This is a genomic window from Rhizobium sp. LCM 4573, assembly GCF_001854865.1.
In the GTDB taxonomy this organism is placed as follows: domain Bacteria; phylum Pseudomonadota; class Alphaproteobacteria; order Rhizobiales; family Rhizobiaceae; genus Neorhizobium.
The window spans coordinates 57,672-115,342 of the sequence record NZ_MDDW01000026.1 but is presented as its reverse complement, the minus strand read 5'-3'; the positions used below and the strand labels follow the sequence as shown (position 1 = coordinate 115,342).

Annotated in this window: 53 protein-coding genes and 1 pseudogene (2 of these 54 cut by a window edge); 35 read left to right on the top strand and 19 right to left on the bottom strand. The window is 60.5% G+C overall.

The window, feature by feature from the left end; all coding sequences use genetic code 11:
* A protein-coding gene (locus LCM4573_RS19665) for a dihydrodipicolinate synthase family protein (RefSeq protein WP_071008071.1) crosses the window boundary here: on the bottom strand, positions 1 to 654 show its 5' portion. It extends 273 nt beyond the left edge of the window; 654 of the gene's 927 nt are visible here — the first part of the coding sequence; the start codon lies at positions 652 to 654; its stop codon lies beyond the left edge, outside the window.
* Complete coding sequence (locus LCM4573_RS19660; protein ID WP_071008070.1) at positions 651 to 1,355, bottom strand: ribonuclease activity regulator RraA; 705 nt, start codon at positions 1,353 to 1,355, stop codon at positions 651 to 653. The genes LCM4573_RS19665 and LCM4573_RS19660 overlap by 4 nt, the downstream gene beginning before the upstream one ends.
* Before the next feature lie 129 nt (positions 1,356 to 1,484).
* Between LCM4573_RS19660 and LCM4573_RS19655 the strand changes: the two genes are divergently transcribed.
* Positions 1,485 to 2,351: a LysR family transcriptional regulator gene (locus LCM4573_RS19655; protein ID WP_071008069.1), complete on the top strand. Its 867-nt coding sequence runs from the start codon at positions 1,485 to 1,487 to the stop codon at positions 2,349 to 2,351.
* Here the strand turns inward: LCM4573_RS19655 and LCM4573_RS19650 are convergent.
* Both LCM4573_RS19650 and LCM4573_RS19645 read right to left on the bottom strand, forming a co-directional pair.
* Positions 2,342 to 2,704: pseudogene (locus LCM4573_RS19650) on the bottom strand (ATP-binding cassette domain-containing protein); the annotation flags it as partial. The gene LCM4573_RS19655 and the pseudogene LCM4573_RS19650 overlap by 10 nt on opposite strands.
* 50 nt (positions 2,705 to 2,754) lie before the next feature.
* On the bottom strand, positions 2,755 to 3,681 hold the full coding sequence (locus LCM4573_RS19645; protein WP_116285619.1) for a LysR family transcriptional regulator: 927 nt from the start codon (positions 3,679 to 3,681) through the stop codon (positions 2,755 to 2,757).
* Here LCM4573_RS19645 and LCM4573_RS19640 point away from each other — a divergent pair.
* Positions 3,595 to 5,103 carry a lactonase family protein gene (locus LCM4573_RS19640; protein ID WP_244505370.1) on the top strand — a complete coding sequence of 503 codons (1,509 nt, stop codon included), beginning with the start codon at positions 3,595 to 3,597 and terminating at the stop codon, positions 5,101 to 5,103. The genes LCM4573_RS19645 and LCM4573_RS19640 overlap by 87 nt on opposite strands.
* A 99-nt stretch (positions 5,104 to 5,202) precedes the next feature.
* On the opposite strand, the gene LCM4573_RS19635 is transcribed toward LCM4573_RS19640, so the two are convergent.
* Positions 5,203 to 5,862, bottom strand: coding sequence for a peroxiredoxin (locus LCM4573_RS19635; RefSeq protein ID WP_071008067.1), 660 nt, complete (start codon positions 5,860 to 5,862; stop codon positions 5,203 to 5,205).
* Between the two features lie 332 nt (positions 5,863 to 6,194).
* On the opposite strand from LCM4573_RS19635, the gene LCM4573_RS19630 reads away from it, so the two are divergent.
* The 5 genes from LCM4573_RS19630 to LCM4573_RS19610 are packed head-to-tail and all read left to right on the top strand — an operon-like array spanning position 6,195 to position 11,662.
* Positions 6,195 to 6,944, top strand: a complete 750-nt coding sequence (locus LCM4573_RS19630) for a GntR family transcriptional regulator (protein ID WP_083347588.1) — start codon at positions 6,195 to 6,197, stop codon at positions 6,942 to 6,944.
* A gap of 60 nt (positions 6,945 to 7,004) precedes the next feature.
* On the top strand, positions 7,005 to 8,537 hold the full coding sequence (locus LCM4573_RS19625) for a putative N-acetylmannosamine-6-phosphate 2-epimerase (protein WP_083347542.1): 1,533 nt from the start codon (positions 7,005 to 7,007) through the stop codon (positions 8,535 to 8,537).
* A 53-nt stretch (positions 8,538 to 8,590) separates the two neighbouring features.
* Positions 8,591 to 9,916, top strand: coding sequence for an ABC transporter substrate-binding protein (locus tag LCM4573_RS19620; protein WP_071008064.1), 1,326 nt, complete (start codon positions 8,591 to 8,593; stop codon positions 9,914 to 9,916).
* 56 nt (positions 9,917 to 9,972) lie between these two features.
* Positions 9,973 to 10,839, top strand: a complete 867-nt coding sequence (locus tag LCM4573_RS19615) for a carbohydrate ABC transporter permease (RefSeq protein ID WP_071008063.1) — start codon at positions 9,973 to 9,975, stop codon at positions 10,837 to 10,839.
* A 1-nt stretch (position 10,840) separates the two neighbouring features.
* Positions 10,841 to 11,662 (top strand): carbohydrate ABC transporter permease, encoded by an 822-nt coding sequence (locus LCM4573_RS19610; protein ID WP_071008062.1) that lies wholly within the window; start codon positions 10,841 to 10,843, stop codon positions 11,660 to 11,662.
* A gap of 20 nt (positions 11,663 to 11,682) precedes the next feature.
* Here LCM4573_RS19610 and cqsA read toward each other — a convergent pair whose 3' ends face one another.
* Positions 11,683 to 12,921 carry an alpha-hydroxyketone-type quorum-sensing autoinducer synthase gene (cqsA, locus tag LCM4573_RS19605; protein ID WP_198539763.1) on the bottom strand — a complete coding sequence of 413 codons (1,239 nt, stop codon included), beginning with the start codon at positions 12,919 to 12,921 and terminating at the stop codon, positions 11,683 to 11,685.
* Between the two features lie 385 nt (positions 12,922 to 13,306).
* Positions 13,307 to 14,335, bottom strand: a complete 1,029-nt coding sequence (locus LCM4573_RS19600; protein ID WP_071008061.1) for a LacI family DNA-binding transcriptional regulator — start codon at positions 14,333 to 14,335, stop codon at positions 13,307 to 13,309.
* A gap of 136 nt (positions 14,336 to 14,471) precedes the next feature.
* On the opposite strand from LCM4573_RS19600, the gene LCM4573_RS19595 reads away from it, so the two are divergent.
* From LCM4573_RS19595 to LCM4573_RS19535, 13 genes are all read left to right on the top strand, one after another.
* Positions 14,472 to 15,506 carry a Gfo/Idh/MocA family protein gene (locus LCM4573_RS19595; protein WP_071008060.1) on the top strand — a complete coding sequence of 345 codons (1,035 nt, stop codon included), beginning with the start codon at positions 14,472 to 14,474 and terminating at the stop codon, positions 15,504 to 15,506.
* A gap of 7 nt (positions 15,507 to 15,513) precedes the next feature.
* The gene (locus tag LCM4573_RS19590; RefSeq protein WP_071008059.1) at positions 15,514 to 16,416 is read left to right on the top strand and encodes a sugar phosphate isomerase/epimerase; all 903 of its coding nucleotides are present in this window, start codon (positions 15,514 to 15,516) and stop codon (positions 16,414 to 16,416) included.
* 62 nt (positions 16,417 to 16,478) lie between these two features.
* On the top strand, positions 16,479 to 17,711 hold the full coding sequence (locus LCM4573_RS19585; RefSeq protein ID WP_071008058.1) for a sugar ABC transporter substrate-binding protein: 1,233 nt from the start codon (positions 16,479 to 16,481) through the stop codon (positions 17,709 to 17,711).
* A gap of 76 nt (positions 17,712 to 17,787) precedes the next feature.
* Positions 17,788 to 18,690, top strand: coding sequence for a carbohydrate ABC transporter permease (locus LCM4573_RS19580; RefSeq protein ID WP_071008057.1), 903 nt, complete (start codon positions 17,788 to 17,790; stop codon positions 18,688 to 18,690).
* Positions 18,687 to 19,514 (top strand): carbohydrate ABC transporter permease, encoded by an 828-nt coding sequence (locus tag LCM4573_RS19575; RefSeq protein ID WP_071008056.1) that lies wholly within the window; start codon positions 18,687 to 18,689, stop codon positions 19,512 to 19,514. The genes LCM4573_RS19580 and LCM4573_RS19575 overlap by 4 nt, the downstream gene beginning before the upstream one ends.
* The gene (locus LCM4573_RS19570; protein WP_071008055.1) at positions 19,511 to 20,581 is read left to right on the top strand and encodes an ABC transporter ATP-binding protein; all 1,071 of its coding nucleotides are present in this window, start codon (positions 19,511 to 19,513) and stop codon (positions 20,579 to 20,581) included. The genes LCM4573_RS19575 and LCM4573_RS19570 overlap by 4 nt, the downstream gene beginning before the upstream one ends.
* A 113-nt stretch (positions 20,582 to 20,694) precedes the next feature.
* Entirely contained in the window at positions 20,695 to 21,585 is an 891-nt protein-coding gene (locus LCM4573_RS19565) for a LysR family transcriptional regulator (RefSeq protein WP_071008054.1), read from the top strand.
* A 108-nt stretch (positions 21,586 to 21,693) separates the two neighbouring features.
* The gene (locus tag LCM4573_RS19560) at positions 21,694 to 22,497 is read left to right on the top strand and encodes a carbon-nitrogen hydrolase family protein (protein ID WP_083347541.1); all 804 of its coding nucleotides are present in this window, start codon (positions 21,694 to 21,696) and stop codon (positions 22,495 to 22,497) included.
* Positions 22,498 to 22,511: 14 nt separating this feature from the next.
* Positions 22,512 to 23,183 (top strand): RraA family protein, encoded by a 672-nt coding sequence (locus tag LCM4573_RS19555; protein WP_071008052.1) that lies wholly within the window; start codon positions 22,512 to 22,514, stop codon positions 23,181 to 23,183.
* Between the two features lie 37 nt (positions 23,184 to 23,220).
* Positions 23,221 to 24,258: an ABC transporter substrate-binding protein gene (locus tag LCM4573_RS19550; protein WP_071008051.1), complete on the top strand. Its 1,038-nt coding sequence runs from the start codon at positions 23,221 to 23,223 to the stop codon at positions 24,256 to 24,258.
* A gap of 28 nt (positions 24,259 to 24,286) precedes the next feature.
* A complete protein-coding gene (locus LCM4573_RS19545) occupies positions 24,287 to 25,405 on the top strand; it encodes an ABC transporter ATP-binding protein (protein WP_071008050.1) in 1,119 nt (372 codons plus the stop codon).
* Positions 25,402 to 26,286, top strand: a complete 885-nt coding sequence (locus tag LCM4573_RS19540) for an ABC transporter permease (protein WP_071008049.1) — start codon at positions 25,402 to 25,404, stop codon at positions 26,284 to 26,286. Before LCM4573_RS19545 ends, LCM4573_RS19540 begins: the two co-directional genes overlap by 4 nt.
* 4 nt (positions 26,287 to 26,290) lie before the next feature.
* Positions 26,291 to 27,085: an ABC transporter permease gene (locus LCM4573_RS19535; protein WP_071008048.1), complete on the top strand. Its 795-nt coding sequence runs from the start codon at positions 26,291 to 26,293 to the stop codon at positions 27,083 to 27,085.
* Between the two features lie 37 nt (positions 27,086 to 27,122).
* Here the strand turns inward: LCM4573_RS19535 and LCM4573_RS19530 are convergent, their stop codons facing one another.
* Genes LCM4573_RS19530 through hutI form a run of 4 tightly spaced genes read right to left on the bottom strand, consistent with a single transcriptional unit; the run spans position 27,123 to position 32,190 of the window.
* Positions 27,123 to 27,704 (bottom strand): HutD family protein, encoded by a 582-nt coding sequence (locus tag LCM4573_RS19530; RefSeq protein ID WP_071008047.1) that lies wholly within the window; start codon positions 27,702 to 27,704, stop codon positions 27,123 to 27,125.
* A 4-nt stretch (positions 27,705 to 27,708) separates the two neighbouring features.
* Positions 27,709 to 29,394: a urocanate hydratase gene (gene hutU / locus LCM4573_RS19525; RefSeq protein WP_071008046.1), complete on the bottom strand. Its 1,686-nt coding sequence runs from the start codon at positions 29,392 to 29,394 to the stop codon at positions 27,709 to 27,711.
* Between the two features lies 1 nt (position 29,395).
* Positions 29,396 to 30,931 carry a histidine ammonia-lyase gene (hutH, locus tag LCM4573_RS19520; RefSeq protein WP_071008045.1) on the bottom strand — a complete coding sequence of 512 codons (1,536 nt, stop codon included), beginning with the start codon at positions 30,929 to 30,931 and terminating at the stop codon, positions 29,396 to 29,398.
* A complete protein-coding gene (gene hutI / locus LCM4573_RS19515) occupies positions 30,928 to 32,190 on the bottom strand; it encodes an imidazolonepropionase (RefSeq protein ID WP_071008044.1) in 1,263 nt (420 codons plus the stop codon). The genes hutH and hutI overlap by 4 nt, the downstream gene beginning before the upstream one ends.
* A 97-nt stretch (positions 32,191 to 32,287) precedes the next feature.
* Between hutI and LCM4573_RS19510 the strand changes: the two genes are divergently transcribed.
* The 3 genes from LCM4573_RS19510 (at position 32,288) to acpP (ending at position 34,770) form a co-directional block, all read left to right on the top strand.
* Positions 32,288 to 33,631, top strand: coding sequence for a formimidoylglutamate deiminase (locus tag LCM4573_RS19510; RefSeq protein ID WP_071008043.1), 1,344 nt, complete (start codon positions 32,288 to 32,290; stop codon positions 33,629 to 33,631).
* Positions 33,628 to 34,353 carry a histidine utilization repressor gene (hutC, locus tag LCM4573_RS19505; protein WP_071008042.1) on the top strand — a complete coding sequence of 242 codons (726 nt, stop codon included), beginning with the start codon at positions 33,628 to 33,630 and terminating at the stop codon, positions 34,351 to 34,353. The genes LCM4573_RS19510 and hutC overlap by 4 nt, the downstream gene beginning before the upstream one ends.
* 141 nt (positions 34,354 to 34,494) lie before the next feature.
* On the top strand, positions 34,495 to 34,770 hold the full coding sequence (gene acpP / locus LCM4573_RS19500) for an acyl carrier protein (protein ID WP_071008041.1): 276 nt from the start codon (positions 34,495 to 34,497) through the stop codon (positions 34,768 to 34,770).
* Between the two features lie 228 nt (positions 34,771 to 34,998).
* Here the strand turns inward: acpP and LCM4573_RS19495 are convergent, their stop codons facing one another.
* Positions 34,999 to 35,730 (bottom strand): alpha/beta fold hydrolase, encoded by a 732-nt coding sequence (locus LCM4573_RS19495; protein ID WP_071008040.1) that lies wholly within the window; start codon positions 35,728 to 35,730, stop codon positions 34,999 to 35,001.
* Between the two features lie 127 nt (positions 35,731 to 35,857).
* Between LCM4573_RS19495 and LCM4573_RS19490 the strand changes: the two genes are divergently transcribed.
* Positions 35,858 to 36,088 (top strand): hypothetical protein, encoded by a 231-nt coding sequence (locus LCM4573_RS19490; protein WP_071008039.1) that lies wholly within the window; start codon positions 35,858 to 35,860, stop codon positions 36,086 to 36,088.
* A 224-nt stretch (positions 36,089 to 36,312) separates the two neighbouring features.
* On the opposite strand, the gene LCM4573_RS28880 is transcribed toward LCM4573_RS19490, so the two are convergent.
* The gene (locus tag LCM4573_RS28880) at positions 36,313 to 36,609 is read right to left on the bottom strand and encodes a hypothetical protein (RefSeq protein ID WP_071008038.1); all 297 of its coding nucleotides are present in this window, start codon (positions 36,607 to 36,609) and stop codon (positions 36,313 to 36,315) included.
* Between the two features lie 228 nt (positions 36,610 to 36,837).
* Positions 36,838 to 37,488 (bottom strand): GntR family transcriptional regulator, encoded by a 651-nt coding sequence (locus LCM4573_RS19480; protein WP_244505389.1) that lies wholly within the window; start codon positions 37,486 to 37,488, stop codon positions 36,838 to 36,840.
* 218 nt (positions 37,489 to 37,706) lie between these two features.
* On the opposite strand from LCM4573_RS19480, the gene LCM4573_RS19475 reads away from it, so the two are divergent.
* The 6 genes from LCM4573_RS19475 to LCM4573_RS19450 all read left to right on the top strand — a co-directional run bounded on the left by LCM4573_RS19475 (position 37,707) and on the right by LCM4573_RS19450 (position 45,960).
* Positions 37,707 to 39,644, top strand: a complete 1,938-nt coding sequence (locus LCM4573_RS19475; protein WP_071008036.1) for an ABC transporter substrate-binding protein — start codon at positions 37,707 to 37,709, stop codon at positions 39,642 to 39,644.
* A 78-nt stretch (positions 39,645 to 39,722) separates the two neighbouring features.
* Positions 39,723 to 40,709, top strand: coding sequence for an ABC transporter permease (locus tag LCM4573_RS19470; protein WP_071008035.1), 987 nt, complete (start codon positions 39,723 to 39,725; stop codon positions 40,707 to 40,709).
* Complete coding sequence (locus tag LCM4573_RS19465; protein ID WP_071008034.1) at positions 40,706 to 41,860, top strand: ABC transporter permease; 1,155 nt, start codon at positions 40,706 to 40,708, stop codon at positions 41,858 to 41,860. The genes LCM4573_RS19470 and LCM4573_RS19465 overlap by 4 nt, the downstream gene beginning before the upstream one ends.
* Before the next feature lie 2 nt (positions 41,861 to 41,862).
* Complete coding sequence (locus tag LCM4573_RS19460) at positions 41,863 to 43,581, top strand: ABC transporter ATP-binding protein (RefSeq protein WP_071008507.1); 1,719 nt, start codon at positions 41,863 to 41,865, stop codon at positions 43,579 to 43,581.
* Between the two features lie 3 nt (positions 43,582 to 43,584).
* Complete coding sequence (manD, locus tag LCM4573_RS19455) at positions 43,585 to 44,793, top strand: D-mannonate dehydratase ManD (RefSeq protein WP_071008033.1); 1,209 nt, start codon at positions 43,585 to 43,587, stop codon at positions 44,791 to 44,793.
* Positions 44,794 to 44,805: 12 nt separating this feature from the next.
* Complete coding sequence (locus tag LCM4573_RS19450) at positions 44,806 to 45,960, top strand: mandelate racemase/muconate lactonizing enzyme family protein (protein WP_071008032.1); 1,155 nt, start codon at positions 44,806 to 44,808, stop codon at positions 45,958 to 45,960.
* A 73-nt stretch (positions 45,961 to 46,033) separates the two neighbouring features.
* Here LCM4573_RS19450 and kdgD read toward each other — a convergent pair whose 3' ends face one another.
* Positions 46,034 to 46,954 carry a 5-dehydro-4-deoxyglucarate dehydratase gene (gene kdgD / locus LCM4573_RS19445; RefSeq protein ID WP_071008506.1) on the bottom strand — a complete coding sequence of 307 codons (921 nt, stop codon included), beginning with the start codon at positions 46,952 to 46,954 and terminating at the stop codon, positions 46,034 to 46,036.
* A 48-nt stretch (positions 46,955 to 47,002) separates the two neighbouring features.
* On the bottom strand, positions 47,003 to 47,983 hold the full coding sequence (locus tag LCM4573_RS19440) for a mannonate dehydratase (protein WP_071008505.1): 981 nt from the start codon (positions 47,981 to 47,983) through the stop codon (positions 47,003 to 47,005).
* 280 nt (positions 47,984 to 48,263) lie between these two features.
* Here LCM4573_RS19440 and LCM4573_RS19435 point away from each other — a divergent pair, with 280 nt between their 5' ends.
* From LCM4573_RS19435 to LCM4573_RS19415, 5 genes are read left to right on the top strand one after another with little or no spacing between them, the layout of a single operon-like run.
* Positions 48,264 to 49,853 carry an ABC transporter substrate-binding protein gene (locus tag LCM4573_RS19435; protein WP_071008504.1) on the top strand — a complete coding sequence of 530 codons (1,590 nt, stop codon included), beginning with the start codon at positions 48,264 to 48,266 and terminating at the stop codon, positions 49,851 to 49,853.
* A 20-nt stretch (positions 49,854 to 49,873) separates the two neighbouring features.
* A complete protein-coding gene (locus LCM4573_RS19430) occupies positions 49,874 to 50,902 on the top strand; it encodes an ABC transporter permease (protein ID WP_071008503.1) in 1,029 nt (342 codons plus the stop codon).
* Positions 50,899 to 51,801, top strand: coding sequence for an ABC transporter permease (locus LCM4573_RS19425; RefSeq protein ID WP_071008031.1), 903 nt, complete (start codon positions 50,899 to 50,901; stop codon positions 51,799 to 51,801). The genes LCM4573_RS19430 and LCM4573_RS19425 overlap by 4 nt, the downstream gene beginning before the upstream one ends.
* Positions 51,788 to 52,633, top strand: coding sequence for an ABC transporter ATP-binding protein (locus tag LCM4573_RS19420; RefSeq protein WP_071008030.1), 846 nt, complete (start codon positions 51,788 to 51,790; stop codon positions 52,631 to 52,633). The genes LCM4573_RS19425 and LCM4573_RS19420 overlap by 14 nt, the downstream gene beginning before the upstream one ends.
* Positions 52,630 to 53,367, top strand: a complete 738-nt coding sequence (locus LCM4573_RS19415; RefSeq protein WP_071008029.1) for an ABC transporter ATP-binding protein — start codon at positions 52,630 to 52,632, stop codon at positions 53,365 to 53,367. Before LCM4573_RS19420 ends, LCM4573_RS19415 begins: the two co-directional genes overlap by 4 nt.
* Here the strand turns inward: LCM4573_RS19415 and cysG are convergent.
* The 3 genes in view from cysG to nirD are tightly spaced (each overlapping or abutting the next) and all read right to left on the bottom strand, a layout consistent with a single transcriptional unit that may run on beyond the window.
* Entirely contained in the window at positions 53,362 to 54,861 is a 1,500-nt protein-coding gene (gene cysG / locus LCM4573_RS19410) for a siroheme synthase CysG (RefSeq protein ID WP_071008028.1), read from the bottom strand. The genes LCM4573_RS19415 and cysG overlap by 6 nt on opposite strands.
* Positions 54,833 to 57,493 (bottom strand): nitrate reductase, encoded by a 2,661-nt coding sequence (locus LCM4573_RS19405; RefSeq protein ID WP_071008027.1) that lies wholly within the window; start codon positions 57,491 to 57,493, stop codon positions 54,833 to 54,835. The genes cysG and LCM4573_RS19405 overlap by 29 nt, the downstream gene beginning before the upstream one ends.
* Positions 57,494 to 57,671 carry the 3' portion of a nitrite reductase small subunit NirD gene (gene nirD, locus LCM4573_RS19400; RefSeq protein ID WP_071008026.1) on the bottom strand. 158 nt of this gene lie beyond the right edge of the window, so 178 of the gene's 336 nt are visible here — the last part of the coding sequence; its start codon lies beyond the right edge, outside the window; it ends in the stop codon at positions 57,494 to 57,496.

Here is a 57,671-nt window from a genome sequence, read left to right as displayed (position 1 = left end):
TCCGTAACCCGTCATGGCGCCGTCGGCACCGCGTTCCGGCTCGAAATCGAGGAACATGCCGCCATTGCCGCAAAGGATCGAGACCTCCCGCAGCTCGCCGGCCTTCTGCATGGCTCTAAGCTTCGAGATCTTCTCCAGCCCCGGCCAATCCTCATGCTTCAGCATGAGGCAGGAGGAATGATTTGTGATAACCTTGGCAACGACACTGGGCGACATGACGACACTAAGCGTCAGCGGATAATCCTGCAGCACCCAGGGGATGCCTTCTCCGATCGCTTCAATGGCCTGCGCGAAATAGCCGACGATTTGCTCGTCTGTGCGAAGCGCGGGCGTAGGTGCGATCATCACGCCGGCCGCTCCCATTTCCATGGCGTCGCGGGCAAGCGACCGCATGGCGGTAAAGCCGGGTGCCGAGACACCGACGATGACCGGAACGCTGGCGCGCGATACCACCTGTCTGATGATGGCACGCGATTCCGCTGGCTCGAGCTTCGGCGCTTCGCCCATGATGCCGAGGATGGTGATACCCGTGACGCCGCTCTCGACATAGAAATCGGTCAGGCGATCAATGGATGGGTGGTCGAGCGTGCCGTCCGGCAGGAACGGCGTGGTGGCAATGGCATAGACGCCTTTAGATTGGGTGCTGAAGGTCATTGGGCATCCTTCCAGGACTGATACCGTGTCTTGGTTTCCGCATTCATCGGATAGAGCCCCGGCAGTGGCACGTCGCGGTCGACCTCGGTCATGATCCAGGCCTCCATGCGCTCCTGTTCCGGGGCTTCCGTCAGCACCGCGTCGAGCAGTTTTGCGGGGATCAAGACCGCGCCATCCTCATCGACCACGATGATATCGTCGGGGAAGACAGCGACGCCGCCACAGGCGATCGGTTCCTGCCAGCCGACGAAGGTAAGGCCGGCAACGGAAGGCGGCGCGGAAACGCCGTCGCACCAGACCGGGAGCCCGGTGCCGAGCACGCCGGTAGCATCGCGCATGACGCCATCGGTCACCAGCCCCGCGACCCCGCGCTTGACCATGCGCGAGCAGAGAATGTCGCCGAAAATGCCTGCGTCGAGCACGCCCATGGCATCTGCCACGGCCACGCAGCCCTCGGGCATGGCTTCGATCGCTGCGCGCGTGGATGTCGGCGAAGACCAGCTTTCCGGGGTTGCGAGATCCTCGCGGGCGGGCACGAAGCGCAGGGTGAATGCCGGCCCGACCACGCGGGGCTGGCCGGGCTTCAGGGGTTTCGTGCCGCGCAGCCAGACATTCCGGAGCCCCTTCTTCAGGAGAACGGTGGTGAGCGTCGCGGTGGAAACGCCCTTGAGTGTCTCGACGGTCTTGGGATCAAGCGGCATGTCTGGAACCTCATTGACTGAAAGGAAGGCACTACCTAAGCGAAGGGATGACGTTCGGCGGCATTATGGTCAGCACAAGAAGAAGAAAAATGTCGCTATTTCTGCTTTTAGACGATAGCTTTTGTTTGCATGGAGACACGTTTTCTCGAAACATTCCTGCTGGTCGCCGAGCTTGGTTCGCTGGCCGAGGCATCCCGACGGCTCGGCATCACACCGGCCGCCGTTGCACAACGCATGCAGGCGCTGGAGGAGGATGTCGGGGTGCCGCTGCTCACCCGAGCCGGCCGGCGCGTCAGCCCGACCGAGACGGGTCATGCCCTCATCGAGAAAAGCCGCAATATTATTGCGGAGGTCCGCGACCTGCGCGCACTCGCCAACGCCGATCTGCCCTCCGGGGAGTTGCGGCTGGGGGCCATCTCGACGGCACTCACCGGTCTGCTGCCCCCGGCCTTGCGCTCCGTCTTCGCGAGCAGATCGCAGGTGGAGGTTTTCCTTCTTCCCGGTACCTCCGCCGAGCTTTACCAGAGGCTCCGGAATGCCGATATCCACGCGGCAATCCTCGTCAAACCGCCGTTTCCTATCCCGAAAACATTTGAATGGGAGCTGTTGCGGGCAGAGCGCCTCGTACTTTTGGCGCCGGGTGAATGCCACGGACAATCACCCCATGACATCATCGCGACGCGGCCCTTCATTCGTTATGACCGCGGCAATTGGGGTGGGCGCCTGGCGGACGGYTATCTGAGGAGCCAGGGCCTCAAGCCGATGGAGCGGCTGGAGCTGGATTCGCTTGAGGCGATTGCCGTGATGGTTAGCAACGGTCTCGGCGTTTCGCTGGTTCCGGACTGGGCGAGGCCCTGGCCCGAAGACCTGGATATCTGCATCCTGGAGCTGCCGGCCGCATCTCCGCCTCGGGAAGTCGGCATGTTGTGGCCCCGCAGCTCGCCGGCGCGCCGGCTCATCGCGACCACGCTGGATGCCCTCAAGGGTCAGAAATAGTAGTTGGCGATCCGTTTTCCACCCAGTTCATGCACTTCGAACTCGGCCYCATAGATCGATGACAGGATTTGCGGCCTCATAATCTCGTCCGGGTGRCCCTCCATGAAGACGCGGCCGTCGCGCATGGCAACGATGTGGTCGGAATAGCAGGATGCGAAATTGATATCGTGCAGCACGACGACGACGGTCTTGTGGAAATCGCTCGCCGCGTTGCGCAACAGCTTCATCATCGCCACCGCGTGACGGATATCGAGATTGTTCAAAGGCTCATCGAACAGCATGTAATCGGTGTCTTGGCAAAGCACCATGGCCATGAAGGCGCGCTGTCGCTGGCCTCCGGAAAGCTCATCCAAGTCACCTATTCTTTCGGGAGGCGAGTGAGGTCAACGGACTGGTAAACAACTTAGGACGACGCTTTTGCTAGTTCGGCGACGATATCGAGAAAGCGTTCCGCAGCGGCAGAGGGCGCAGGTCCGAGCCATGAGGCAGCCATAGGAAGTTCCGGAGGCGCGGGATCCACCGGGCGAAACGTGACGCCAGGGCGTATGGCAGTCGCGATCCCTTCAGTGACCAGCCCCAGGCCCGCGCCGGCCGCCACCAATCCGACAAGGGACGTCATCGGCGTGACATGCTGGACGATGTTCGGACTGAGACCTTGTTCGCCGAACAGCGCGATTACCCGGTCGTAAATATTCGGGCCGATATTGCGAGGTGCGATCAGAAATGGCTCCTGCCCGATATCGGTAATTCGGATCGTTTGTTTGGCCGCAAGACGATGATCTTCCGGCAAAGCAAGCACGAGCCGTTGTGAGGGGAGAGGCCGCAATGAGAGCTTGCGCCTTTCCACAGGTGGATGGAGGATGCCAAGATCCAGTTCGCCGGCCGTCAATGCGCTTTCGAGCGCCGGCGAGTTCATTTCTGCGAGTTCAATGACCACATCCGCAAAGCGGCTCCGATAGACACGGACTGCCTCAGGCAAAAGCCCGTAGAAGGCGATGACGGTGAAGCCGAGCCGCAACCGACCTACCTCACCCCGAACCGCACGATGAGCCTCGGCCGTGGCGCRAGCGGCACTGGCAACCGCTACGCGCGCCGGTTCCAGAAATGCCGTTCCCGCGGCTGTCAGGAGGACATGACGGCGGTCCCGCTCCAGAAGAGCTGTTCCTATTTCTCCCTCCAGCGCCCGGATGCGCTGGCTCAACGCCGGCTGTGTGATGTTTAGGCGTTCGGCTGCTCTTCGGAAATGAAGGTCTTCGGCGACGGCGATGAAACAGGCGAGAGCGCGGATATCCACGGCGTGATCCGGATTGCTTATCACAGGCGTTGGCATTCGAATTGGATTATAATCAGTAACCTTGTCAATGTGGCTTTGAAGAAAGGGAATTCCGGATCAGGAAGGAGCCACCTCATGTCACCCGCTTTTTTCCTCCTTGCTGCTGCTGCGCTCGCAATTCCGGTTGCGGCCTCGGCCACTTCGGCGGATCTACTGCGACATCTGTCCGCATCGACAATCGTGACCGTTTCCGACGGCGACTTTGTGGGGCAAACCTATGCAACCGGCCGTCTTGCGCCGGCGGCGGCCGGCTTTCGTGACCTTTTGTCAGTGCTTTCCTTAAAGGATGGGCAGCTTGTAATAGCGAACCTGCCGGTATCGAATTCGGTTACCGCCGCGCCAGAAATCCTGGCGCTGGATCGCCAAGGGCGCACCGCGTTCGTAACAGAACGGCTCGGGCCTCGGCCTGAAGGTGGTCAAACGATACGTGACTTGCCTCCCGGCAACAGGCTGTTTGCAGTCGATCTGACGGACAAGGGGCAGCCCAGACTTGCCGATACTGCCGAAATCGCGCCGTTTCCGGAAGCGCTGGCAGTCAGTCCGGACGGTTCTCGCGTGGCCTTAGTCTCCAATACGTCGGAGGCTAGTTTCGTACAGCTCGTGCCTTATCATGATGGCCGCTTCAGAGAGATTTTTCGGTTCAATCTTGCCGACCTCGGCGTGGAGGGAGCAAGTGAAGGGCCACGGGGCGGAGTAACCGCAACCAATGTCCAATGGCATCCGTCAGGCCGCTTCATAGCGGTCAACATCAACACGCAGAACCGCGTCGCATTTTTCGAGGTGGCGGACCGTGAGGGTAGGCCCGAACTTCAGCTTTGGGGAAACATGGTTGAAGTGGGCGCCGATCCGTTCGTTGGTCGCTTCACTCCGGACGGCCGTTTTTACATCACCTCCGATTGGGGCCGGAATTTTTCAGCGACCAGCCTCGAGGGCCGCGTTCCGGACCGGCCTTCGGCGATCAGCGTCATTCGCCTTGCCGATCCTTCTGCCAGCCGTGAGATTCGCCATGAGCGGATCAGTAGCGCCGAAACCGACGTTGCATCCGAAGGACTCGCGGTGAGCCCGGATGGCAGATATGTCGCCACCGTCAATATGCGCGGCACGGCATTTCCCGTCGATGGCGAGCGCTTTCAGCGTGAGGCCACCGTCACGCTCCTTTCTCTGGATGGAGAGACGGGCGCACTGACAAAGATAGGTGACTACCCCTTCGAGGGTGTTCTACCAGAGGGTGGCGTATTTGACCTTACAGGCGACCATTTCCTCGCGACCGTATTTCACGGCCATGAAAGCGCTGGCGAGGCGAATGGGCCGGGTCTTGAAGTCTTCCGCCTCGTCAAAGGGAACAATCCTGGCCTCCAGCGGCTCGGACGGATCCCTCTTCCGCATGGCGTGCATCATGTAGACCTCACATCCGGCTGAGCCAGAGCGCACGTTTCTCCGGAGTGAATTACCCAATATGCGAGGAAGTGAACGCCGGCGGAGTAATGCTCCGCCGGCCGTGGCTATGGAAAGCCAGCCTCAGGCTACAGGCTGCTTTGTCTTTCTGAGATAGGGCAGAACGGTATCGAATGAGCCGAAACGCTGGACGGCATCTTCGTTCGAAACAGCGGCCGTGATGATGACGTCGTCACCCTGCTGCCAGTTGGCCGGTGTCGCGACCTGGTGCTTGGCGGTCAGTTGGATCGAGTCGATCGCGCGAAGGATCTCCGCGAAATTGCGGCCGGTCGTCATCGGATAGGTGAGGATCAGCTTGATCTTCTTGTCGGGGCCGATGACATAGACCGAGCGGACGGTGGCGTTATCCGCCGGCGTGCGGCCTTCCGAGGAAGAGCCGGCCTCGGCCGGCAGCATGTCGTAGAGTTTCGCGACCTTCAGATCGCGGTCGCCTATCAGTGGATATTCGACATCGAAGCCCGTCGCCGTCCTGATGTCGTCCTTCCACTTCGCGTGGCTATCGACCGGGTCCACGGAAATGCCGATGATCTTCACGCCACGTTTCCTGAACTCGCCCTCAAGGCCGGCCATCGCGCCGAGCTCGGTCGTGCAGACCGGCGTGAAGTTCTTCGGATGGGAAAACAGAACCGCCCAGCCGTCGCCGATCCATTCGTGGAATTGGATGGTGCCCTGGGTCGTCTCAGCGGTGAAGTCGGGCGCGGTATCGTTGATGCGCAGGCTCATGGCGTGCTCCTCTCTATCTGGTTCGTATCGGCAAAGGATGGGTCGAAGTCTTTTGAAAGTCCACCTCGCAGGCACCCATTTTTGAAGAGCATGCGAGCGCGCGGTTTGTTGCCATTCTGCGCGGATACGGCGAATTTAGAACGCGTATTTTTGTGAAGTGAGCCTCGGCCGTGGCACTGTTTTCCAATGATGAGACCGATTGGAGACGGACTTTCCACGCCGCGGCGGTGCCTCTCGTGCGTTCCCCCTGCCAGGATTTGCGAAAACTGGATAATACCAGTATAGCTCCAGAGAGAAAATCGATAAGATTTTTTTGCGAGGCGGGCAAGGTGGTGGCGACAGTGGAACTGATGGAACTTGTAAACAGGGAGCTTGGTTGCCCGGCTTCCGACGTTCCCCTCTACAAGCAACTGAAAACCGCGATCGAAAGGGCAATCCGCTCCAACGCCCTGAAAGCCGGAGTGACATTGCCAGGCGAGCGGGTGATTGCCGAAACGCTTTCGCTGTCGCGCGTCACGGTGAGGAAGGCTCTGGCGCTGCTGGAGGAGGAAGGGCTTCTGAATCGCCGGCACGGCGCAAGAACCGAGATCGGATCCCGGGTCGAAAAATCGCTTTCGACGCTCACCAGCTTTTCCGAGGATATTCGTGCCCGGGGGCTCGAGCCCGGATGCGCCTGGCTTTCGAAGCAAATCGTCAGACCATCTCCGGCGGAGATGATGGCTCTCGGGGTGGCCGGCAATACCCATGTGGTCCGGCTGAAACGGGTGCGCACCGCCGACGGCGTGCCGATCGCGGTCGAGCATTCCGCCGTTCCGGCCCGTTTTCTGCCGGCGCCTGAAATGGTGGGAGATTCTCTCTACGAGGCACTGGAGAAACGCGGCTTCCTGCCGCAAAGGGCCGTCCAGCGCATGCGGGCGCGCGCAGCGTCTCAGGCGGATGCTGCGCATCTGCAATGCGAGCCCGGCGCGCCGATCCTGGCGACGGAGCGGCGCTGCTTCCTCGCCGACGGGCAGATCGTCGAATATTGTGAGACCCGCTACAAGGGCGAGGTCTACGACTTCGTTTTCGAATTGCATCGATAATACCAGTTATAAGCTGGTTGCAAGCTGGTATTTTCCATCTATCGTGATGTTCCGAATGGAGTGTCGCGCGTGCTTAATCTCAGGGAAGAGATCGTCAACAGACTTATCGTATCCTGCCAGCCGGTTCCGGGCGGACCGATGGACGATGCGGATTTCGTGACGGGCTTTGCCAAGGCCGCGCTGGATGCCGGTGCGGGCGCCCTTCGTATCGAATCCGTCGCCTATGTCAGGGCGGTGCGGTCCGCKGTTTCCGCGCCGATCATCGGTATCGTCAAGCGCGACCTTGACGACAGCCCGGTTCGGATCACCCCCTTTGTTGCCGATGCGGAGGAGTTGGCCGATGCGGGCGCCGATATCGTTGCCTTCGACGCCACTGATCGAGCGAGACCCGCATCCATCAAGGAACTGGTGAAAGCGGTAAAGGCAAGAGGCAAGCTGACGATGGCGGATTGTTCCTGCCTGGAAGATGCCCGCCATGCGCTTGCGGCCGGCGTCGATTTTATCGGGACGACGCTTTCGGGCTATGTCGGAGGTCCCGAGCCGGTCGAACCTGATATCGGCCTGATCGCCGCCATGCGCGAACTCACGCCCTACGTGATCGCCGAAGGCCGCATCCGCTCGCCGGAACAGGCGGTTTCCGCCGTGCGGGCCGGCGCCTGCGCGGTCGTGGTCGGGTCGGCAATCACGCGCACCGAACACGTGACATCATGGTTTCATGAGGCCGTTTCGAAAGCGTTCGGCGCCGAGCGCGGTGAGCCCGTGCTGGCGATCGATATCGGCGGAACCAAGACCATGGCAGCGCTGGTCGCGGGGTCGAAGGTTCTGGAGGATGTCACCGTTCCCACGGCTCGCGAGGSGGGGCCTGATGCCTGGCTTTCCGCGGTGGTCAAAAGCACAGCGGCTTGGGCTGGGCGATATGATCGCATCGGCATAGCCGTTACCGGCTTCATCCAGGCAGGCAGATGGTCCGCCCTCAATCCCGCCACGCTCGGTATTCCGGATGGTTTTCCGCTGACCGAACAGGCCGAAAAGCTGTTCGGCAAGCGCGCCTATGCCGTCAACGATGCGCAGGCGGCTGCCTGGGGCGAGCATCGGTTCGGAGCGGGCGGGGGATCGGATCTCGTCTTTCTCACCATCTCGACCGGCATAGGCGGCGGCATCGTCGTCAACGGCCGGCCGTTGCTCGGCCTTGCCGGCCATTTCGGGCTGATCCGCAGCCCTTCGCGAGGCGAGGCGCCGCTGGAAGATCAGACGTCCGGGCGCTGGATTGCGGCCGAAGCCGCCCGGAACGGGCACAGGGTGGATGCAGCCGAAGTTTTTAGGCGGGCGTGCGACGGTGAGGTCTGGGCACGGGATATCGTTTCCCGGTCGGCCGAAAACGTCGCCCTGCTTTGCAGGGATATCCAGATGATGCTCGATCCCAAGGTGATCGTTGTCGGTGGGGGCATTGGTCTCGCTGATGGCTATCTGGACGCGGTTCGAGACCATCTGGCAGGGCCCGCGTCACCGGCTGTCCCTAATCTCATTGCAGCGAAGCTCGGCGGCCGCGCCGGGATCATCGGTGTTGCCGATCTCGCTGGCGAGGCGGGATAGGCGCTCCGCAAGGGCAGGCGTTCAAATGCAACGATAAAAGAAGGGAACCAGTGATGAAAATGATGAGGACATCTCTTGCGGCGGTTGCCGTCCTGCTTTCGACCATAGCCCTGCCGGGCCCTAGCAATGCCGCAGTCACCGTGCTCGGCTGGCCAGGTGGCTCCGAGGAAACCGCCCTTCGTGCTGCCGTGGAAGCCTATAACGGCAAGGCTGCTGAAGCCGATAAGGTCGAGCTTCTCTTCTTCAACCGCGACGGCTTTTTCGACAAGCTGCAGGCGGATATGGCCGCTGGTTCCAGTGCCTTCGACATCAATCTCGTCGCGACCTATTCGATTGGCCGTTATGCCCCTTACATGGAGCCGATCGAGCTTGGGCCGGATGCAACCAAGGTCTTCGGCGAATCCGTGCTGAAGACCATGCAGTTTGATGGCAAGCAATATGGCGTGCCAACCGATCTTTCCCTGCATTTCATGTATTATCGTAAGGACCTGATCGAAGCGCTGATGGCCGACGACGCGGCCAAGGCGAAATATGCCGCGATCGCCAAGGAACATCTTGGAAAGGACCTGCAGCCAAAGGATCCCGATCAGTGGACTTGGGAGGACTGGGCAGCAACCGCTCTTTATTTCAGCAAGCAGGTCAACGACGAAAGTCCCGTGCGCTATGGCACCGTGCTGCAGATGAAGAAMCTGCTCTTCAACATGATGGTCTTCCAGTCGCTGCCACGTTCCTATGGTGGAGACTGGATGGATGCGAGCGGTAATATCACCATTGATTCTGAGGCTTATCGAACAAGTCTCGAGCTTTACAAGAAGCTCTACGATGCCGGTGCTTCACCGCGAGATTCCTTGAGCTATGAATTTGCCGAAACCAACGCGGCCTATGCCGCGGGCCAGGCTGCGACGGCCCTGCAATGGAATGCCGCGGCCGCCGATCTGACGAATGCGGAAAAATCGCCAACGGTCGCTGAAGTGACGGGCGTCGTGGYGCCGCCAACCGGGCCGGACGGCCGCGCCGATCATATCCACGGGCTCGGCCTCGGCCTCAACAAGAACGCCAAGAACAAGGAAGGCGCGATCAAGTTCCTGGAGTGGCTGGCGAGCGAGGAGGCGGCGCTCACCTATGCCCGTGGTGGCGGCTCACCGGCGCTTGCTCCTGATGTTGCGGCGAAGCTCGCTTCAGAGCGTCCGGATCTGGTCAAGCTTGGCGAGTTCGCCAGCCAGTATGGTTATGTAATGACCGGTGCTACATCGGCCAATGCACTCTCGGTCTACGAACTCCAGGCCAAGGAGTTCACCGGCTATTGGTCCGGTCAGCAGAGCCTCGACGACGCGCTTGCCCATACCAAGGCAGGCATGCAGGATCTTCTGAAGAAGTAATTCCATTCCCGGACGCGGCCGAATGGGCGCGCGTCCGCATTTCCCGGCGGATCGAGATGGCTATTGTAAACCGCGCCGAGGGCAGGCTCTATTTCACGCCGCTCATCGGCTTCCTTATGCTGTTCCTTGGCTTCCCGGCGATCGTAAATCTCGTCTATTCCGTTTCCACGGTGAATTTCGAGACGCTGCGCAGCCCCACAATCACTGGCTTCGGCAATTACCTTTCCGTTCTCGGCGACCGGGAATTCTGGCGCTCGGTCTCCTTCTCGATGCGCTTCGGCATCGTCACGGCGCTTGCCGAGTGCCTGATCGGTCTTTTTCTCGCGATCTTCCTGGCGCCGTTACTTGCCAGAAGATCCGTGCTGATGGCACCGCTGATGCTGCCTTTGATGGTCGCACCGGCCATGGTCGGGCTCATGTACCGGCTGGTGCTGCACGAGTTCGCCGGTCCGGTGCCCTATTACCTGTTCGAATGGTTCGGGGACAGTCCCGCTTTTCTCGACGTCAACAATGCTTTTCGCACGCTCGTAGTGGTCGAAGTGCTGCAGTGGACGCCCTTCGCTTTTCTGCTGTTCTACATGGCCTATGTGGCAATCCCCGTGGATGTGCGCGAGGCCGCCGCCCTCGATGGCGCTTCGGCCTTCAAGGCGCTGTGGTGGATCGAGCTGCCGTTGATGCTGCCGACGCTCACGATCGCCTTCTTCATCCGCTTCATCGACGGCTTCCGTGTCTTCGACAATGTCTATGCGCTGACCGGAAGCGGGGCAGGGGGCTCCACCGCCTCACTGTCTATCTACATTTATCACGCCTTCTTTAAACAGGGTGCGATCGGCAAGGCGGTCGCTGCATCGGTCCTCCTATTCCTGGCGTCCCTTGTGGGTCTCTGCGCACTCAACTGGCTCGCCGGATTGCGGAGGAAGTAGGATGCTGAACGGCCTGCGTTGGATCGTCTATGCGCTCGCCGTGCTGGCGATGAATTTTCCGGTGATCGTCACGCTGGTGACTTCCTTCAAAAGCGCCCGCGAGCTTTCGACCAATGCGGGTCTCTGGATCAACCAACCGACACTGGAAAACTATCTCCGCGTTCTGAGCGATACCAGCCGTTTCAATATCTATACCTATCTCGCGAACAGCGCCGCCGCCGCGCTGATCGGTACGGGGCTTGCGATCCTGCTGGCATTTCCCGCGGCCTATGCCATCGCCCGTAGCGAAGCGGGCAAGCGCATCCTGCTACCGGTCGTCGTCAACCTGCGCGCCGTGCCGCTCATCATCTTCGCCATCCCTCTCTACATGATGTATCAGTGGCTTGGTCTTCTGGACACGAAGCTCGGTCTCGGCTTGATCCTCACCATCGTCAACGTACCGCTCGCACTGGTGATCCTGGTGAACGCGATTTCCGACGTGCCGACCGAGCTGGACGAAGCGGCCAAGGTGGATGGAGCAAGCTCCCGGCAGGTGATGCTGATGATCATCCGTCCGGTGATCCGGCCGGCGCTCGTTACCACCTTCATCTTCGGTTTCATCACCGCCTGGAACGAGTTCCTCTTCGGCCTGATGCTGACGACGAGCCGCGCCGTACCGATGACGGTGGGCGCATCGTTCTTCTTTGCGGCGAGCGGCGGGGGGGTGCAATGGGGCACGGCATCCGCCGTGATGATCCTCGGCGCCTTGCCGCCGGCCTTGCTCGGCCTTCTCATGTATCGGCAGATTTCCGGATCGATGATGGCCGGTGCGGTGAAGGGGTAGCTGTCTGGGCGCTCAGCGCTTTAGTGAAGCGCTCTCTGTGCTTCAACGCAGGCTTTGATAAGCCTGCCGACATGAGTGACAGACAAGGCGGAATTCATGGACAACCGTATCACGCATCGATTTTTCGGGGTGGCGGGCGCGCAGAATACCGCACCGAAGATACCTCTTTTTTGCAGCTCGTTTCGCAGCGTCAGGGCCTGTGGTTCGCTGCCGGCGTGGAGCGCAATGATCTGTTCTGAGCCATCGGCCAGAATGCATCCTTCCTCGATCAATTTACTGCGCACCTGTTTCGAGAGGGAATGCAGTCTCTCCCGTCGGCCTTCGGCTTTCCTGATAAAGTCCAAAGCTACAGAAAACCACATATATTCATGCTCTAGGAGGCCCGAGCTGAATATTGCTGGTCGGGACTCCACTCGGAAGTATTCCTTGAATGCTTGCGAGCCGGTAATCAGCCCAGCCCGACCCGCGAAAGTTTTCGCCAGCGATGCCGTTCGGAAATGAACGCGATCCTGCAGGCCGAGCGCGACTGTAAGCCCTGCCCCTTGAGGGCCRTGTGTGCCGAGAGAATGGGATTCATCCACAACGATCAGGCACCCCGATCGCTCCGCAACCTCGACGAAATCTACCAGTGGGCAGAGACTTCCGTTAACACTGTAGACCGCGTCGACTACAATGACGCCGGCACCTGATTTCTGGAGCTGGCGCTCGGCATGGTCAGCGTCATTGTGCCTGAATCCGATTATTTTCGCCCCTGCTGCATGCGCGCCCTCCCAAAGGGAGGCATGGGCCTGCATGTCCAGATAAACCGGAATGTTCTGATCAGCGATGGTCTGAATAAGGCCAACATTGGCAGACCAGCCCGATTGGCAAATAATGCTGTCCTCCGCTTTCATATAGTCAGCCATGGCTCTTTCCAGACGCGCCATGGACGTATCTCCATGCGCAAACACCGAGGACATCAACAAATCCGCATGACTTGCCTGCAACACCCGGGCCTGTGCATGCCGAAGACTATGCTCACCCTGAATGCACAGATAATCATTGCTCATGAGCTGGATGTCATCCGGCGTCGGCTGTCTCCCCCTTAAAAGATGATCCCCCTGCCAGAGCTTTCCCATTCGCTCCGCGAGGAAGTCTTCCTGGCGACGACAAAGGGCTTTTAGAGGAGCTGCCGGCTCCAAAGCTTCGACCTGCATCTTTTGCGAACCGAATTCTGCATGAATTTCCGGAAGATGCCTGAGCATTGCATCGGAACGCATTTTTCTGCCTCCTGCATTTGCTTCGCCTTGGACATTGCAATCAGATGTCGCCAGGTCGCGATGAACGGGCGGCCGGTCGTGTTATGCGGTGCCGTCAAACTCGCGCCGGCGGGAGTATGTATACTTTATCCAAGCTGTTCTTCGCCGGTCGGAAGAAATAGCGTCGTAATAGTGCTAAGAAATGAGTTCTGTCGGGAAACCGTTCATGGTCGCTCCTTGGCTTGATGCCGGACGCCAACTTGGGTTCATTATATGCAACCGGAAATAGTGTCGCAATGGCGGCCTGTTTTATCCGGTCGGGATGGTTAGCGACGAGTTCGAAAAATCATGTCGCTTGTTTCACGCAGGGATCGATGTTCTGAGATGCTCTTTAGGGCAGTGATATTCAAAGATTGAAGATATCACTTTCGCCGGGCACAAGATCCATCGGCCATAGCCGGCGGGCGGCTGCATCCGGATAGTGCTTCGAATAGGCGGGCATGGTGGCGAGCAGGGATTCGGCCAGCGAACTGCCGAGCTCCCGCAGGGCCAGGCTGAAGCAGGTGAGGCGGGGCGAGAGGAATTGCGAATGCGGGCTCTGACGTCCGATGACTGCAATATCGCGGCCCGGCTTCACGCCCGCCTCATTGAGTCCGCGATAGAGGCCGATCGCAATCGCTTCGTTGACGAGCACGACGGCGGTCGGACGTTTCTTGCAGGCGATCAGATCCCGCGCGATCTGGTAGCCGCCCGCCTCGTTGGGCGTGGAACGGAAGACATGGGCCTCGTCCAGCGTCAATCCATGACGGGCGAGCGCTTGCCGGCAACGATCAACAAACACATAGCCGAGATTCATGTCGTCATGGGGACGGGTGACGGCGATATGCCTGTGTCCATGGGAAACAAGCCGGTCGATCGCGGTGTCGGCCATGCCTTCGAAATCGAGATCGAACCACGACTGGCCGACATCGGTCAGGCTGCGCCCGAGCGCGATGAAGGGAATGTTGCTCCTTGCCAGGAACTCGAACCGTTCGTCATGCCGGCGCGTGGCCGAGAGAATGATGCCATCGGCAAAGCCGCGCGCAACGACGCGCCTCAGATATGCCTGTGGGTCTTCCTCCGAGGAGCATAGCAGGGCCACCAGATCGAGCCTGTGGCGGGCGAGCACTGTTTGGACCCCGTCGAAGACGCTCATGAAGAAGGTATCGCCCTGGCCGGTGATCTCTCGGCCCGTCTGCATCATGAAACCAATGACGCCGGTTGAGCCCTTGCGGAGCGCCCGACCCGACTGGTTGGCGACATAGCCCAGCTTCTCGGCCGCTTCCAGCACGCGCCGGCGGGTCTCCTCATTTACGTCCGGCTTGCCGTTGAGCGCTCGCGAAACCGTTCCGATCGAAATATCGAGATGCCGTGCAAGCTCGCGAATTCCCGTCATTTCTGCTCATTCCTCCCGGAGACCGATTTTCGATCTCACATCGGCTATTGACATGAAATCCGCTTCACGCATAGTATCGTAAACGTTTACGGAAGCCAATCGAGGAGTTGCCGGCGACCGTTTCAGGAGGATTTCAGTGACGTACAAGGCAGTCTTGTGCGGGTGCGGTGCCATGGCCAAGGGCTGGCTGAAGGCGCTTGCATCCAGCCCCGGTCTCAAGGACAGAGTGAAGATCGTCGGCCTCGTGGATATCAACCGCGAGACGGCAGAGGCGCGGGCAGCGGAATTCTCCCTGACGGACGCGGTTATCGGAACGGATCTGGGCGAGGTGCTCGACGCGACAGGCGCCGATATCCTGTTCGACGTCGTCGTACCACCCGCACGCCGTGCGGTCGTCGCAGTCGGCCTTTCCCGTGGCTGCCACGTGCTCAGCGAAAAACCGATGGCGACGTCGCTGGATGAGGCTCGCCAGTTGCGGGAGCTTGCCGATAAGGCCGGGCGATTGCACGCGATCGTGCAGAACCGCCGCTATATCGCCGGCGTACGCCRCATTCGCCGGCTGATCGAAAGCGGCGCCCTGGGCCGGCTCACCGGACTTCACTGCGACTTCTTCTTAGGTCCGCATTTCGGCGGCTTCCGCGAAGAGATGGACAATGTCCTGCTGCTCGACATGGCCATCCACACATTCGACGCGGCTCGTTTCATGTCGGGCAAGGAGCCGCTCGCCGTCTATTGCCACGAAACCAATCCGCCCGGCTCCTGGTATCGCCATGGGGCGGCGGCAAGCGCGATCTTCGAATTCTCCGATAATGTTGTCTTCACCTATCGCGGCTCCTGGTGTGCAGAGGGTGCTGCCACGAGCTGGGAGAGCGCCTGGCGGCTCACCGGCACCAAAGGCTCGCTTCTTTGGGATGGAGCCGATCGGTTCGAGGCCAACGTCGTGGCAGGCGAGGAGGGCTTTTTCCGCCCCGTCGAGCCGATCCCCGTGCCTGAGCCTGAACATGCCGAGGATACGCACGGACATGCCAGCGTGATCGAGAGCTTCATTGAGGCGATCGAGGCGGGCCGCCGGCCCGAGACCGACGGCAGCGACAACATCAAGAGCCTTGCAATGGTTTTTGGCGCCATCGAGAGCGCCCGCGACCGCAAGCGCGTCACCATAGCAGCATGAGGAAACAATGACCGATCCCGCCAAGTCCATCCGTATCGGCACCATGGTGAGCGCCACCAAAGGCGAAGCCGCAAAACGCATCGGGCAGATCGCCGATATGGGTTTCGAAAGTTTCGAGCCCTTCTTCTGGCAGACCACCAACGGTCAGGACCTCGCCGAGCTCGGCAAGCGCTGCGTGGATGCGATCGGCGATCGCGACATCACCATCTCGACGATCGGTATGTTCGGCAATCCGCTGGAGGAGCAGGAACTCGACCTTCAGACCCTGCAGGGGTGGAAGGATTGCATCGACAACGCCCACCATTTCGGCGCCACCTGTGTGGCGGGCTTCACCGGCCGTATCCGCAACAGACCGCTTCCTGAAAGCCTGCCGCGTTACCGTGAAATCTGGAGCGAGCTTGCCAGGCGCGCAGCCGACAATGGGGTGAAGATCGCCTTCGAGAATTGCGCCATGGACGGCAATTGGGCGACCGGCGATTGGAACATCGCGCACAATCCCGATGCCTGGGAGTTGATCTTCAACGAGACGCCGGACGATCATATTGGGCTCGAATGGGAGCCGTGCCATCAGATGGTCTATCTGATCGACCCGCTACCACAGATCCGCAAATGGGCTTCCAAAATCTTCCACGTACACGGCAAGGACGCCACGATCCGCTGGGATGTCATCCGTGAGCACGGCATCTTCGGCAAGGAAAAATTCATCTTCATGCGCACGCCGGGCTTCGGCGACACGAATTGGACGGATGTCATCTCCGAACTACGTCTCGCCGGCTGGTCCGGCTCCATCGACATCGAAGGTTGGCATGACCCGGTCTATCGCGACGCGCTCGAGATGACCGGACAGGTCCACGGGCTGAACTACCTGAAAGGCTGCCGGGGAGGCGATTTCGTCACCGACCCGGTGTGAGTGAGGCATAGGGCCCGGCACGGAGGATGCGGGTCCGACAGGATAACCGACAGGAGGAGACTATGGGTATCCGCAAATACGCAATGCTTGGCGCTCTGGCGCTCGCAACCGTCTCGAGCTTCTGCATTCCCGCACAGGCCGAGGACGTGACGATTACCGTCTGGTCGCTCGACCGCGACATTCAGCCGGCCCCGAACCTGATCGCCGACTACAACAAGCTCAATACGGGCATCAAGGTCGAATACCGGCAGATTCAGTTCGACGACGTGGTGAGCGAAGCCATGCGCGCCTTCTCCACAGGGCAGGCGCCGGATATCATCGCCGTCGACAATCCTGAGCATGCGCTCTTCGCCTCGCGCAACGCCTTTCTCGATCTCACCGACATGATCGCCAAGTCCGAGGTGGTCAAGACCGCGAACTATTTCCCTGGTCCGCTTGCCTCCACCATGTGGGACGGCAAGAACTACGGCATCCCGAAGGCGACGAACACAATCGCGCTTTATTACAACAAGGACATGTTCAAGGCGAAGGGTCTCGACCCGGAAAAGCCGCCGCAGACCTGGACCGAACTGGTGGATGCGGCGCGCAAGCTGACCGACCCGGCAGCGAACGTTTACGGGCTCACCTTTTCCGCCAAGGCCAATGAGGAAGGGACCTTCCAGTTCCTGCCCTGGGCGCAGATGGCCGGCGCGAGCTACGAGAACATCAATGCGGAAGGCGCGGTAAAGGCGCTCGACACGTGGAAGACGATCCTCGAGGAAAAGCTCGCCTCTCCCGATACGCTGACCCGCAGCCAATGGGATTCGACCGGTACCTTCAATTCCGGCAATGCCGCCATGGCGATTTCCGGTCCCTGGGAACTCGACCGCATGGTAGCGGAAGCGAAGTTCGACTGGGGCGTTACCTTGCTGCCGGTCCCGGAACAAGGTGCTGAACGCTCCTCCGCCATGGGGGATTTCAACTGGGCGATCTTCGCCAATACCGATCACCCGGAAGAAGCCTTCAAGGTACTCGAATACTTCGTGTCTCAGGATAACCGCATGTTCAAGGATTTCGGCCAGCTTCCGGCCCGCTTAGACATCGCGATCCCCGAAACTGGCGAGCCGAAGAAGGATGCAGCACTGAAGGTCTTCGTCGAACAGCTCAAATATGCCAAGCCCCGCGGCCCGCATCCAGAATGGCCGAAGATTTCAAAAGCGATCCAGGATGCCATCCAGGCGTCGCTCACCGGGCAGATGACGTCCCAGGAAGCGCTCGACCAGGCGGCTGCGAAGATCAAGGCCGTGCTCGACTAATCGCTGGCTCAAACAGTTCCTCCCGGCGGGGCTGGTTCGGTGCAACCGGCCGGCCTCGACCGGAGGGGGAGGGTTCATGAAGAGAGTTCTTTCGAGCATTACCGATGGCAGAGGGTTCGACATTGCGCTTGTCGCCTTGCCGCTCGCCTTCCTGCTGCTGCTTTCGGGCCTGCCGCTTCTTTACAACGTGCTGATGAGCTTCCAGGAAGTCGACATGTTCTCTCTTGGCACGCTCTGGCGGCCCTTTGTCGGCTTCGAGAACTACAGGAAACTCTTCGAGCAGCCGGAAACGCTGCCGATCCTTGGCAATACCGCAATCTTCGTGACCGCTTCGATCGCCGGGCAGTTCCTGATCGGTTTCGGGCTGGCGCTCTTTTTTTGGACGAATTTTCCAGGAGCCTCCTGGCTGCGCGGCCTCTTTCTGGTCTCCTGGGTCATGCCGGGTCTGGTCGTCGGTGCGATCTGGAACTGGATACTCTCGGGCGATTTCGGGGTTCTCAATTTCCTGCTGCGCGAAAGCGGCCTCATCAGCGGCAACATCTTCTGGCGCTCGGACCCTAATTATTCGCTATGGGCCGTTGTCATCGCCAATGTCTGGCTCGGCACGTCGTTCAACATGATCCTGCTTTCGGTGGGGCTCTCGGCCATTCCGGGTGATCTCTATGAGGCGGCCGAACTCGACGGCGCCAATGCCTGGCAACGCTTCTGGACCATCACCCTGCCGATGATGCGTTCCTCGATCGGCGCGCTGATCGCACTTGGCCTGATCTTCACGCTGCAACAGTTCGATCTCTTCGCGGCGATTACCTCCGGCGGACCGAACAATTCATCCAATGTCACGCAATACTGGGCCTGGGACATGTCGTTTAGACAGTACGACTTCGCCAAGGGCGCGACGATCTCCGTCATCATGATCGTCTTCGTCATGCTGGCATCCATCGTCTACGTGCGCTCCACCCGGCATGAGGTGCGCGGATGAGCGATACGTACCGCGAAAAATTGATGCTGGCCATCGCGCTGGTACTGGCAGCGATCTACCTCTTCCCGCTCTACTGGATGTATATCACGGCGCTCAAATCCGGTTCGGCGATGTTCGCCACCCCGCCGGCTTTCTGGCCCACCGATCCGCAATGGCAGATCTACGGCCAGGTTTGGGAAAGCCGGAATATGGGCCGCTATATCTGGAACTCCGTGGTAATCGCCCTCGGTGCCGTCACCGTCATCACCGTGCTGGGCGTTGGATGCGCCTATGTGCTCGCCCGTTATCGCAACGTCTGGGTGGATATCGGCCTCTTTCTGATCCTCATGCTGCAGGTCCTGCCGGCATCGCTGATGATCACGCCGATCTTCGTCGGCTTCTCCCAGGTGGGCCTGCTCGAATATCCGCGGCTGGCCGTCATCCTGGCGATTGCCGCCAAAAGCATGCCCTTCTTCGTCGTCCTGGTGCGCGCGACATTCATGAGCGTGCCGCAGGAACTGGAGGAAGCTGCGCTGGTCGACGGCAATTCCCGGATCGGCGCCTTCTTCAGCATCGTGCTGCCGCTTGCCCGCAACGGCATTCTCGTCAGCGCCATCCTGATCTTCATGCAGGCCTTCGGCGAGTTCGTCTATTCGAAATCCATAATCCAGGCGATCGAACTGCAGCCGGCAAGCGTCGGGCTCAACAGTTTCATGGGACCGAACACCAATGAGTGGAACAACATTATGGCCTACGCCACCATCTATGTGACGCCCATTCTTGCCATCTTCGTTCTTCTGCAGCGCCGTATCGTCTCCGGCCTCACATCGGGAGCCCTCAAATGACCCCCCAGATCGAGTTTTCCGGCGTCAACAAGTATTACGGCGCCTACCATGCGCTCAAGAATGTCGAGCTTTCGATCAAGAAAGGGAGCTTCACGGCACTCGTCGGCCCCTCGGGCTGCGGCAAATCCACCTTGCTGCGCTCACTTGCGGGCCTCGAGAGCATTTCCTCCGGAACCTTGAAGATCGCCGGCGACGTGATGAACAAGGTGCCGCCACGCAAGCGCGACGTCGCCATGGTATTTCAGTCCTACGCTCTTTATCCGCACATGACGGTGGAGGAGAACCTCACTTATAGCCTGCGTATCCGCGGCACGCCGAAGGCCGAGGCCAGAAAGGCGGCGGAGGAAGTCGCGGCGACGACCGGTCTTTCCCATCTGCTTGGCCGATATCCGCGCGAACTTTCCGGCGGCCAGAGGCAGCGCGTCGCCATGAGTCGAGCCATCATCCGCCATCCCAAGGCGTTCCTGTTCGACGAGCCGCTTTCCAATCTCGATGCGGCGCTCAGGGTGCATATGCGCAAGGAGATCCGGGCCCTGCACGACCGGCTAGGCGCCACGTCGGTCTATGTGACGCACGATCAGATCGAGGCGATGACCATGGCCGATCACGTCGTCGTCATGCGCGCCGGTGTGATCGAACAGCAGGGAAGACCGCTCGATCTCTACGACCGCCCGGTCAATAAATTCGTGGCCGGTTTCATCGGATCTCCGGCGATGAACTTCCTGCCGGCGGTGGGCAGCGAGGATGGTCGCTCGCTCGTCGTCGATGTCGGTGCGCCGCAAACCGTGCCGATCTCAACCAATGTCGAGCCCGGCCGCAAGGTGATCGCCGGCATTCGCCCCGAGCATATCAGCGTCGTTGCGGCCGATAGCGGTCTGATGCGCGTTGCCGTCTCGGTCGTGGAATCCACCGGTTCGATGAGCTACATCACCACTGCGACGAGACCAGAGCTTGCGATCGTGGAGACCGGCCGCACGGATGTTTCCGCCGGAGATCTCATCGGCTTGTCGTTTGCACCCCAATCCGTCCATGTCTTCGATGCGGGAACCGAAGAACGCATCGGATAGCGGAAGGGACCACCGGACATTCACGAACTCCAGCACTTGTGCATGCGCGGCTATTGGTAGGAGAGTGCAAGACACCTCGGACCAATTCTCCTCCAGTCACAGTGGGGTTCACCATGAATCTTCGGTTCATAGAGACGTTTCTCTGGATCGTACGGCTCGGCAGCTTCAGCGCCGCAGCGGAGAAACTGAACGCCACCCAGGCTTCGATATCGAATCGCATCGCCACATTGGAGCGGGAACTCGGGGTCCAGCTTTTCGACCGCGAGAGTCGCAACGTGACGCTTACTCCGGTCGGCCGGGCTGCGGTGCCGAAGGCGGAGGAGATCATCCGCGCCGCCAACGAGTTCCGCGAGGCGATCGCCTCTCCGACGACCCTCAAGGGAACGGTCAGCATTGGCACGATCGATTCCATCGTGCATTCCTTCCTGCCCCATCTCTTCGAACGGGTTCAGGAGCGCTATCCCGGTATCGCGATCGATCTCAATGTCGATACAAGCCTTAATGTCGCGCGCGAAATCACCGACCGGAAGATCGATCTCGCCCTTATCATGGGACCGGTTCCGGACCCGGCGCTCATAAACCTCGAACTGGGTACCTATCGCTGTGTCTGGGTCGCCAATCCCAAATATGGGCTGCATGGCCGGCGGTTGAGCTTCGAAGATCTCTGCGGGTACCCGATTTTCGCCTTTTCGAAGGGAAGCGCTCCGCATCATGGATTGTTGAAGCAGTTCCGTGACGAAGGACTCGATCCGCCGACGATCTCCAATTCCAATTCTCTCGCGACCATCATGCGGCTCGCTAGCGATGGTCTGGGTATCGCCCCTTTGCCACGGGTTATTCTGGATGAGCATCTCGCTTCGGGAAAACTGGTGCAGCTCGACGTTTTTCCGGCATTCAAGCCATTGACCTTTCACGCGGTCTATCCGGATCACCCGGACAATCTCCTGCCCTCGATCATTGCGGTCATGGCGGCGGAGGTTTCGCTTTCGATGGCAGATGCCTGATTGCGAGGACCGCTCATAAGAAAATTCTATGGGAATGGGTAAGTTTTTCCCGTTTGTCCTGATGGGTGATTTCGCCCACCATCCCTTCGTCGAACTGGAGGTGCAAAGGTGAAAGTAAGCCTGGTACAAATGAATTCGCAGGCCGATAAGGCGAAAAATATCCGTGACGCCATCGACCTGATCGAGAGCTGCATTGCTCGGGAAAACCCAGATCTTGTGGTCCTTCCCGAATATTACGCCTTCCTTGGCGAAGGTAAGGAAAACATCTATGCGGCCGGGGAGAATTTCCCCGATGGCCAAGCCTATCGTGCCATGTCCGAGCTTGCGGCCAGGCACAAGGTCACGATCCATGCCGGCAGTGTCGTGGAGAAGGACGGGAACAATCATTTCAACACGACAGTCGTTTTCGGGCCTGAAGGCCAGGAGCTGGCGAAGTACCGCAAGATTCATCTGTTCGATGTCGATACGCCCGGTGGCACCATCTACCGCGAGTCCGACACGATCAGCCGCGGACAGGATGTCGTAACGTACAAGGTGGCCGGTAAGACCGTCGGCTGCGCGATCTGCTACGACATACGCTTTCCCGAGCTCTTCCGCGCGCTCCGCGACGAGGGAGCTGAGGTGATCGTGCTTCCCGCCGCCTTCACGCTGATGACTGGCAAGGATCACTGGGAGGTGCTCGCTCGAGCCCGCGCGATCGAGACGCAAACCTATTTCCTTGCGGTCGGTCAGGCACTTTCCCATTCCGATGGCAAGAAGTGGTGCTGGGGCCATTCGATGGTGATCGATCCCTGGGGGCATATCGTGGCCCAGTGCTCTGACGGTGTCGGGACGACGAGCGCCCGGCTCGATCTCGATTATGTGGAAAAAGTCCGCGGCGACGTGCCGGTCGCGCAGCACCACGTTCTATGATGGAGGCGATACGGATGTTCGAAGTCAATCCCATGCCCGCCCAACTCGATCCTCATCTGATCGAGATCCTCGAAAAGGTGGAAGTCGCCACTATCGGCCATTTTCTGCACTCCGGCTTCGTGGATCGCGAGCTGCGCGCCGTGCTTCCGGAAAAACGTGTCGCCGGAACGGCGGTCACCGTTCGCCTTCCGCACGCGGATTCCACCATTCTCCATTACCTGACGAAGATCGTCAGGCCCGGCGACTTCGTCGTCGTCGAGCGCTGCGGCGACGATCGCCATGCCTGCTGGGGAGGTGTGGTCACCCATGCCATGAAGATTGCCGGCATCGCCGGTGCTGCAATCGATGGGCCCGCCACCGATTTTTCCGAAATTCGGAAGGTCGAGATGCCGATGTGGTGCCGTGGTCCTTCACCCATTACGACCAAGATCCTCGGGCTCGAAGGCGCTATCAATGTGCCGGTGACGGTGGGCGGCCAGGTGGTAAAGCCTGGAGACGCCATCCTTGCCGATGAAAGCGGCGTCGTCGTTCTAGCACCATCCTACGCCAAGACGGCTGCTGAAAAAGCCATCGGCATGCAGGAAAACGAAATCAAGCTCCTGGAACGGCTCCGCAATGGAGAGTTCCTGCCGGACATTTCCGGGGCAACCAAAATCGTGGAGGACGAAAGCCGCCGCGTCGCCTGACAACTGTCTTCAACGTCAAAAAAGAGGGAACGAGAAGATGTTAGCCAGACTTTCAATCGCCGTATCAATTCTTGCTCTCGGAGCCGCAACTGGGGCGGCTGCCGAGACGGTCACGATCACAGCCTATAGCGGGATTTTTCAGGATCACTACACGAAGGCCGTCGTAGAGCCTTTCATGAAGAAATATCCCGACATCAAGGTCGAGTTCTACGGCCTGCCGAACTCCGCACAGATGCTCGGAACCCTTCGCGCCCAGAAGGACAGTCCGCAGATCGACGTCGCGATCCTCGACATCTCGGTGGCGAAGGCGGGAGCCGACGAAGGCCTCTTCGAAAAGGTCGATGAGGGCGTCAGCGCCAATGTGAAGGACCTTTATCCAAACGCATTCGCGGAAGGTGTCATGGGCGTGGCCGTCACCTTCGATAACCTCGTCCTCATCTACAATACGGATCAGATCAAGGAGGCCCCGACATCCTGGAACGCGTTATGGGATCAGAATTACGCGGGCAAGCTGGTCATTCCGGCCGTCCCCGATATTCAGGGAACGACGTTGACGATCATCGCCAACAGGCTTGCCGGCGGCGGTGATTACAAAGAAAACGTCGATGCAGGCATCGAGAAGCTTGGAGAACTCGCACCTGGCGTTCAAACCTGGGAACCCAAGCCGGATGTCTATACGCCGATCGCGAACGGCCAGGCGGCTATCGGCATCGGCTGGAACGCACGCGCCCAGATCTATTCCGGAACCTCCAGCGGCAAGATGGCGGTGGTTCTGCCCGAGGAAGGCAGCGGTTTCCAGATCAACACGATCAACCTCGTGAAGAATGCTCCGGCAGGCGATGCGGCAAAGAAGTTCATCGATTATGCGCTGAGCCCGGAAGCGCAAGCCGCCTTCACCGCCGAGATGTTCTATGCCCCGACCAACAGCAAAGCGCAGGTCTCGGGCGACGCGCTGGAGCGGACGGCGGCCGGCCAGATGGACAAGATGATCGACATCGACTGGCTCGCGGTCGCGAAAATACGCGACTCCATCACGGAGAAATGGCGCCGAAAAGTCATCCCGCTCAGCCGCTGATTGCGGTCAGCCAAGATTGGAGGCGCTTATGATGCATCAAAATATAGCCCGGGACAGCAAGCTGGCATCAACTGATGCCCATCTTTCGCTGGAGGGCGTCAGCAAGAGCTACGGGAATTTCACGGCCGTTTCGAAGCTGGACCTCGGAGTGCGCAAGGGGGAGCTCATCGCCCTCTTGGGACCCTCCGGCTGCGGAAAGACAACGACGCTCCGCATGATCGCCGGGCTTATCCAGCCGAGCGGCGGCCGCATCGCCGTGGCGGGCAGGGAGGTGACCTTCGCGCCGCCCTATGCCCGCGACATGGGGTTGGTCTTCCAGAGTTATGCCCTGTTTCCGCATATGACGGTCGCGCGCAATGTCGCGTTCGGGCTCGAAATGCGCAAGCTTGCGCGGGCGGAGATCGCCGCAAGGGTCGACAAGGCGCTGGACATGGTCCAGCTTCGACATCTGGCCGAACGCAAGCCTCGCGAACTTTCGGGCGGGCAGCAGCAGCGCGTGGCGCTCGCACGGGCCCTGGTGATCGAGCCTTCGATCCTGCTCCTCGACGAGCCGCTTTCCAATCTCGACGCGAAGCTTCGCGACGAGATGAGAACCCAGATCCGCGACATCCAGCAGGAACTCGGTATTACCACGGTCTTCGTCACGCATGACCAGGTGGAAGCGCTCAGCATGTGCGACCGGGTGGTCGTTATGCGCGGCGGCGCGGTCGAGCAGGTCGGAACTCCCCATGAGATCTATGAGGAGCCGGCCACCTCTTTCGTCGCATCCTTCGTCGGGCGCACCAACCGTCTTAAGGGCACGCCGGAAGGCAAGGGAGCGGTCAGGATCGGTCCCGAACTCGTCAGGATATCCTCCTACGCTGCCGATGGAGAGATCGAGTTGATGATCCGACCGCACCGCATCTCAATCGCGTGGCATGAGGGTCAGCCTGTCGGAAATGYGGCAGACAGCGAAAATCGCCTGACCGCATCGCTTGCCCGGATCACCTTTATCGGCGATCTCGTGCAATACCACTTCCATTCGGCCGGCGGAGAAATCGTCGTCGAACAGGCGACCGCCAAGAGGACCTCGTCGCGTCGGGTGGGTGACAAGGCGACCCTGAGCTGGCGGGTGGAAGACACGTTCGCCTTCGGAGCGGAACGATGACGGCGAGCACGGTAACCTCTTTCCCCGAACCCGGGAACCGCCGCGGGACCGGCAATGTCGCCGTTGCGCTGCTGCTTCCGATCGCGCTTGTCAACGCGGTCGGCTTCATTTGGCCGATCCTCAATCTCGCCGGCCTTTCGGTCCGCGAAGCGCTTCCGGGCGGCGGCATCAGCGAGAACTTCACCGCCGTCAACTGGGCGGGATTGCTGGGGGACAGCTTCTATATAGACCTCATCGTCAACTCGCTCGTGGTCAGCCTGACCATTACGCTGCTGACGCTGCTGGTGAGCTATCCGATCGCGCTTTATTTGCATCGCGCCACGGGTGCGTGGAAAAGCTTTCTGACGGTGCTCGTCATCTCGCCGCTTCTGACGTCGGCGGTGGTGCGCACCTATGGCTGGATCGCCCTTCTTTCCGATACCGGCCCGGTGGTGAAGGCGATGACCGCGCTTGGAATTCCGGTGCCACGCCTGATGTTCAACACCACCGGCGTCGTGATCGGCCTCACGGAAATCCTCATGCCCTATATGATCCTCGCGCTGATGGCCGGCTTCGGCCGGCTCGATCCAAGGGTAGAGGAGGCCGCGAGCACTCTTGGCGCGAGGCCGTTTGCGGTTTTCCGCCGCGTCGTGCTGCCCTTGACGGCGCCCGGCATCGCACTCGGCTGCCTGCTCTGTTTCGTTCTGGCGGTGTCCTCCTTCATCACGCCGAAGCTGATGGGCGGGGGGCGTGTCTTCCTGCTCGCAACCGAAATCTACGACCAGGCGATCGTCACCCTGAACTGGCCTCTGGCGGCGACCCTCTCCGTGCTCGTTCTTGTGATTTTCGGAGCGGCGCTGGTTCTCTATTCCCGCGCGATGCGGCTTCTGGAGCAAGTATAAGACCATGGAAAACCATCAGACGTCCCTGCCGATGAAGGTTCTGGTCGCGGTACTTTTCCTCTTTCTTCTGGCGCCCGTTCTTCTCGTCTTTCCAATTTCCTTCAGCGGCGAGCAAATCCTGTCCTTTCCGCCAGAATCCTGGTCTTTCCGCTGGTATGCGGCGCTCGTGAACAATAGCGAAATGATGTCCGCTTTCACTACCAGTCTCGGGCTGGCGTTGGTGGTGACGGTACTCTCGCTGGCGATCGGTATTCCCGCCGCCTATGCCATTGTTCGCCTCAAGGTCGCCGGATCGCAGATCTGGTATAACCTCTTCACCGCGCCCCTGCTGCTGCCGACGATCGTCCTGGGTCTGGCTATCCTGATCATCTTCGCGTCCACCGGATTGCTCGGAACCTTCACGGGCCTCGTCATAGGCCACCTGGTCGTGACGCTGCCTTATGCGTTGCGGGTCCTTGCCGTCTCGCTCGGAAATCTCGAGCTGGCATGCGAGGAGGCCGCTTCGTCGCTCGGCGCGAAGCCGCTGACCGTGGTCCGCCGCGTGACATTGCCGATGATGGCTCCCGGTATCGTCGCAACCGCGGTGCTGGCCTTCCTCGTGTCCTTCGATGAGGTGGTGATCACCATGTTTCTGGCCGGTCCGCGACTGACGACCCTGCCCGTCGCCCTTTTCCATCACGTAGAAAGTCAAGCAGATCCGCTCGTTGCCAGCGTTTCGGTCCTCCTCGTCCTTCTGACGCTTGCCATCGTCCTCATCATCGATCGGACCCTTGGCCTGACACGGACTTTCGTGAAATAGGGCTTCAGAACGGTTTCAGGTGGAACGTGGTGCGAAGCTACACGACGGCCTGGTTTGCCCGAAGTTCGATTAGAAAGGCCTCGGCTTGACCTGATAGGGCTGCTTGGCCCCATTCATGGGGCACAAGGATAAGGCAATCGAGGGCGTCGAGCGTCAGTTCGCTGGCCGAAGTACTGACCCGCAGTTTGCCCTGATTGCACAACACTAATCTGATATCGGGAGACGGGGTAATCCCGCACGGGATCTCGAGCCGCCGGACATGATGGGTGTAGCGGCCACGCCTCGTCATCACATTGAGGTCGGTGATCGCGCCACCGAGCAATCGCGCGGATGTGGGCTTATCGGCCGAAAAGGAACAGGGAGGGGAGTTTCGATCGAGCGTGACCGGAGCGCGGTCCTCGATCGACAGCATGAGCCCCGCGCCGGAAAGGATCGATAATGTCCGGTCCACGCCGGCAAAGCTGGAAAAAGGCCCATCGGCGGCGACTGTCGCGGTGCTTATGCGCCAATCGAACTCGTCCAATCCGGCACCCGGCGGGAAGACGGCGATTTCGACAGTCTCGCCGCCGCCATTCTTCCAGGGCATGCGCTTGTGATCGGCCGCGCGCAGAACCTGCATGGCCTCAGTTTCCGAGAATACCGGGCAGCCGCAGGCCCTGTTCCTTGGCGCAATTGATGGCGATCTCGTAACCGGCATCGGCATGGCGCATGACGCCGGTGGCCGGGTCATTCCACAATACGCGCTCAAGGCGACGGTCGGCGTCTTCCGTCCCGTCGCAGCAGATCACCATGCCGGAATGCTGCGAATACCCCATGCCGACGCCGCCACCATGGTGGAGCGAGACCCAGGTTGCGCCTGATGCGGTATTGAGGAGCGCGTTCAAGAGCGGCCAGTCGGAAACCGCGTCCGAGCCGTCCTTCATGGCTTCCGTCTCGCGGTTCGGCGATGCGACGGAACCGGAATCGAGGTGGTCGCGGCCGATGACGATCGGGGCCTTCAGTTCGCCGTTGCGGACCATTTCGTTGAAGGCGAGGCCGAGGCGGTGACGATCGCCGAGCCCCACCCAGCAGATGCGTGCCGGCAGGCCCTGGAAGGAGATGCGCTCCCTAGCCATGTCCAGCCAATTGTGCAGATGCGTGTTGTCCGGCAGCAGTTCCTTCACCTTGGCATCGGTCTTGAAAATATCCTCCGGATCACCGGAAAGGGCCGCCCAGCGGAAGGGGCCGATGCCACGGCAGAAGAGCGGGCGGATATAGGCYGGAACAAAGCCAGGGAAGGCGAAGGCGTTCTCAAGCCCTTCGTCCTTGGCGACCTGGCGGATGTTGTTGCCGTAGTCGAGCGTCGGCACACCTGCTTCCCAGAAGGCGACCATGGCTTCGACATGCTGTCTCATCGAAGCGCGCGCGGCCGCCTCGACGGATTTCGGATCGCTTTCGCGCTTTGCCTTGGCTTCCGCAATCGTCCAGCCGACCGGCAAATAGCCGTTGCGCGGATCATGGGCGGAGGTCTGGTCGGTGACGATGTCGGGGCGCGGACCACCAGCTTGCATGCGCTTCACCAATTCCGGGAAGATTTCCGCCGCATTGCCGAGCAGGCCGACGGATTTCGCTTCGCCGGCCCTAGTCCACTCGTCTATCATAGCAAGCGCCTCGTCCAGCGTTTTCGCCTTGGCATCCACGTAACGGGTGCGCAGGCGGAAATCGATCCGGGTCTCGTCGCATTCGACTGCCAGGCAGCAGGCGCCGGCCATGACGGCGGCGAGCGGCTGTGCGCCGCCCATGCCGCCGAGCCCGCCAGTCAGAATCCACTTGCCCTTGAGATTGCCACCGTAGTGCTGGCGGCCGGCCTCCACGAAGGTCTCGTACGTGCCCTGAACGATGCCCTGCGTTCCGATATAGATCCATGAACCGGCGGTCATCTGCCCATACATGGCCAGCCCCTTCTTATCCAGTTCGTTGAAATGATCCCAGGTCGCCCAATGCGGTACCAGGTTGGAATTGGCGATCAGCACGCGCGGCGCATCCTTGTGGGTGCGGAAGACACCCACTGGCTTGCCCGATTGCACCAACAGCGTCTCGTCCTCGGAAAGCGTCTTCAGCGTGGCGGCGATCCGGTCGAAATCCTCCCAGGTGCGTGCGGCGCGGCCGATCCCGCCATAGACTACCAGCTCGTTGGGATTTTCCGCCACGTCCGGGTCGAGATTGTTCATCAGCATGCGGAGCGGCGCTTCCGTCGTCCAGCTCTTGGCATTGAGTTCGGGGCCGCGCGGTGCGCGGATTTCGCGGATGTTATGGCGAGGATTGGTCATCTCAGATCTCCAGCGCGGGAAGGATATCGGTCGAAACGGCGGAATGCAGGATACCATCGGCGACCAGCCGTGCGGCAGCCTTGAGGTCGGCTGCCATATAGCGATCCTCTTCAAGCGAGGGGATTTCCGCCCTGAGAACCGCGATCGTGTTGATGAGTTCGGGACTGGTGGTCAGCGGTGCACGCAGTTCCACGCCCTGGGCAGCCGCCAGTGCCTCGATCCCGATGATCCCAAACAGGTTCTCGGTCATGGCGAGCAGCCGCCGAGCACCATGGCAAGCCATGGAGACATGGTCTTCCTGATTGGCCGAAGTGGGTGTCGAATCCACTGAAGCGGGATGCGACATCTGCTTGTTCTCGCTCATCAAGGCGGCGGAGGTCACCTCGGCGATCATCAGGCCGGAATTCAATCCCGGCTTTTTTGCGAGGAATGGCGGAAGCCCATAGGAAAGGGCCGGATCGACGAGAAGCGCGATGCGGCGCTGCGCGATCGCTCCGATCTCACAGACCGCAAGGGCGATCTGGTCCGCTGCAAAGGCCACCGGTTCGGCATGGAAGTTCCCACCCGAAACGACGGAATTATCCGACAGCACCAGCGGATTGTCGGTGACCGCATTGGCTTCGATCTCAAGGGTGCGGCCGACTGAACGCAAAAGGTCAAGGCAGGCGCCATCCACCTGCGGCTGGCAGCGGATGCAATAGGGGTCCTGCACCCGCTCATCACCCTGTAGGTGGCTTTCCCGGATGACGGAGCCGGCGAGCAGCGCGCGCAGGGCGGCTGCCGTATCGATCTGGCCGCGATGTCCGCGAAGCATATGGATGTCCGGGTGGAACGGGGCCGACGAGCCCATGGCCGCATCAGTCGACATGGCGCCGGTGATGAGGGCGGCCTGTGCGGCGCGATGTGCCCGAAAGAGGCCTGCGAGCGCCAGCGCCGTCGAGACCTGGGTGCCGTTGATGAGGGCGAGGCCCTCCTTGGCGGCGAGCACGACAGGTGTCAGACCGGCCCGTCGGAGCGCTTCGCTGCCGGCAAGCATCTCGCCGGAGAAGCTGGCTTCCCCATGACCCATCATTACCGCCGCAAGGTGGGCAAGCGGCGCAAGATCGCCCGAAGCACCGACCGAGCCCTTTTCCGGAATAAGGGGGATGACGCCTCGCTCCAGCATCGCCTCGATCAGCCTCACCAGTTCCAGCCGCACGCCCGAAGCGCCACGACCAAGCGAGATGAGCTTCAGTGCCATGATCAGGCGCACGACGTTTTCCGGAAGCGGCGCACCCACGCCGCAGCAATGAGAGAGAATGAGGTTGCGTTGGAGTGTGGCCACGTCCGCAGCATCGATCTTGATGGAGGCGAGTTTACCGAAGCCGGTATTGATGCCGTAGACAGGCTCGTTGCCGGCGGCGATCTCCGCAATCCGCGCAGCCCCCTTTTCGATTGCCGCATCGAAGGATGGATCGAGCCGGGCGGAACCATTGTTCCAGTAGAGATCCGCCAGCGTGGCGAGTTTCACGGCGCCGGGAGAAAGAACAAAACTCATGCGGAAATCCTTTCGCCCTTGAAGATGCGCGCCGCGAGCGGGTTGAAGCCGATCCGGTAGACGAGTTCGGCCGGCCGCTCGATATCCCAGATAGCGAAATCGGCCGATTTTCCGACCTCCAGCGTGCCTGTCTCGGCAAGCAGGCCAAGCGCGCGGGCAGCCTCGCGCGTGACGCCCGCCAGGCATTCCTCCACGGTAAGGCCGAAGAGCGTCGCCCCCATGTTCATCGTCAGCAGAAGCGACGTGAGCGGCGACGTGCCAGGATTGCTGTCGGTGGCAAGTGCAATATGGGCGCCTGCCTCCCTCAGCGCCTTTACCGGGGGCGCCTGCTTTTCCCTCAGCGTATAGAATGCACCCGGCAACAGCACGGCGACCGTGCCGGCCTCACCCATGGCCCTGGCACCTTCGGCTGTGAGATATTCGAGGTGATCGGCGGAAAGCGCGCCGTAGGAAGCAGCAAGCCTCGCGCCGCCGAGATCAGAGAGCTGTTCGGCATGCAGCTTGACAGGCAGGCCGAGCTCCCTTGCTTTGTCGAAGACCCGGACGATTTCGGCAGGGGAAAAGGCGATGCCCTCGCAGAAGCCGTCGACGGCATCGATAAGGCCTTCCGCATACCCGGCTTCGAGCCCCGGCAGCACCACGTCCGTGATATAGTCGCCGTTGCGCCCTTTATACGCCGGCGGCGTGGCATGCGCCGCAAGCCAGCTCGTCGCCACGCGCACGGGCCTGATCTCGCCAAGCTTGCGGGCGGCGCGCAGCATCTTGAGCTCGCCCTCGATGTTCAACGCATAGCCGGACTTGATCTCGATTGTGGAGACGCCTTCGGAAAGCAGGGTATCAAGTCGTGGAAGCGCCTGCTGCACTAGTTCGTCTTCGGAAAGAGCGTTGGTTGCCTTGACGGAGGAGACGATGCCACCGCCCGCACGGGCAATTTCCTCGTAGGTCGCGCCGGCGAGCCGCATTTCGAATTCTATCGCGCGGTCGCCGCCAAAGACGAGATGCGTATGGCAGTCGATAAGGGCAGGGGTGATCCAGCGGCCGCCGCAATCCACGGCTTCGGCATCAGCGGCGAACTCCCTGGGCAGATCGGCTTCGGTTCCGACATAGGCGAGCCTGCCATCGCGCACCGCGATCGCGCCGGCTTCTATGACCCCGAGGCCCTTGGAATTTAGCGTAAGTGTCGCAATCCGCGCGTTCTTCCAGAGGCTGGAGGAGGCTCCCGCGCCGAATGCGGCTTTCACAAAATCATCCCCGTACATCAGCTTTTCGCCTTTCTTTATATGCCGACATGTATATACATAACAGACGGAGTAGCAAGCCGGATTTTCGGCTCCGACGGCACAAGGACAGAGAAGCATGGTCACACTTCATGCAGATAGAGCGCTTCTGCCGGAAGGCTGGCGACAAAACGTCCGGTTGACGATCGAAGGGGCGCGCCTCTCCCGCGTGGAGGCCGATGTCGAGGCTGATGCGCGCGACGAGCGCCATGCGCTGCTTTTACCCGCAATGCCGAACCTCCACAGCCACGCCTTCCAGCGCGCCATGGCCGGTCTCACCGAGGTGCGCGGCCCCGGCGACGATAGTTTTTGGAGCTGGCGAACTTTGATGTACAAGTTCGCGCTCTCCATGACGCCGGACCAGATCGAGGCCGTGGCCACCCAGCTATATATGGAGATGCTGGAGGCCGGCTTCAGCCGCGTGGGAGAGTTCCACTACCTGCATCATGACAAGGATGGCAGCCCCTACGCCAATATCGCGGAAATGGCCGAGCGGATTGCTTCCGCGAGCGCCGAAGCCGGTGTCGGACTTACGCTTCTACCGGTCTTCTATGCTCATTCCGGCTTTGGCGGCGCAGTGCCGATCGAAGGGCAGCGGCGGTTCATTCACTCGCCCGAGGCGTTCGCGAAGCTCATGGAGATTTGCGGGAAACTCACCGCGACTCTTCCTGGAGCGCGGCTTGGCGTTGCTCCCCACAGCCTGCGGGCGGTAATACCGGAGGAACTTCTAAGCATCTTGCCGATGACGGATGGGCCTGTTCATATCCATGTGGCAGAACAGGTGAGGGAGGTCGAGGATTGCCTGGCCTGGTCGGGTGCGCGGCCAGTGGAGTGGCTGCTGGCCAACATGCCTGTGAACGAGCGCTGGTGCCTCATCCATGCAACGCACATGAGCGAAGAAGAGACACGAGGGGTGGCCGAAACAGGCGCGATCGCCGGCCTTTGCCCGATTACCGAGGCCAATCTGGGGGATGGGATATTCAACGGCGCAGCCTTCCTCGGCGAAGGCGGGCGGTTCGGCATCGGATCGGATTCCAATGTCCTGGTCTCAGTGTCTGGTGAACTGCGGCAGCTCGAATATTCGCAACGCCTGGCCTCAAGAGCCCGCAATGTAATGGCCCGGCCGGACGGTTCGACCGGTGCGTTGTTGTTCGAAGGGGCGCTGCTGGGCGGCGGTCTGGCGCTTGGGACACCGACCGGCTTGGCGCAGGGCAATTTTGCTGACATCGTATCGCTCGATCTTGATGAGGTTCCCTATCTCCCTCCAGCCCAGATCCTCGATCATTGGGTATTCGCCGGCGGGGTTGCGGTCGACTGCGTCTGGGCGCTCGGTCGCAAGCAGGTGGAGAACGGCCGACATATCCGCCGCGACGCGATCAACCGGCGGTTCCAGGCCACGATGAAGGAACTTCTGTCGCTATGACGGGGGYGAAGGACGCAACGCTGCATCAGCGAATCCTGAGCGATCTGGAAGGCAGGATCGTATCCGGGGAGTGGCCCCCGGGCTACCGGCTGCCGTTCGAGGTGGACCTCGCCGCGCAATATGGCTGTTCTCGCATGACGGCGAACAAGGTGCTGACGCAGCTTGCCAGGAGCGGTCTTATCGAACGCCGCAGGAAATCCGGCAGCTTCGTCGCCCAGCCAGCGGCGCAGGCCGCCGTGCTCGAGATCCACGACATCGAGACCGAGGTGCGGTCGCTTCGGCTTGCCTATTCCTTCAGGCTGGAGAGCCGGACGGTGCGGAATGCCGGACCGGCGGACCGGGCGCATCTGGATCTGCCGGAAGGCAAGCCCCTRCTCGATCTCACCTGTATCCACAATGCTGGCGACCGCCCATTCTGTCTTGAGCAGAGGCTCATCAATCTGTCCGAGGTGGCGGAAGCGGATGGCGAGGATTTTTCACGAGTTGCGCCCGGCGCCTGGCTGATCAGCCGTGTGCCCTGGAGTGCCGCCGAACATCGTATTTCGTCCGTTTCGGCCGGGTCAGACGCCGCTGCGGCGCTTGCGATCCCCCGCCATGCCGCCTGCCTTGTCATCGAACGACGTACCTGGAGCAGCAGCGGGCCCGTCACCTTCGTACGTTTCACCTATCCCGGTGACCGGCACATGCTGGTTGCTCGCTTTACTCCAGGCGGAGAGAGCTAGGCCCGTGAACCTTAGTTCGCGGGTAGGGCAAGCGAGGGAAGGCGATCCCCGATACACATAATTGCCGCTATCAGCCGAAATAGTCTCGATCAGCACCGATCAAAAGATTAAGTGCGCGCTCCTTGAACCAAGAGGGCCACAATGGCGGATATTGACATCACGACGGCTAACCGGATCAAAAGCATCATCGCCGACCAGCTTGGGGTCAGTCCCGAAGAAGTAATCGATAACGCTCGTTTGGCCGATGACCTCGGTGCAGATTCACTCGAGATCGCTCAGATCGTTATCGTGATCGAGGAAGAGTTCGGAATCGAGGTTCAAAACGATGTCGCGGAAAACCTAGTCACAGTGGCCGACGCGATCGACTTTGTAAACGCGGCCGTGAAGGAACAAGGCAGCTCGGCAAAACCCGCGTAGCCCCGCAACAAAAAAGGCCGGGGCGAAATCGCACCGACCTTCCTCATCATCGCTATCTGTCCTGCCAGTACATCCGTGGTCAAAAGTCTGAAGCGACGGCGGCGATTGCGAGCGGCGAATTCATTCAGCGCTCATCAGCAATGCCGATGGACCAGCTATAGGATGCAATTGCGTCCTAAACAAGTCGAAGCCAAATTATGTGACGAAAGCGCAAGCGCAATCCTTCTCCTATTGAGGCGCAACCTCAAGCCGCTGCTGCAACAGCCACTCCCATAGTTCAGCATCATTCAAGGCCGCCCACTCGACGCCCGAATGGTCGACACCTTCCAGTACAGTCAGCCGAGCGTTGCGCTTCAGAGCTTTTAGCCGCTCATAAAGCACAACCGAATCCGATAAGGGGATTACATCATCGTTTGAGCCATGAAAGACCCAGAACGCAGCCTTCTCATTCGTTCTATTCAGGTAGTGCCGATTGCCACCGCCGGCGATCGGCACGATGGCGGCGAACTTCTCCGGAAACTGTTCAGCCATGGCCCAGGCGCCGAAACCGCCGCGACTGAAACCGACCACATAGATGCGCGAACGATCAACGCGGTATTTCGAGATTACTTCCTCCAGCGCAGATTCCACTTTCTCGATTGGATAAAGCAGTTCCTCGCTCGGGTTTTGGGGAGAAAAGACGAGAAATGGAAATTGCTTTCCGTCTTCGATCAGTTTTGGGATCCCGCTCGATTTGACCTTCTCAATATCACTTCCGCCCTGATCCCCTCCATGGAGCCATATGACGAGAGGATAGGGCTCCGTGGATGTCTCGTATCCATCCGGCGTATACAAAAGATAGTTGAGGTCATTCTTGACGCTCGCACTCGATGTGAGTGCCACCTGCCCGGCATTTGCAGCGCCAGGAATGAATAACCCAAGCGCCGCGATTGCAACCAAAGGCAAAATCTTACGCAACATTATACCACCTCCTCTGAAACGTTCGGAGGATAGGTTGGCACATGGCCTGATTCCGGACAATTGATTCCCGCCTCTCATGGCCGCCGCGGGCGATCCGCCATACCGGTAGAAAGGCAAATCGGCGAGAATGCGCTATCTCTATCTGGCGTATTTTCAGGCGATCCGATCCAGGGACTTCCAGCTTAGACTCCCCGGCCAGTGCATTGACGGCTGCGTTGAACGGGTAAAAAGCGTTGGCTATATTTGTCCGATGACCACTTCAGGCCTGCAAGCGTTTGCCAGCGTTCTGGTTTCCACGGCAGTGGTATGCGGCCTGGCTTTCGCCGTTTCCGCGTGGATGACCGATCCCGCAGGTTGATACGAAGAGCAGCGTCATCAACCCGCCGCACTAGGCGACGCGCTGTCTGGCTGTCGCCGCGGAGTTGATCCGCCCGATCCTGCTGATGAGCCAGGTGAGCGCAACGGCGCTCTTGGCCGCATTAACTTGACCCGGCGAAGGGTTTCCAGAACAGAAAACTGCCATTAGATGACGGCATGAGGAACACCGCACGCACTCGGGAGCGGAGTTCGATGCTTTGCCACCTAGGCATCCGCTTCGCGGGCGGTCAGAACCTGCACCACCCGGCGACAATTCTCGTTACCCTGGGGCAGCAGCATCACCGGATCGACTAGGCCGGTCGCGACACCCAGGCCATTAGCTGCCGCCCATCCCCAGTTCTCCTGCGCACGCTGTAGCAAGTTCGGTCCTTCCGACGTTATGCAAGCCCTACCAGCCGCAGCAATGTCCGCAGATGGGATGCCCTGAAGACGTTCCGAAATCTCAGCCTGAAGCGGCGTTACAACAAAGATGGCGAAAAGGTAGCTGATGAATTCTGACAAAGGGATCTCCCGAGATTTTGCAGGAGATAGGTATACTTTGTGAGCCGCACCAGTGTGACACCCCAGTTTCTAGCCATCCGCCTGTTTCCGCTTTACTTCGCGCTGCCGCCACATCCCTTTCCGGTATTCGGATCACGCGAAATCTCTCAGACCCTCATCAAACCGGCGGCCGGCGGGCGTTGCGTCGTCTGGCACCAAACTTCGGTATTGGAGCTTCGCAAAGCCAGCTTATGGAGCGGTGTGCCGCGCCAGACGCATTCGCTCTATGATGTGGCGGCCCGATCCTTCGACGTGCCGCCCGATCACGCGGGCGGCACCATCCGCGTCCTGGGCCTTGATGCAGTCGAGCAATTCGCGATGTTCGTCCAGCACGTTCGACTGCCTGCTTAACGATGTTGGAAAACGGCGGCTGATCGCCCACAGGATATGACGGTGCCGCATCCATAGGTCGACGGCATGCCGGTTGTAGTGGCGATCGTACATCAGTTTGTGGAACCGCAGGTCCAGATTGGAATGCGTCATCTCATCCGCGAAATTGAGCCCTTCGATCTCTGCCTGGATCTGCTCCAGCTCCTCGATTTCCTCGTTGGTGACGATCCCGACGAACCAGCGGGTCAACGCCGGCTCGATCAGCACCTCGATCTCGCAGATATCGCGCACAAAGTCCTCATCGATGGGTCGAACGCGCGCGCCGCGGTTCGGCGTCATGATGACGAAACCCTCGCCGCGAAGCTGCTGCAGAGCCTCCCTGACCGGATTGGTGGACGTGCCCATGCGGTTTGCCAGATCGGCCACTTTCAGCCGTTCATTGGCTTTGACCCGTCCGTGGATGATGTCGTCGCGCAGTCGCTCGTAGATGGAGGCGCCGCCGTCCTCCATGGAATCATCGCCCTCGGAGCTCGCATCGTGAATGCTGGTGATCGTGCTCATGTGCTTGCTTTTAATGCACTTTCTTCTCGGTTGCAAAGGTGAAATAAGCCGCTTCGTACATTCTCATTGACAAATAATGTACGATCTGAAAACTTTTGTCCATCTTGGGTCGCAACGGCCTTGGGGAGCAGGCCGGCGGAGAGGGTTGGCCAAGAGGAGGAGAGAAGATGCTTTATCAGCGGAAGCTGCGCGGCCTTGTCATGTCGTCAGGCCTGTTGGGGACGCTCGTTCTTAGTTCGATGGCTCCGGCCTCAGCGATGGATTTCAAGCAGGCGCCGATGCTCGAAGAAGAGGTCAAGGCCGGCAAGCTGCCCGCCGTTTCCGAGCGCCTTCCGGAGCAGCCCTATGTGGAGACGATGATCGATGGCGTCGGCAAATATGGCGGCACGCTGCGAACCACGATCCTGGCCAATGGAGACCACTATAATCTGACCCGCACGATCGCCAATGAATTGCTGGTGCGCTGGGACCCTGAATGGAAGAAGGTCGTTCCGTCACTGGCCGAGGAGTTCACCGCATCGGAGGACGCGACCACATACACGTTCAAGCTCCGCAAGGGTTTGAGGTGGAGTGACGGCAATCCCTTCACCGCCGACGACATCATGTTCTGGTACGACGACGTATTCATGAACGATGCCCTGTCGCCCGCCAAGAACCCGACGTTCACGGTTGCTGGCAAGCCGGTGACGGTTCGCAAGATCGACGATCTTACGGTCGAGTTCAAATTCGACTCGCCCTATGGGTTGTTCCTGCAGCAACTTGCCTATGGCCAGGGCCATCTGCCCGTCATCTATCCCAAGCACTATCTCAGCCAGTTTCATGAGAAGTACAACAAGGACGGCATTCCGGACCTGCTCAAGGCCAATCCGGCGGCGGGCGACTGGGTGGCGCTCTTCAATTCCAAGGTCTCGCTGACGTTTCAGCCGCCTTTCTGGCAGAATCTCGAATTGCCGACGCTCAATCCGTGGGTCCTGACGGTTCCCTATGCCGACAGCGATCGCGTGGTAGCGACACGCAATCCTTATTACTGGAAGGTCGACCCGGATGGTAACCAGCTTCCCTATATCGATGGTATCACCTGGGCAAAGCTCGACGACCCTCAGCTCATGGCCTTGAAGATGACTTCCGGTGAATTCGATTTCGCCTTCCGCCACATCAACAACTCCACTTTCAAGTCCGTCCTTTTCGACGGACAGGAAACGGGGAATTACCGCTTCGTGGACGTGAAGGATTTGCCGGCGAACGACGCCGTCATCCTGCTCAACCTGAACTCCACCGATCCGCTGAAGCGCAAGATCTTCCAGAACAAGGATTTCCGTATTGCGCTGAGCCACGCGATCAATCGGCAAGAAATCATCGATCTCGTCTATGTGGGCCAGGGCGCTCCCGCCCAGGTCGCGGTTCAGCCCGAGCACGAGCTCTTCAATGAGCGCGAGGCGACGCAATACACCGAGTTCAATCCCGAACTATCAAACGAAATGCTCGATAAGATCCTGCCGAACAAGGATGCGGCAGGCTTCCGTCTCGATAAAACAGGCAAGCGCTTCACCATCAACTTCATGGTCGCGGATGTTTTCGGTCTCTCCTATCCGGACGTCATGCAGATGGTGCAGCAATATGCCAAGGATGTCGGCATCGACATCCAGCTTCGCACCACCGATCGCGCCCGGCTCAACACCATGTGGGCGGCAAACGAGCAGGACGCCTATATCTGGAACTGCGTCGGCGGGTTGTCGGAGGTTTACAYCGATCCGCGCTGCTACATGCCCTTCCAAAAGGCCGACATCTTCTTTGCGATGAAATGGAGCGAGTGGTACTCCGATCATTCGACCGGGGAGGAGCCGCCGGCGGAAGTCAAGGCGCTGATGGCGGCCTATGACGAGGTCAATGCCGCCGTCACCGACGATGATCGCCGCGAGAAGATGAAGGACTTCCTGAACCTTTCAGCCGACAACTTCCTCAATATCGGTATTTCGCGGCCCATGCCGAAATACATGATGGTGTCGAAGAACCTGAAGAACGTCGTAGACGGCATCCCGATCACCGGCAATCTCTGGCATCCCGCGCCGACCCTGACCCAGTGGTACTTCGACAAGGCGAATTGATCGCCTCCTCCCGAGGCCGGCGGTGGTGCTCCTGCCATCGCCGGCTGCCCCTTCGATCCAGTCGAACGGTCTGAAATCATGCTTCGTTTCATCATCAAGCGGCTGGTGTTCGCGATCCCGACGCTGGTCGCCGTCTCCATCATCGCCTTCATCATCATCCAGCTTCCGCCAGGTGACTATCTCACGACGCTGATGGCGGATTGGGCGAGCCAGGGCGGGGCGGTGGAGGCCGGTACGGTCGCGGCCATGCGGGAGCGCTACGGCCTCGATCAGCCGATCTATTTCCAATATTACAAATGGATCGCGGGAATCGTGACGCGTGGCGACTTCGGCATATCCTTCGAGCTCGGCAGACCGGTGACGGAACTCATTTGGAACCGGCTCGGGTTTTCGCTCCTGCTTTCCGTGCTCACGCTTTGCTTCGTCTGGGCGATCGCGATCCCGATCGGCATCCTGTCGGCGGTACGGCAGTATTCGATCTCCGACTATACCGCGACCTTCCTCGCCTTCTTCTTCCTGGCCATTCCCGATTTCCTGATGGCGCTTTCGGCCATGTACATCATGTCCGCCTGGTTCGGCCAAAGCGTGGGCGGGCTTTTCTCGCCAGCCTACGTCGATGCGCCATGGAGCTTCGGCAAGCTCATGGATTTTGCCCAGCATGTCTGGTTGCCGGTCATCGTCATCGGCCTCGGCTCCCTGGCAGCGCTCGTTCGCATCATGCGCGCCAACCTGCTCGACGAATTGTCGAGACCGTATGTCACGACGGCGCGGGCAAAAGGCATGTCGGAATTCGAACTCTTGATCCGCTATCCCGTGCGGCTTGCCCTTAATCCGTTGATCTCGACGCTCGGCTGGATCCTGCCGGCCGTCATCTCGGGCGAGATCATCGTCTCGGTGGTCATGAGCCTGCCCACGACCGGACCGCTGCTCCTGCGCGCCCTGCTTGCCCAGGACATGTATCTCGCCGGCTCGCTCATTCTCCTGATCTCGGTGCTCACGATCATCGGCACGCTGATTTCGGACATCCTGCTCGCCATCACCGACCCGCGGATACGGTTTCAATGACAGACATCACGCATCTTCCGCCGGAGACCGGCCCCTCGTTCGACCTTGCGGGCAAGGATATTGCTGCCGCCGGCCAATGGCGCCTTTTCTGGCTCAAGTTCAAGAAGCACAAAATCGCGCTCGTCAGCCTGGTCGTGATCATCTTCATGTATCTGGTCGCGGCCTTTGCGGACTTCATTGCCCCCTTCGATCCGAACGCCACCAATGCGCGCTTCACCTATGCGCCGCCACAGGGGCTCTCCCTCATCCATGATGGGGCGTTCCGGCCTCATGTCAGCCAGCTCAGGATGACGCTGAACACCGAATCCATGCGCCGTGAGTTCACGCCCGATCCGACGAGGCCGGTTCCAGTCGGCTTCTTCGTCAAGGCTCCGCAGCCCTATCATCTGCTGGGGTTCATTCCGATGGAGACCAAACTCTTCGGGATGATCGACCCGAAGCCCGGCGACAGCATGTATATCTTCGGCGCGGACCGGCTCGGCCGCGATATATTCTCGCGTRTCGTGCACGGCGCCAAGATCTCGCTCTCCATCGGGCTCGTCGGCGTCTTCATGAGCTTGATCCTCGGCGTGACGATCGGCGGCGTTTCCGGCTTCTTCGGCGGCTGGGTGGATCTGGTGATCCAGCGCGTCATCGAACTTCTCCGCTCGATCCCCACCATTCCGCTGTGGATGGGCCTTGCGGCTGCGATCCCCGTCGGCTGGCCGCCGCTCAGGACGTATTTCGTCATTACGCTGATCGTTTCCCTGATCGGCTGGACGAGCCTTGCCCGCGAAGTGCGCGGCAAGTTCCTGTCGCTCCGCAGCGAGGATTTCGTCATAGCCGCGCGTCTCGACGGCATGAGCGAGATCGGCATCATCTTCAATCATCTCGTGCCGTCCTTCATGAGCCATATCATCGCGACGCTAACGCTCGCGATCCCATCGATGATCCTTGCCGAGACCGCGCTTTCCTTCCTCGGCATCGGCCTGCAGCCACCGATCATCTCCTGGGGCGTGCTGCTGCAGGAGGCGCAGAACATCCGTGCGGTCGCGCAGGCGCCGTGGCTGCTCTTCACGCCGGCCGCCGCGATCGTGATTTCGGTCCTTGCACTGAATTTCCTGGGTGATGGCCTGCGCGATGCCGCAGACCCCTACGAGGCCGTTTCATGACCATGACTTCGAACCCCTCCGGCGACACGATTCTGAAGGTCGAGGACCTCAGGACCTATTTCCCAACCCGTACCGGTGTGTTCAAGGCCGTCGACGGCGTCTCCTTCGGTCTGCAACGAGGCAAGACGCTCTGCGTCGTCGGGGAGTCCGGCTCCGGCAAGTCGGTCACAGCCCGTTCGATCCTGCAGATCGTCGACAAGCCGGGCCGCATCGAAGGCGGTTCTATCCTGCTGACGCGCGCCGACGGCTCCATGACTGATCTCGCCAAGCTCGATCCACGGGGAAGGGACATTCGCGGCATTCGCGGCAAGGAGATCGCCATGATTTTCCAGGAGCCGATGAGTTCGTTGTCGCCGGTTCATCGCATCGGCACCCAGATCGGCGAGGCTCTGCGTATCCATTTCGGCATCCGCGGCAACGCGCAACGGGAACGCGTGGTCGAACTCCTGCGGCAAGTCGAAATCCCCCGTCCTGAAACGGCGATCGACCGTTACACGTTCGAATTCTCCGGCGGCATGCGCCAGCGCGTGATGATCGCCATGGCGCTGGCCTGCAATCCGTCCGTGCTGATCGCGGATGAACCGACGACCGCGCTCGACGTGACGACCCAGGCGGAAATCCTCGACCTCATCAAGAAGCTGCAGCGGAGCCACGGCATGGCCGTGCTCTTCATCACCCACGATATGGGCGTCGTCGCCGAGATCGCCGACGAGGTGCTGGTCATGTATCGCGGCAAGGTCATGGAGAAGGGCCCGGTCGACCAGATCTTCCATGCGCCGCAGGACGATTATACGCGTCGGCTGATCGGCTCCGTCGTCAAGCTGGAGAAGAAGGCTGAAGTTCGTGTCCGGCGGGCGGAGATGCCGAGCGAGACACCACCTCTCCTGGAGGTGAGGAATCTGTCGCTGACTTTCGCGTCGGGGCTCAAGGCGGTCGATGATGTATCGCTCGTCGTCCGGCCAGGCGAAACGCTCGGCATCGTCGGCGAATCCGGTTCAGGCAAGACGACGATGGGGCGATGCCTCCTGCGCATCTACGATCCCCAGGCCGGCACGATCGATTACCGCCGCGCGGATGGCAAAACGCTGGATATCCGCACCGCGGACAATGCCACCTTGAAGGACGTCCGGCGCGAGGTCCGGATGATCTTTCAGGACCCGGTCGGCTCGCTCAGCCCGCSCAAGACAGTGGGCCAAATTATAGCCGAACCTCTGAAGCTTGCCGGTATGAAGGCAAACGAACTCGACGATCGCGTTACCCATCTCATGCGTCAGGTGGGGTTGGAGCCCGCCTGGCGCGAGCGCTATCCGCATGCCTTTTCCGGCGGCCAGCGTCAGCGCATAGGAATTGCCCGCGCCATTGCGGTCAATCCGAGGCTGATCGTCGCAGACGAGGCGACATCGGCGCTCGACGTGTCGCTTCGCTCGCAGATGCTTGACCTTATGATGCAGCTCCAGGACGAACTGGGCCTCTCCTATGTCTTCATCTCGCACGACATGTCCGTGATCCGCTACATGTGCGATCGCGTCGCTGTCATGTATCGCGGCCGGATCGTCGAGGCCGGGGAGACGGATCGGGTCGTCAACGATCCTTCGCACGACTACACGCGCGCGCTTCTTTCCGCCATCCCTCATCCCGATCCACGCAACCGGCGTATCCACAACCGGTTCCGTTACGAACCCGCAGTCAAGCCCTCGGGCACAGTTTCAGCCAATGGATAAGTCATGAAAATTACCGATGTTAAAATCATCGTCTGCTCGCCGGGACGCAATTTCGTCACCGTCAAGATATTCACCGACGAGGGACTGACAGGGGTGGGCGACGCGACGCTGAACGGCCGCGAAAAGGCCGTCGTCGCCTATCTGCAGGATCATCTGGCCCCGCTGTTGATCGGCCGCGACCCCTCTCGGATCGAAGATATCTGGCAGTATTTCTACAAGGGAGCCTACTGGCGCAGAGGCCCGGTGACCATGGCGGCGATCGCCGGCGTCGATACCGCACTCTGGGATATCAAGGCCAAGGTCGCGAACATGCCGCTTTACCAGCTTCTCGGGGGCGCCAGTCGCGAGAAGGTGCTGTGCTACACCCATGCGCAGGGTCGCGATATTGCGGAAGCCGTGGAAGCGGTCGGGCGGCGCAAGGAGGAGGGCTATAGGGCCATCCGGGTGCAGGTGGGCATTCCAGGTCTTGCGGATGTCTACGGCACGGGTGCGAAATCGGTAACGAACAATGCCGAGGACGACGCCTTTCCGCACGAGGAAATCTGGTCAACTTCCAAATATCTCCGTCACATACCGGAACTTTTTAAGACGGTACGCGAGGCTCATGGTTGGGATATCGAGCTATTGCACGATACCCACCATCGCCTGACGCCGATCGAGGCGGCGCGTCTCGGCAAGGACCTCGAATTCGCCCGTCTCTTCTGGCTGGAGGACACGGTCGCCGCCGAGCATCAGGAGAGTTTCCGCCTGATCCGCCAGCATACCACGACGCCGCTTGCGGTCGGCGAAGTCTTCAACACGATCTGGGACGCACGGCTGCTGATCGAAGAGCAGCTGATCGATTACATCCGCATGACCACCGTGCATGCGGGCGGGGTAACCGCGCTTCGCCGGGTCATGGATTTCGCGGGCGTCTACAATGTCCGTGCCGCCTGCCACGGCGCGATGGACATGTCGCCCATCTGCCTCGGTGCCAACCTGCATCTCGATCTCTGGGCTCCGAATTTCGGTATCCAGGAATATTCCGGCTACCTGCCGCAGATACTCGAAGTCTTCCCGAGCGCCTGGAGCCTTTCAGACGGCTATCTGCATCCCGGCGAGGCGATCGGCCAYGGCGTCGATATCGATGAAAAGCTTGCGGAAAAATATCCCTACCAGCGCGCCTATCTGCCGGTGAACCGTCTCGAAGACGGCACGCTGTGGCACTGGTGAAACGAGGACGACATGAAAATCACGGCGATCAAGACTTATGCGGTCAAAGTCGGCATTCGGAACCAGCTTCTGGTAAAGATCGAAACGGATGAAGGTATTTTCGGCTGGGGCGAAAGCGGCCTCTCCGGCCGCGAAAAGGCCGTAATCGGCGTCCTCGAGCATTATGCGGAATTCCTGCGTGGGCGCGATCCCTTCAAGTCCGGGTCGCTATGGCAGGAAATGTATCGTAGCCAGTATTTCGAAGGCGGGCGGGTGCTGCAGGCGGCGATCTCGGCGATTGATATTGCGCTTCACGATATCAAGGGCAAGGCGCTCGGCGTGCCGGTCTACGAACTGCTTGGCGGCAAGCACCGTGACCGCATCCCGACTTTCGCAACAACTTTCGCCGAACCCGGCCCAGCAATGGTCGAACAGGCGCAGATGCTGGTCGAACACGGCTGGACGGCCATGCGTCTGTCGCCCTCCGGTCATGAGAACAAGGAAATCTACGAACCCCGCGAACACATTGCGACAACCGCCAAGTGGTGCGTGAAAGCCCGCGAGGCATTGGGCGAGGATGTCGTGCTCGGCATCGACTATCATCACCGCCTGACGGTGGCGGAAGCCGCGAGCTTCTGCCAAAAGATGCCTTCCGGCACGCTGGACTTCCTCGAAGAACCGATCCGGGATGAGTCTCCGGGCGCTTACGAGGCACTTCGCCGGCTCACGGACATACCGTTCGCAATCGGCGAGGAATTCGCCTCGAAATGGCAGTTCCAGCCCTATATCGAACGCGACATCCATCAGTTCAATCGGCTCGACGTCTGCAATGTCGGCGGGTTGACGGAGTCGATGAAGGTCGCCGCGTGGAGCGAGACGCATTACGTCGATATGATGCCGCACAACCCGCTTGGACCAGTCTGTACCGCCGCAACGATCCACTTTTCGGCCGCGGTGCCTAATTTTTCCTGGCTCGAGACACGCGCGAGCCCCGCGGAAACGCATCTCGGCTTCGACAATTCGGACTTCTTCCCGGTTCAGCCGCGGCTTGAGGGCGCCTATTATCCAGTCTCCGATGCTCCCGGCCTTGGCGTCGAAGTCAACGAGGAGTTGATCGCCAGACAAAGCTTCGAGTTTTGGGAAGCGCCGCATCTGAAGCGCAGGGACGGTTCGGTGACGAACTGGTAGGATGCAAAAGCGCAGAGCTCGATGTGCTCTGCGCATTTACGGTCATTGTTGCTGAAGCCGACGGCCTTGAGCGTCAAGCAGCGGTCCGGATCGCGTCGTTGGCGTCGAGAATTTTCTCCAAAAGTTTCAGTTCCTCTGCCGTGAGGTCGGTGAGTGGCGGCCGCACCGGCCCAGGGTCTCGTCCAAGCACCTTCAGGCCTGCCTTGATGATCGAGACGGCGTAGCCCCGTTTGCGATTTCGCAAGGCCACGAAGGGGAAGAAGAAATCCTTCAGGATCTGATCTACCACAGGCTGATCACCGGACCGCAAAGCCCGATAGAAACGCTGGGCGAGGGCGGGCACGAAGTTGAAGACGGCGGAGGAATAGGTCGTCACGCCGGCGGCGAAATAAGCCTGGGCGAACACTTCATGGGTCGGCATGCCACCCACATAGACGAGTCGATCTTCCAGCTTGGTGGTGATCTCGATGACGCGATCGACATCTCCGACACCATCCTTGAAGCCGATGAGATTGGGGCACTCGTCGCAAAGTCTTGCCAGGCTGTCGGCCGAAAGAACGGCATTGTCGCGATTATAAACGATGACGCCGATGCCGACGGATCGGCAGACCGCCTTCACATGTGCGACCAACCCCTCCTGTTCGGCGAACATGAGATAGGGCGGCAAGAGAAGCAGGCCGTCCGCGCCGGCCTTTTCCGCCGATCTCGCGATCTCGATCGCAAGCGAGGTCCCGTAACCGGCCCCCGAAACGATCGGGGTCTTGCCCGCCGATGCCTTGGCGGCGCTTATGACGGCCGGAATTTCCGAAGGATTGAGCGAGAAGAATTCCCCGGTGCCGCCTGCGGCAAAAAGCACGCTGGCATCATAGCCCGCCAGCCATCCCACATGCTCACGATAGGCTGTTTCATTGAATGCGAGATTGCTGTCGAAATGCGTAACCGGAAATGAAAGGAGGCCGGCGCCGACTGCCTTTTTGAGAGTGTTTGGTTCCATCTGAAAACCCCTGCTGTCCGAAACCGACATCTGTCGCCGTGATGGCTGTCAGAGATGTCCGGCCTCAAGCGCTTCAAGAACCGCCGCGATGTAGCCGTAGCAGTAGGCGAAGGCGACGCCCGTGGGGTCTCTTCCGCTGATGCGCGGCACGTGGTCCGGCATCACCATGTATTTGTAGCCGACCTCTTGATAGATCTTCAGCGAGCGGATCATGTCCATATCGCCCTCGTCGGGGAATGTTTCCATGAAGGATAACYTTCCGCCGCTGATATTGCGGAAGTGAAGGTTGAAGATTTTGCCGCGCGTGCCGAACCAGCGGATGATGTCATCGATTTCCTCGTGCGGATTGTCGAGCATCTCGCCGATCGAGCCCTGGCAGAAATTCAGCCCGTGATAGGGGCTTTCGCGCATCATCACGAACTTTTTGAGGCCTTCCACGGTGCCGAGTACGCGGGTAACGCCCCGGTAGCCCGGCGGCGTATAGGGATCGTGCGGATGGCAGGCGAGGCGCACGCGGTTGCTCTCCGCAACCGGAACGACCCGTTCAAGGAAATAGTCGATGCGCTCCCAGTTCTCGTCTTCGGAGAGCGTGCCGGCCAGGCCGGGGGCGGCCTGCTGATCGGCCTTGTCCCACCGGAAGGCTTCGTTCAGAGAGCCTCCGCGGCCCGGCTCCAGTTCGGTGCGGGGAATGCCGATCAGGTTGAGGTTGTATTTCGCCGCCGGGATGCCCGCCTTGGCGCAATTTTCGATCAGCCGGCAGACCGCGTCGATCTGGCGGTCGCGATCAGGTCCGGCCAACAGGATGTCGGGATAGGACGCCTTCTCGATCGGTTGTGAAGGTAGGGGAAGCTGGATCATATCCAGCACGATGCCGAAGCTCTCTACCTTTTCGCGATGGCGTTCCAGATCCTCAAGCGTCCAGCTTGCCGGGGCTCCCGGCGGATCGGCCGAGATATTCTTCACTCCAAGCTGCGCGAAGACCTTGTAATCGTCATCGTCGCGAACCGTCACCTGCGTTCCCAGATACAAGAAAGCCTCCCGAATATCATTCTGATGTTCCATGACATAATATGACTCCCGGAATATGTCGAGAGCGCTTGCGGAATTCTGAGGTGATACCGCATTGTCAATTGGTAGTGCGGCTGTGCCCCAACCTATTGTTGCGATAGCGCTGTTCGTCAACTAATTGCCGTAATTCATTGGCTTTTTCCGATCGTGCGGCGGCACTTGTCATTCATCATCAACTTCGATAATCGTATTATGACATTAGGATAAAGATATTATCTGACAGATGATCAGGGAGGACATCATGAAGCATTTTTGTACCCGGCTTCTCGTTGGCGCTGTGGTCGGCGCGTTGACGCTCGCTTCACCCGCCGCCTTTGCCAAAACGCCTGCCAACCAGCTCGTCATCGCCACCTCGCTTGCGCAGGTTTTGTCGCTGGATCCCCACCAGGCAACGGAGGCAAAGGCCAATGAAATCATGGCCAACCTCTACGATCGGCTGATCTCCGTCGACAGTTCCGGCAAGGTTTCTCCTCAGCTTGCCGAGAGCTGGGAGATCGACGACAAGGGCATCACCTTCCATCTGCGGGAGGCTGAATTTGCCTCCGGCAATCCGGTGACCTCCGCGGACGTCGTCTATTCGATCACTCGCCTGCTGAAGATGGATCAAGCCTCCGCCGCCAACCTCAAGCGGGTCGGCTACAATGCCGGCAATGTGGAAAAGCTCGTGACGGCGCCGGACGAGAAAACGGTTCGGATCGATCTTTCCGGGGAAACCACGTCCGAACTCCTGCTCTACCGGCTGGCAATGGTGATTGCGAGTGTCGTTGATAGCGAGGAGGTCAAGTCGCACGAATCGAATGGCGATTGGGGAAATGGCTGGTTGCGCACCAATTCCGCAGGCTCCGGCCCGTTCACGCTGAACCGCTGGACGCCGAACGAAATAGTCATCCTTGAGGCGAATGAAAACTACGTGGGCGGCGAACCGAAAATGCGGCGCGTCGTGGTTCGTCACGTGCCGGAAAGCCAGGTGGAGCGGCTGATGCTCGAGCGTGGCGATGTCGATATAGCCAGTGCGCTGAGCGCTTCCGATCTCGCCACCTTCAATGGCAAGGAAGGTTTCGAAATCCAGCGGGTGCCGACCGGGGGCTTCTACGTGCTGTCGATGAATGCCGGCAAGGAGCCGCTTTCGAACCCGAAGGTTCGCGAGGCGATCGCCTACGGCATCGACTACAAGGGTATGGAAAAGGCCATCATGGGGCCATATGGCCGCGCGCGCACGGTCCCGGTGCCCGAGAATTTTGAATACGCCATACCCAGTCCCGATTGGCAGCTGGATGTTGAAAAGGCAAAAGCGCTATTGGCCGAAGCCGGTTACAAGGACGGCTTCACTCTGACCTTGAAGACGATCGCCCAAACGCCACGCATCGACCTGGCAACCGCCATTCAGGCTTCGCTCGGCCAGATCGGCATTACCGTGAACATCCAGCAGGGCAACGGCTCGGATATCATCGCGGCCCATCGGGCTCGCGACTTCGATCTCCTCATTCCGCAGACCGGTGCCTACATGCCGAACGTGCTGGGCTCGATGGAGCAGTTCTCCAGCAATCCCGATAACTCGCGGGAAGCCAACAATGCCGGCAATTTCGTATGGCGCTCGGCCTGGGACATTCCGGAGCTGACCGCACTGACCGCCAAGGCCTCCCTGGAGCCGGATTCCAAGAAGCGCGGCGAGATCTACGTGCAGATGCAGGAAATGTTCGTGGCGCAGAAGCCGGCCGTCCTGCCGCTTTTCGAACGCTTCGAGCCGATCGTCGTCAGCAAGCGGGTGCAGGATTATGTCGGGCATCCAAGCCAAACGACCCGCCTCGAAGGCGTAACCAAGACTGATTGAACAGCGACGGGCAGCCGATCATGAAGGAACTATCCCTAGGCGGGTTGACGCGACGTCTCGTGCATTTCGCCGTCAGTCTGTTCATCCTGTTATGCGTCACCTTCGTGATCGGCCGGGTCATGCCGACGGACCCGGTCGGCGCGATCGTCGGGGAGCTCGCCGACCCGGCCGCCTACGAAGCGATGCGCGCGAGACTGGGTCTCGACCTGCCGCTCTACCAGCAGTTCTTCATATATCTGAAAGGCCTGCTGCACGGCGATCTCGGTACCGCCATCCTCACGGGAAATCCGGTGGCTCGCGATCTGGCGCAGGCCTTTCCGGCAACCTTGGAACTGGCAACGCTGGCGATCATCATCTCGACGGTCGTGGGGGTTCCGCTTGGTCTGGTCGCGGCTCTCTTCCGGGATAGCTTCATCGACAAGTTCGCCCGCGTTTTCGCGTTGATCGGCCATTCCATCCCGGTCTTCTGGTTCGGGATCGTCGGCCTCGTCGTCTTCTATGCCTGGCTTTCGCTGGTGGGCGGTCCGGGCAGGGTGGACGTCTTCTATGAAGGCATCATCGAGCCGACGACCGGCCTCATGCTCGTAGACAGCCTTCTCGAAGGTGAACCGGAAATCTTCTGGAATGCGCTTTCGCATATCATCCTGCCGGCGGCGATCCTCGCCTATATGGCGATGGCCTATATCACCCGGATGACGCGCAGCTTCACGCTGGAACAGCTGAACCAGGATTATGTGATCGCCGCGCGCGCGAAAGGTGTCGGGCCGGCGCGAACGGTCGTCAGCCATGTGCTGCCGAATATCGCCGTGCAGCTCATTACCGTGCTCGCCATTTCCTACGGCAATCTGCTGGAGGGAGCGGTCATCACCGAGATCGTGTTCTCCTGGCCGGGCATCGGCCAGTACATGACCAACGCGCTGATGATCGGCGACATGAACGCCATTCTGGCAAGCACGATCATCATTGGTTTCATCTTCATGTTTCTGAACTTCGCGGCCGACATCGCCTATGCGCTGCTCGATCCGCGCACACGGGAGGTCGCACGATGACCGACACCCTTCACGACACCAGCGCCATCCAGCCGCCCGGTCTTGTCCAACGGATGCTGAGCGGCTCAGCGCGCGTGATCCGCAAGCTCGGGGACGAGCCGCTCGGGATGGCGGGTTTCATCATTCTCGCTCTGCTCGTACTGGTCGCGGTCTTCGCGCCGGTGATCGCGCCCTATGATCCCGTCCGGCAAGTGCTGAGTGACGCGCTGCAACCCCCGAGCCTCGCGCATTTGGCCGGAACCGACGAGTTCGGCCGTGATATCTTCAGCCGGCTTGTCTACGGAACCCGCATCACCATCCAGACCGTGCTTTCTGTCTCGATCATCGTCGGTCCGATCGGGCTCATCATCGGAGTTGTCGCCGGGTTCTTCGGGGGCAGGACGGATGCGTTTCTCATGCGCGCCACCGATATCGTTCTCTCCTTTCCCTCGTTGATCCTGGCGCTTGCCTTCGCCGCCGCACTCGGCGCCGGGCTCGGCACGGCCATCATCGCGATCTCGCTCACCGCCTGGCCGCCGATCGCGCGTCTTGCCCGCGCCGAGGCGCTGGTGGTGCGCAATGCCGATTACGTGGCCGCCGCCCGCCTTTACGGCGCGTCGCCGCTGCGCATCCTGTTCTTCTACATCGCTCCGATGTGCATCCCCTCGGTCATCGTGCGACTGACGCTCAACATGGCGGGGATTATCCTGACGGCCGCTTCTCTGGGCTTTCTAGGCCTCGGTGCTCAGCCTCCGCTGCCCGAATGGGGCGCGATGATCTCCAGCGGCCGCAAGTTCATGCTCGATTACTGGTGGGTCGCCGTGATGCCCGGTATCGCGATCCTGCTGACCAGCCTTGCCTTCAACATCGCCGGCGACACGCTGCGTGACCTTTTGGATCCTCGCCATGCCCGATCGTGATATGCAGCCCGTACTTTCCGTCCGCAACCTGAACGTCCGCTTCGGCCGCAATGCGATCGCCGCAGTCTCCGAGGCKAGCYTCGACGTCGGCCGGGAGCGCATCGGCATCGTCGGCGAATCCGGTTCGGGAAAATCGACCACCGGCCGGGCGATCATGCGCTTGCTGCCGGCAAAGGCCAGCATCACGGCTGAACAGCTCGATTTCAATGGTGAGCCGCTCCTCGCGAAATCGGAAAAGGAGATGGGGCGGCTGCGCGGCAAGGACCTGGCGCTCATCATGCAGGATCCGCGCTATTCGCTGAACCCGGTGCTCACCATAGGCAGGCAGATCGCCGAATCCGCGAAACTCCATCTCGGCCTCAAGGGAAGGGATGCACTCGCCCATGCGCGTCACATGCTGGAACGCGTCAGGATCAAGGATCCGGAGCGGGTATTGAAGCTTTACCCGCATCAGATTTCAGGCGGCATGGGACAGCGCGTGATGATCGCCATGATGCTCATCGCCAAGCCGAAGCTGGTGATCGCCGACGAGCCGACGTCGGCACTCGATGTCAGTGTCCGCAAGGATGTACTGATGCTGCTCGACGAGCTGGTGCGGGAGAACAATTCGGGCCTCATTCTCATCAGCCATGACATCCGCATGGTTGCCGCCTTCTGCGAGCGCATTCTGGTCATGTATTCCGGCCGCATCGTGGAAACGCTCACCAGCCTGGACGATGCCAGGCATCCCTATACAAGAGGGCTAATCGCAGCCATGCCCGACCCCCGCCATCCGGTCTCCCGCCTCAAGGTTCTGGACCGCGCATCGATCGAAGCGGAGATTGCCCGATGATCAAGGTGGAAAACCTCGATGTCGTCTATGGCGTCAGCGAAACCCGCAACCACGTGGTCCGGAGCGTCAGCTTCGAGGTCGGACACGGCGAAACGCTGGGGATCGTCGGCGAATCCGGCTGCGGCAAGTCGACCTTGCTGCGGTCGCTCGCAGGCCTCGAGAGCGGTTGGACGGGCACCATTCATTTCGACGGCAAGCCAGTGGGCAAGGCTCGCAGCCGCGAGGAACTGAAGCTCGCGCAGATGGTGTTCCAGGACCCTTACGGCTCGCTGCATCCGCGCCATCGCATCGGCACGGCGCTTGCCGAGCCAATCCGCGCCATGGGATTGGGGGACGGCTGGTCGCAAGTGTCGAAAGCACTGCAGCAGGTGGGTCTGCCGGCGCATTTCGCCAGCCGCTTTCCGCATGAGCTTTCCGGCGGCCAGCGCCAGCGCGTCGCGATCGCCCGGGCGCTCATCCTGTCTCCGCCGATCCTTCTTCTCGACGAGCCGACTTCGGCGCTCGACGTCTCGATCCAGGCGGAGGTCCTGAACCTACTTGCCGATCAGCGCGAGGAGCGGAACCTCACCTATGTGCTGGTAAGTCACGACCTCTCGGTGATCGCTCATATGTGCGACCGGGTTCTGGTCATGCAGAACGGGATATTCGTCGATGAGTTGACGAAGGCGGACCTGTGGGCGGGCACCACCCATGCGGATTATTCGCGCGAATTGTTCGAAGCCAGCTTTCTATAAGCCGGCGCGCAGGGGCGCTGGCGCTTGATCCACTTGTCCCTCGGACTGCGGCAAGGCTTTGCCTGTCATGTTCAATTTGCCGAAGACCTTCCCGATGCCGATCAACACCGGCTCGTTAACGCCGATTTCGGCGATCGCGGCGGGCATGTCGCATAACGGTCCGGCCCACCGTCTCTCGTTGGAGCGGGCGATGGCRCTGACGATCACCACCGGCATGTGCGTGTCCATGCCAGCCTCGACGAGCTTCGCAGCGATCGCGCCGGCGGTGCGACCGGCCATGTAATAGATCGTCGTCGTGGCTGGGTCGGCGAGGTTCTTCCAGTCAAGATTGTCGGGCAATTGTCCTTGGCGTGAATGGCCGGTGACGAAGCGAACACCCTGCGCATGATCGCGATGGGTGAGGGAGACGCCGAGGCGCGAGGCCATCGCGCTTGCGGACGTGATCCCCGGCACCACCTGGACCGGAATACCCTGCTCCTCGAGCCAGGCGATTTCCTCGCCGGCGCGGCCGAAGATCATCGGGTCCCCGGACTTGAGGCGGACGACATGTTTACCGGCTTTCGCGAAGTTCACCATCATCGCATTGATGTCTTCCTGTCTGCAGCTTTCGCGGCCACCACGTTTTCCCACCAGCATGCGCTTGGCCTCGCGGCGGGCAAGCTCCAGGACCTCGTCCGAGACGAGATCGTCGAAAAGAATGATGTCCGCCGCCTGAAGGGCGCGGACCGCTTTGAGGGTGAGCAGCTCCGCATCGCCGGCGCCGGCGCCGACGAGCGTGACTCGCCCTTGGGATGCCGGAGTGGAGGCCAGTCGAACCGTATCCCTCAGCACATCTGCTTCGCCTTCGGCGGCAGGCTTGCCGGCAAAGGCATGATCGACGAACCGCTCCCAGAAGGCCCGGCGTTGCGGGCCGGGCGCAAGGCGAGCGTTGATCTTTTCCCGCAGCGATTGGGCAAGCTCCGCCCAACCCTTCAGCGATTGCGGCAGCAGGGTTTCGATCCGCCGGCGGATCGCCTGCGCGAGGATCGGTGCCGCGCCATCGGTCGAGATCGAGATGACGACCGGCGAACGGTTGACGATCGAACCGAACTGGAACTGGCAGAAGGCAGGTTTGTCGATGACGTTGACCGGCACGCCGGCCCTGCGTGCCGCATCGAAAAATGCCCGCGCTTCATCTTCCTCGTCGCAATCCGCAATCGCGAGTGCGGCATTGGGGAATATGAAAGGGCTCCAAGCTTCACGATGATGGATGAACCTGCCCTGCGGATGCTCGGAGGCCCGCATGACCAGCTTCTCGAATGTGTCGGATAGCTCCTCCGCATAGACATGTACTTCGGCGCCACAGGCGGCGAGCAGTTCGGCTTTCCAGGCGGCCGCATCGGAGCCGCCGGCAACGATCACTCGCTTGTCTTCAAGCGCCCAGAAGACCGGGAGCTTGGCAAGGGGCGCCATACGAGCGGGCGCTTCATTCCGCGGCGGCTGCAAGACATCCATCGATGATCCCCTTGATTTCGGCGCGGCAGGAGCCGCAATTGGTGCCGGCATTGGTGTGTTTGCCGACCGCCTCGACACTGTGGCAGCCGCCGCGCACGGCCTCGATGATCCGGTTCACGCCGACGCCGAGGCAGGAGCAGACGGTCGCGCCTGGATCGGGCACATCGGCGCCGGGCCGGCCCGCGACAAGCGCGAAACGCTTGCGCATATTCGCGTGGCTGGCCATGAGCTGGCTGACCGTCCAATTGCGGGCGACGGCCACCGGCTGGCGGCCGAGGAACAAGGCGGCGAGCAGCCGGTCGCCATCGAAAAAGGCAAGGCGCAGATCGCCCGTTTGTCTGTCGGCATAGCCGAGCGGCTCGAGCTGGCCGGAAATGCCGAAAGTGTCGCGGCACCACGACGTCCAGTCCTCGGATGCGTTCAGGAACGCGAGTTCCGTCCGCCACCCACCGTCCGCCTTGGCAATCGCCCAGTAATCCGCACGCGGCGTCATCGGCCTGCCGGCAGAAACCGCAAAACCGTAATGGGAGGCGGCGAAGTTGCGAGCAGCGATTGCCACATTCTTGGAGGCCGGCTGACCTGAGAAAGGGTCGGTGAGCGGCGCGACCAAGGCATCGATACGCGCCTTGGCGGCGAACTGGTCGTTCCAATGCATCGGCACGAAGACGCTGCCACGCGCCTGCCGTTCGGTGACCAGCGCGCGGACGATCGCTTTTCCGTGCGCGCTTTCAAGCTCCACCAGAGCGGCGCCACCAATTCCAAGCTCCGTGGCATCTGCCGGATGGATTTCGGCGAAGGGCTCGGCGAGGTGGGCGGAGAGACGGGCGCTTTTTCCGGTTCGCGTCATCGTATGCCAATGATCGCGGACGCGGCCGGTATTCAGGGTCAGCGGATATTGCTCGTTGGTGCGGTCGGTTGCCTGTGGCGGATAGACCGCGACAAAGCGGGCTTTGCGGTCTGGATGAAAGAACCCGCCCTCGGCGAAGAAACGGGTGACGACCGGCTCGCTACCCGCAGGTTGCGGCCACTGGAAGGGTGCCAACGCGTCATAGGAAGAGCGGTCGATTTCGGCATAGGCGCCGATATCGAAATCGCGGCTCCCTTCGTTCTCGAAGGCGGAAAGGGCCRCATGTTCAGCAAAGATCTCGGCCGGCTCACGGTAGTCGAAAGCATCCGCGAAACCCATGCGGCGAGCCACTTCGGTCAACTGCCACCAATCAGGCTTGGTCTCTCCAGGCGCGGCCAGGAACGAGCGCTGACGGGAAATGCGACGCTCCGAATTGGTGACGGTACCGGTCTTCTCACCCCATCCGAGCGAAGGGAGCAGCACATGCGCGTGCCGCGCCGTATCGGTGTCGCGAAGCACATCCGAGACCACCACGAAGGGACAGTTCCGGATAGCTGCCTCTACGGCATCGGCATTCGGCATGGAGACCACCGGATTGGTCGCCATGATCCAGAGGGCCTTGATGCGCCCGTCGGCAACCGCCCGGAACATATCCACGGCCTTCAGCCCCGGTTTTGCGGCGATCGCCGGCGAGGCCCAGAAACGCTGCACCCGATCGCGATCCGCGGCACTTTCGATCGCCATATGAGCGGCGAGCATGTTCGCCAGCCCGCCCACTTCGCGGCCACCCATGGCGTTCGGCTGGCCGGTGAGCGAGAAAGGTCCCATGCCGGGCCGGCCGATCCGGCCGGTTGCCAGATGGCAATTGAGGATGGCGTTGACCTTGTCGGTTCCGGAGGAGGATTGATTGACGCCCTGGCTGTAGCAGGTGACGACTTTCTCCGTCGTTTCGAACAGGCGGAAGAATTCCCGGATATTCATGACCGGCAGGCCGGTGCTCCCGATCAAGTCAGCGAGGGAAAGGGCCGAGGCCGCCGCGAAGGCTTCTCCAAAGCCTTCCGTATGGGCTGCGACATAGTTCTCGTCTATGGCCGGGCTCTTCGCGAGATGAGCGAGCAGGCCGGCGAACAGCGCGGCATCTCCATCGGGACGGATGGCCAGATGCAGATCGGCGATGTCGCAGGTCATGGTGCGGCGAGGATCGATGACTACAACTTTCATGCCCGGACGCGCTGCCTTGGCGGCGGCCACCCGCTGATAGATGACCGGATGGCACCAGGCGAGATTGGACCCGGTCAGGATGACAAGATCGGCAAGCTCGAGATCCTCGTATGTGCCGGGCACCGTGTCCGATCCGAAGGCGCGGCGATGGCCGGCGACGGAGGACGACATGCAGAGCCGAGAGTTGGTGTCGATATTGGCGGAGCCGATGAAGCCCTTCATCAGCTTGTTGGCGACATAATAATCCTCGGTCAACAGCTGCCCGGAGACGTAGAAGGCGACCGAATCCGGTCCGTGCTCGGCAATAGCATCCGAAAAACGCTGCGCGACGAGGTCAAGCGCCTCTCCCCATTCGGCCCGCTCTCCGGCAATCTCCGGATGGAGAATGCGGCCATCGAGATCGAGCGTCTCGGCAAGCGCCGATCCCTTGGAGCAGAGCCGGCCGAAATTGGCTGGATGATCGGGGTCGCCTTTGACGGATACAATGCCGTCATCGGCGATTTTGGCAATCACACCGCAGCCGACGCCGCAATAGGGACAGGTTGTCTTGACCTCCGTCTCCATTTATTCGGCCGCCACCATCAGGTTCTCCAGCGCAATCGAAAGCGCACCGTCCTCGCAACGGACGGGGATGGTCCGCACCTCTCCTTCGTCGGCTCCCAATGCCTTTCCGGACTCCAGCGAGATCACCCAGTTGTGGAGCGGGCAGGTTACCGCCCGGCCGTGAACGATGCCCTGGCTG

Coding starts and splice junctions, on each gene's coding strand:
- LCM4573_RS19660 (WP_071008070.1), bottom strand. CDS start 1,355: ATGCCGCTTGATCCCAAGACCGTCGAGACACTCAAGGGCGTTTCCACC.
- LCM4573_RS19640 (WP_244505370.1), top strand. CDS start 3,595: ATGAAGGTCTTCGGCGACGGCGATGAAACAGGCGAGAGCGCGGATATC.
- LCM4573_RS19635 (WP_071008067.1), bottom strand. CDS start 5,862: ATGAGCCTGCGCATCAACGATACCGCGCCCGACTTCACCGCTGAGACG.
- LCM4573_RS19615 (WP_071008063.1), top strand. CDS start 9,973: ATGGCTATTGTAAACCGCGCCGAGGGCAGGCTCTATTTCACGCCGCTC.
- LCM4573_RS19610 (WP_071008062.1), top strand. CDS start 10,841: ATGCTGAACGGCCTGCGTTGGATCGTCTATGCGCTCGCCGTGCTGGCG.
- LCM4573_RS19600 (WP_071008061.1), bottom strand. CDS start 14,335: ATGACGGGAATTCGCGAGCTTGCACGGCATCTCGATATTTCGATCGGA.
- LCM4573_RS19590 (WP_071008059.1), top strand. CDS start 15,514: ATGACCGATCCCGCCAAGTCCATCCGTATCGGCACCATGGTGAGCGCC.
- LCM4573_RS19585 (WP_071008058.1), top strand. CDS start 16,479: ATGGGTATCCGCAAATACGCAATGCTTGGCGCTCTGGCGCTCGCAACC.
- LCM4573_RS19580 (WP_071008057.1), top strand. CDS start 17,788: ATGAAGAGAGTTCTTTCGAGCATTACCGATGGCAGAGGGTTCGACATT.
- LCM4573_RS19575 (WP_071008056.1), top strand. CDS start 18,687: ATGAGCGATACGTACCGCGAAAAATTGATGCTGGCCATCGCGCTGGTA.
- LCM4573_RS19570 (WP_071008055.1), top strand. CDS start 19,511: ATGACCCCCCAGATCGAGTTTTCCGGCGTCAACAAGTATTACGGCGCC.
- LCM4573_RS19565 (WP_071008054.1), top strand. CDS start 20,695: ATGAATCTTCGGTTCATAGAGACGTTTCTCTGGATCGTACGGCTCGGC.
- LCM4573_RS19555 (WP_071008052.1), top strand. CDS start 22,512: ATGTTCGAAGTCAATCCCATGCCCGCCCAACTCGATCCTCATCTGATC.
- LCM4573_RS19550 (WP_071008051.1), top strand. CDS start 23,221: ATGTTAGCCAGACTTTCAATCGCCGTATCAATTCTTGCTCTCGGAGCC.
- LCM4573_RS19540 (WP_071008049.1), top strand. CDS start 25,402: ATGACGGCGAGCACGGTAACCTCTTTCCCCGAACCCGGGAACCGCCGC.
- LCM4573_RS19535 (WP_071008048.1), top strand. CDS start 26,291: ATGGAAAACCATCAGACGTCCCTGCCGATGAAGGTTCTGGTCGCGGTA.
- LCM4573_RS19530 (WP_071008047.1), bottom strand. CDS start 27,704: ATGCAGGTTCTGCGCGCGGCCGATCACAAGCGCATGCCCTGGAAGAAT.
- hutH (WP_071008045.1), bottom strand. CDS start 30,931: ATGAGTTTTGTTCTTTCTCCCGGCGCCGTGAAACTCGCCACGCTGGCG.
- hutI (WP_071008044.1), bottom strand. CDS start 32,190: ATGTACGGGGATGATTTTGTGAAAGCCGCATTCGGCGCGGGAGCCTCC.
- LCM4573_RS19510 (WP_071008043.1), top strand. CDS start 32,288: ATGGTCACACTTCATGCAGATAGAGCGCTTCTGCCGGAAGGCTGGCGA.
- acpP (WP_071008041.1), top strand. CDS start 34,495: ATGGCGGATATTGACATCACGACGGCTAACCGGATCAAAAGCATCATC.
- LCM4573_RS19495 (WP_071008040.1), bottom strand. CDS start 35,730: ATGTTGCGTAAGATTTTGCCTTTGGTTGCAATCGCGGCGCTTGGGTTA.
- LCM4573_RS19490 (WP_071008039.1), top strand. CDS start 35,858: ATGCGCTATCTCTATCTGGCGTATTTTCAGGCGATCCGATCCAGGGAC.
- LCM4573_RS19480 (WP_244505389.1), bottom strand. CDS start 37,488: ATGGAGGACGGCGGCGCCTCCATCTACGAGCGACTGCGCGACGACATC.
- LCM4573_RS19470 (WP_071008035.1), top strand. CDS start 39,723: ATGCTTCGTTTCATCATCAAGCGGCTGGTGTTCGCGATCCCGACGCTG.
- LCM4573_RS19450 (WP_071008032.1), top strand. CDS start 44,806: ATGAAAATCACGGCGATCAAGACTTATGCGGTCAAAGTCGGCATTCGG.
- kdgD (WP_071008506.1), bottom strand. CDS start 46,954: ATGGAACCAAACACTCTCAAAAAGGCAGTCGGCGCCGGCCTCCTTTCA.
- LCM4573_RS19435 (WP_071008504.1), top strand. CDS start 48,264: ATGAAGCATTTTTGTACCCGGCTTCTCGTTGGCGCTGTGGTCGGCGCG.
- LCM4573_RS19430 (WP_071008503.1), top strand. CDS start 49,874: ATGAAGGAACTATCCCTAGGCGGGTTGACGCGACGTCTCGTGCATTTC.
- LCM4573_RS19425 (WP_071008031.1), top strand. CDS start 50,899: ATGACCGACACCCTTCACGACACCAGCGCCATCCAGCCGCCCGGTCTT.
- LCM4573_RS19415 (WP_071008029.1), top strand. CDS start 52,630: ATGATCAAGGTGGAAAACCTCGATGTCGTCTATGGCGTCAGCGAAACC.